The organism is Xanthobacter sp. NM-59 (assembly GCF_021401125.1).
Classification (GTDB): domain Bacteria; phylum Pseudomonadota; class Alphaproteobacteria; order Rhizobiales; family Xanthobacteraceae; genus Xanthobacter.
This window is the reverse complement of record NZ_JACBFQ010000010.1, coordinates 169,338-225,344: the sequence shown is the minus strand read 5'-3', so window position 1 is coordinate 225,344 and position 56,007 is coordinate 169,338. Positions and strand designations below refer to the sequence as shown.

Here is a 56,007-nt window from a genome sequence, read left to right as displayed (position 1 = left end):
CACGCCGCCGCCGCCCAGCAGGGAGGAGTTGGCGGCATTCACGATGGCGTCGAGGTCAAGGCGGGTGATGTCGCCCACCTCCACCTCGATGCGCGCGCCGCGCCAGCCGAATGCGGAGGAAGCGGATGAGGCCGCAGGAAACATCGGGTCAGGCTCCCAAGGGGCGGAGTGTCTTACGCGTTTCACACTCCGTGGCATAGCCATTCAGGCCCTTTTTGCAGACTTCAAGGCACTTTATCATGGCGCATACGCGGAAAATGGAACGGCAGCTCCTCACCGATGCGGAGATGGAGTTCGTGGCCAAGGCCCGCCACCCCGTCCTGTCGGAGCTGGCCGACGCGGATCTTCACGCCCTTGTCGGTCATCTGCGGAGCCACCGCGAGCGGGCGCTGACCATTGCCAACAACCAGCGCCGGGCCCTGCGCGGCAAAGGCGGTCGCGGCGAGGTGACCTTCGAGAAGGCCGATTCGGGCAATCGCCAGAAGGCGTCCGTGCTCACCGACGCGCTAACCCGCGCCCGCCGCGAGGTGACCCGCCGCCAGGCCGAGGCCGCGCGCGCGGAGCTGATGGTCAATGCCCACCGAGCCTTGGAGTTGAAGCGGGATGCCAAGCGCGCCACCCGCCCCGCCACCCTGCCGCGCGGCAATTCCGGCATGACTAGCAAGGCCAAGCAGCGCCTCGACCGCATCGGCTCCCCGGCGGGCGAGGCCGGGCGGGTGACCAAGTTCGTGGCCACGGCGCAGGCGAAGAAGGATTCGCGCGGCGCCTGAGCGGCCAACGGCGGCGGATCCCGGCGAACGCGCGGGATTTTGCGTCTGAGGATTGATCGGCATTTGAGAGCATCGGTCCGCTGAGGCGGCATCCCTCTCCCGCGCGCGGGGGAGGGAGCTTCCGATAACCCGGACGTCTCCGCCTTGAACGCGCGGTGGTTCTTCGGGGCCCTCTCTTCCGCCGGCCTGCGTTCACCTTCCTGGTGCCGTGCTCACCACGCCGTCTGGCCCCGCCGCAAGCGGGAGCGGGAGCCGCCCCGTGGCTGTGCTCCATGGTGGCACGTCATGGCGGCGTCTTATGGCCCTGGCGCTCAGTCGTCCGCGAGTTCCAGTTTGAGATCCAGGGTGGAACGGCGGCCGAGATCGTCGAAATGGGTGTCGAGGAAGATTTCAGCGGAGGCACGGCCCAGATCGCGCAGATGCTGCAGGAAGTGCCATTCCGCATTGAGCTTGGACGTGGCGTCGAGGGTCGCGAGCTGGTCTTCCCCGCCGATGCGGTGCAGCCGCACCCGGCGGAAGCTGGAGCCGCCCAGAGTCCAGCGGCTGATGAGCCCCTGGTCGATCAGCTTGCTGGCGTGGTCGATGGCGCGCAGCTGGGCCAGGAGCGAGGCGTTGAAGGTGATCTCGTTGATGCGGTTGTGAATTTCCGAGGCCGTGCGGGGCGTGGTCTTGCGCGCGACCGGATTGATCTGCACCAGCAGGATGTCGTCCGCGTCGGCCTTCTCATAGAGGGGGAAGAGCGGCGGATTACCCATGTAGCCGCCGTCCCAATAGGGCACGCCCTCGATCTCCACCGCCTGGAACATGAAGGGCAGGCAGGCGGAGGCCATCACCGCGTCGGCGGTCATCTCGTCATGGCCGAAGATGCGGGCGCGGCCGGTGTGCACATTGGTGGCGGAGATGAACACCTTCACCTGCGAGCGCCGCAGCGCCTCGAAGTCCACATGCGCCTCGATGATCTCGCGCAGGGGATTGATGTTCAGCGGATTGAAGTCATAGGGCGAGAAGAAGCGCGAGGCCACTTCCAGCGCCAGATAGGTGGGGTTGTTGGCCAGCGACCAGTTGCCCATGAGCCGGTCGAAGGCGGTGCGCTGGAGCGGCGACATGCGCCCATCGCGCGAGACATCGCGCCAGAATTGGGTGAGCCCGTGGCGGGCCTCCTCCGGATCATTCTTGGCGAGGCCGTTGGCGAGCACCACCGCATTCATGGCGCCGGCCGAGGTCCCGGAAATGCCGGCGATGGTGATGCGCTCGTCCTGCAAGATCCGGTCGAGCACGCCCCAGGTGAAGGCGCCGTGGGCGCCTCCCCCCTGGAGCGCGAGCGAAAGAATCTTCTTTTCGCCGTCGCGACGGGCCATTCGTGACCGCCTCCTCAGCATGAGGTCGTCTCAGACCCGGCCAAAGACCGCACCCCAACCCGTCGCGGCCGGATCACTCCGCGACCCAGCCGCCGTCGATCTGCTGCATGGAGCCGGTGATGGAGCGGGCGTTGTCGGACGCCAGGAACACCGCCAAAGCGGCCACTTCCTCGACCGTCACGAATTCCTTCGTGGGCTGGGCGGCCAGGAGCACTTCCTTCTTCACCTGCTCTTCGGTCATGCCGCGGGCCTTGGCGGTATCGGGAATCTGCTTCTCGACCAGGGGGGTCCAGACGTAGCCGGGGCAGATGGCGTTCACGGTGATGCCGAACTGCGCCGTTTCCAGGGCAGCGGTCTTGGTCAGGCCGGCAATGCCGTGCTTGGCCGAAACGTAAGCGGACTTGAAGGGCGAGGCCACCAGCGCGTGGGCGGAGGCGGTGTTGATGATGCGGCCCCACTTGCGCGCCTTCATGCCGGGAATGGCCGCGCGCATGGCGAAGAAGGCCGCCGACAGGTTGATGGCGATGATCATGTTCCACTTGTCGATGGGGAACTCCTCGATCGGCGCCACATGCTGGATGCCAGCATTGTTCACGAGGATGTCGCAGGAGCCGAGCTCGGTCTCGGCCAGCTTGATCATGCCCTCGATCTCTTCAGGCTTCAGCATGTTGGCCGGGGAATACAGGCACTTCACGCCGAATTCGGTCTCGATCTTGGAGCGCTCGGTCTCGATGGCGGCGGCGTCACCCAGGCCGTTGATCACGATGTTGGCGCCTTCCTTGGCGAAGGCGCGCGCATAAGCGAGCCCGATGCCGCTGGTGGAACCGGTAACGACGGCGACCTTCCCTTTGATCATGGCTTTTCCCCAATGAGGCGCGGGTGATGCGGCGCGAGCGCCCATCTCCCTCTAGCGGGCGGGTGTGACGATGCTGTCACGACACGGCGACTTCCCGGAGGCCGCCGCGCGCGCAGATTGCCCCGCCCGCCGCGGCGGCGCAATCCGCCCGCAGGCTATCCGAGTAGGGGCGCCGTGTCCCATGGTTAAAGCCGGGCGATGGCGAAACGGCACCTGATGCACTAGATTTGCGGTCGTGAGCCACGAACACAGCCATATGCCGCCGCAGGACCCGGCGGACGATCACGATCACGCGCAATGCGTCGCCGGTGCGGTGGCGCGCATGGAGGCGTGCTGCGCCGGCAAGGGGCTGCGGCTCACGGCCCTGCGCCGCAATGTGATGCGGGCGCTCGCCGCCAGCCACACACCGCTCGGTGCCTATGACATCGTGGAGCGGCTGGCCGCGTCCGGCGAGGGCGCGCCGCCCATGTCGGTCTATCGCGCACTCGATTTCCTGGTGGCGGAAGGGCTGGCCCACCGCATCGAGAGCCGCAACGCCTTCCTCGCCTGCGCCCATCCCCATGAGGCGGAAGAGGTGGTGGTGTTCCTCATCTGCGAGCGCTGCGGGCTGACGCGGGAGGTTGGCTCCCACGCGGTGGGGCGGGACCTCGCCTGGGCGGCCCGCGCCGCCGGCTTCACGCCACGCCAGCGAGTGCTGGAGGTGGCCGGCCTGTGTGCCCGCTGCCGCGAAAGCGAGCCGGGCGGCGACAGCGTCGCGGCTCCCGCCGCCGCCGGTTGACGCTGGGCGGCGGTGGGCCTACCTCGATTACAGCCGATGGCCCGAGCGCCGATCGAGGATCCTGCCCCATGCCCTCTTCCTCCTCCCAGAACGCCATTGAAGCGACGCCCGTGGTGCCCGCCGAGCTTTCGGAGGCCGGCCCCGCCGCCCGTCGCCCCACGGTGGGCGTCAGTGTCGGCAAGGTGATGGTGGGCGGCGGCGCGCCGGTGGTGGTGCAGTCCATGACCAACACCGACACCGCCGACATCGAGGCGAGCGTGGCCCAGGTGGCGGCCCTGGCGCGCGCCGGCTCGGAGCTGGTGCGCCTGACGGTGGACCGCGACGAGGCGGCCGCCGCCATTCCCCACATCAAGGAGAAGCTCGCGGCGCGCGGCATCGAGGTGCCGCTGGTGGGCGACTTCCATTATATCGGCCACAAGCTTCTGGCCGATCACCCGGCGTGCGCCGAGGCCCTCGACAAATACCGCATCAATCCCGGCAATGTGGGCTTCGGCGACAAGAAGGACCGGCAGTTCGCAGCCATCGTGGAAACCGCCATCCGCCACGACAAGCCGGTGCGCATCGGCGCCAATTGGGGTTCCCTCGACCAGGAACTGCTGACCAGCCTGATGGACGAGAATTCCCGCCTGCCCCGCCCGGCGGAGGCGCGCGCGGTGACGCGTGAGGCGCTGGTGCGCTCGGCCCTGCTTTCGGCGGCGCTGGCGGAGGAGATCGGCCTCAAGCGCAATCGCATCATTCTCTCGGCCAAGGTCTCGGCCGTTCAGGATTTGATCGCGGTCTATTGCGAGCTGTCGCGCCGCTCGGACTATGCCCTGCATCTCGGCCTCACCGAGGCGGGCATGGGCTCCAAGGGCATCGTGGCCTCCACGGCGGCCATGGGCGTGGTGCTCCAGCAGGGCATCGGCGACACCATCCGCGTGTCCCTCACCCCCGAGCCGGGCGGTGACCGCACCCGCGAGGTGCAGGTGGCGCAGGAAATCCTCCAGACCATGGGCCTGCGCACCTTCGTGCCCCTGGTGGCGGCGTGCCCCGGCTGCGGGCGCACCACCTCCACCGTGTTCCAGGAGCTGGCGCAGAGCGTGCAGGAGATGATCCGCGAGGCCATGCCCGCGTGGAAGGCGCGCTATCCGGGGGTCGAGAGCCTCAATGTGGCGGTGATGGGCTGCATCGTGAACGGCCCGGGCGAATCCAAGCACGCCGACATCGGCATTTCCCTGCCCGGCACCGGCGAGACGCCCTCCGCTCCCGTCTTCATCGACGGCAAGAAGGTGGCCACCCTGCGCGGCGCCAACATCCAGGCCGAGTTCCGCCAGATGGTGGAGGCTTATGTGGAGCAGCGCTTCGGCCTGGGAACCGCGAAAAACCCCGCTGACGCGGCTGAATAAGGCGCGCCCGCCCTCTCCTTACGTTAGGTTACGAAAATTTCATGCAGCGGCGCCCTATCGGTGCCGCGCTCGGCTGCTCATATCCGACCCGGTCCAACCACCGGAGGCGGAGATGACCCCCGAGGAACGTGCCCTGATCGACGGCCTTTTCGACCGCATGCGGGAATTCGAGAACGCGCCGCGAGACGCCGAGGCGGATGCGCTCATTGCGCGCCGCGTGGCCCAGGCACCCCATGCGCCCTACGCCCTCGCCCAGAGCGTGCTGGTGCAGGAGCATGCCTTGCAGCAGGCCTATGCCCGCGTGCAGGAGCTGGAAGCCCAGCTTCAGGACGCCGAGGCTCGTGCCCAGGCGGCGAGCCAGCAGGCGGCGCAGCCGTCGTCCGGCGGGTTTCTGGGCGGACTCTTTGGCGGCGGCCGCTCGTCCGTGCCCGCGGCGGGCTCGCGCCTGCCCGCTGACGCGGCGGCCACCCCCTCCGGCTACCCCCAGCAAGGCTACGCGCCGCAACAGAGCTATGCCCAGCCCGGTTACGGCCAGCAGGGTTACGCCCAGCCCGGCTATGGGCAGCAGCCCGGCTATCCCGGCGGCCAGCCGGGCGGTCAGCCGGGCGGTCCTTGGGGCCAGCAGGCGGCCCCCATGGCGCCCATGCAGCAGCGCGGCGGCTTCGGCGGTGGCGGCTTCCTGCAGAGCGCCCTGGCGACGGCGGCCGGCGTGGCGGGCGGTGCCCTGCTGTTCGACGGCATCAAGGGCATGATGTCTGGCGGCGAAGGCGCCATCGCGCAGTCGGCGGCCGAGGCCATCAAGCCTGTGGGCGACGCCGCCAACAGCTTCGGCGATCTGGGCAATGCGGCCCAGCAGGCTCTCGGCGGCCAGTCGCCTCAGGACATCTGGAGCGGTGACCAGCAGTTCGCCAGCAATGACGATGGCGGCTGGGACGCCGGCGGCGGCGGAGACGACAGCGACTGGAGCTGACGCGGCGCATCCGCAGGCCCGCTTGCTCCTCAGGGGGCAGTGGGGCTCTGTGCCAGACGATTTCAAGGGGCGCCCATTGCGGCGCCCCTTTTGTTTGTGGGCGCGACAGGGGGCCAGCCCCGTTGGCGGCCGCGCGGTAGAGGCGTCTTGCGCTCTCAATCCCATCGCGATTCCGCGAAATCGCCATCTCGCCTTTTGTGTTTCCGCCGGCCCGTCATGCGCGGCGGTTCCCATCTCCTTCGGAAGCATGCGACCCCGACACTTCGCCCGCCGGCCCGCTTGCCCCACGCGCGGTGGGGCGGCGAGGCGAGAGCCGCTGGATCGGACGGGGCGATGGCCGCCAGGCCACCGGTTCAAATGGCCATTGCGCGGTCAAGGTCGCCCCTCTGAAGCATCGGCTGCGTCATCGCGGAGCGCCCTCCCTTCCTCCTGGCAAGCGGGAAAGGGACAAGGCGGCGCGGGGACCGTCTCGGAGGGGATAGAGGATTGGAATCCAAAGCGTGCTGGCTGCCGGAGGCGGCGCCCTTCGCCCCGCTGCCGGACCCCAAAAAGCCCAACGCCTTACCCCGCCCCCTCACGCGGGTGCGGGAGCATGGGGATCGCCTCAGGCGGCAAGAGACGAATGCGCATCGCGCGGCAGGGCGATGGGCCTTACTCCATTGCGGCGCGCACCAGCTCATCTTCGGCCTCGGCGAGCAGCGCCTCTTCCGCATCCCCGCCGACGCCCTCGCGGCCGATCTCCAGCAGCACCGGCACCGAGAGGGGCGACACCCGGGCCAAAGGCTCGTGCACGATGTGGCCCTTGATGCGCGCGAGCATTTCCGAAAGCCGCTTCACGTCCAGGAGGCCGGTGGCGGCGTCCGCCCGCGCGGCGCGCAGCAGCAGGTGGTCGGGTTGGTGGCGACGCAGCACGTCATAGACGAGGTCCGTGGACATGGTGACCTGCCGCGCGCTCTTCTCCTTGCCCGGAAAGCGGCGCTCGATGAGGCCGGCGATCACCGCGCAATAGCGGAAGGTGCGCTTCATCAGGCTGCTCTCGTCCAGCCAGGCTTCCAGGTCGTCGCCCAGCATGTCCTCGTCGAACAGCTCCGCCAGCGAAAGCCGGCCCTGGCGGATGGCGAGGCTGAGATCCCCCACCCCATAGATGCCCAGGGCATAGTCATTGGCGGTGAAGCCCAAAGGCTTCAGGCCCAGGCGCTCCAGCCGGCGGGTGAGCAGCATCCCCAAGGTCTGGTGGGCAAGGCGCCCCTCGAACGGATAGGTGACGAGATAGTGCCGCGAGGCCCGCTCGAAGGTCTCCACAAGAAGGTCGTCGCGGCCGGGCAGGCGGGAGCGGGCGCGCTGCAGCTCCAGCCATTCGGCCACCTGGGGCGGCAGGCTCGCCCAGCGCTCCGGCGCGGCGAGCAGCGCGCGCACCCCGGCGGCGAGGAAGGTGGAGAGCGGGAATTTGCCGCCCGCATAGGCTGGCACCTTGGGCTCTGTGGCGGTGGTGCGCGAGACATAGATCTCGTCCTCCACCATGGTCTCGAACCGCAGGATCTCGCCCGCGAACACGAAGGTGTCGCCGGCCACCAGGCTCTCGACGAAACCTTCCTCCACCTCCCCCAGCACGCGCCCGCCCCAGCGCACCCGCCCGGCCACCCCGCTCTTGGCCGCCCCGCGCGCGGAGACGAGGCGCACCTTGATCATGGGGCTTTCCACGATGGTGCCGATGTTCAGCCGATAGGCCTGCGCCACCATGGGGTTGGCCACCCGCCACAGGCCGTCCTTGGTGCGACGGATCTTGGCGAAGCGCTCATAGGCCTTCAGGGCGTAGCCGCCGGTGGCGACGAAATCGAGCGCCGCGTCGAAATCCGCCCGCGCCAGCGCGCGATAGGGGGCGGCGGTGGTGACTTCTCCATAGAGGGCATCGGCGTCGAAGGGGGCGGCGCAGGCCATGCCGAGCAGGTGCTGGGCCAAAACGTCGAGGGCGCCGGTGCGTTCGGGCGGGGTGTCCTGGGCGCCGGCCTGCACGGCCTCCAGGGCCGCTCGGCATTCCAATACCTCGAACTGGTTGGCCGGCACCAGCACCGCCCGGGAGGGCTCGTCGAGGCGGTGGTTGGCGCGGCCGATGCGCTGCATGAGGCGGGAGGAGCCTTTCGGCGCGCCCACATTGATGACGAGATCCACATTGCCCCAGTCGATGCCGAGATCGAGGGAGGAGGTGGCCACCACCGCCTTCAGCCGCCCCGCCGCCATGGCCGCTTCCACCTTGCGGCGCTGGTCCACCGCCAGCGAGCCGTGGTGGAGGGCGATGGGCAAATTGTCGTCATTGATGCGCCAGAGCTCCTGAAACAGGAATTCCGCCTGCCGCCGCGTGTTCACGAAGACGAGGCTGAGCCCGCTGGCGCGGATGGCCGCATAGATGTCCGGCACCGCGTGAAGCGCCATGTGGCTCGCCCAAGGCATGGGGACGGCCGTGTCCAGCATGGCGATGTCGGGCGCGGCGCCGCCTTGCGCCACCACCAGCTCGGCCAGCTCGCCCGCGCCCGATTGGGGCACCAGATAGCGGCGCAGATCGTCGGGCTCGGCCACGGTGGCGGAGAGGCCGACGCATTGCAGGCCGGGGGCGATGCTTCTCAGGCGTGCCAGCGCCAGGGCCAGGAGGTCGCCGCGCTTGGAGGTGACGAGGGCGTGCAATTCGTCCAGCACCACACGCTTCAGGCCGGAAAACAGAGTCTCTGCGTCCTTGGAGGCGAGCAGGAGCGAGATCTGCTCGGGGGTGGTGAGCAGAACGTCCGGCGGATCATGCCGCTGGCGCTGGCGACGGGACGAGGGTGTGTCACCGGTGCGGGTTTCCACGCGGATGGGCAGGCCCATCTCAGCGATGGGCGTTTCCAGATTGCGCGCGATATCCACCGCCAGGGCCTTCAGTGGGGAGATATAGAGCGTGTGAAGCGGCGACACGCGCTCCTGCGCCACCCAGCGCGCGAAGGGCGGGGGACTGGCTTCGGGCGCGGCCGCCGTCTGCGCCAGCGCGGCTTCCTGTCCCCTCGCGCTGTCTGCGGCTCCCGCGGACGTGGAGCGAGGCGCTGCCGCTTCATGGTCCGGCGGGGCGCATTCCGGGCGGGCGGCGCTGGGGGCATTGCCACCGGCGCCCTCCGGTTCCGCCGTCGGTGCCTCCGGGGCCTCGGTTGCCGTGCTGGTGGCTGCTGTGCGCTTGGCCTTCGCGGCTTTGGCCCGCGTCTTTTTCCCCCCGTCCGTGTCGGTCTCGGCGGTCAGGGGGGCGCTGCTCGGGGAGGATTGTTTGTCATCATCCGGGCGGGCTGGTGACGAGGGGGCTGCGGCTTTGCGGGTGGCGCGGTCGTCGGCCAGCTCCACCAGGGTCGGCAGGAAGCCGGCCAGGGTCTTGCCGGCGCCGGTGGGGGCGATCAGCAGCACCGAGCGCCCCGCTCGCGCCGCCGCCAGCAGGTCGAGCTGGTGCACGCGCGGCGCCCATCCGCGCGCCTCGAACCAGCGGCGGAAGGGTTCGGGAAGGGCGATCGCGCCCGCGCGCTTCGCCTTGGTGCTTCGGGTCATCCGGGCCACGCCCCACCATAGAGCGTTTTCGCGTGAAGGGGATACCGGTTCGCGCGAGGAAAACGCGCCAATTCAATAAGCTAGAGCCCCTCCGTCATGCCGCGCGGCGATGCGGGCCCGGAAGGTACGGCGCACGCCCGTCGCGGCGGCCCGCTCCGCCGGTCCTCGGGCTTGGGGCTTGGGGCTTGGGGTTTGGGGCTTGGGGAAGGCGTGCTGTCTGTGCGTCATTAAAGCCCCGTCAACCCTCGTGGACGCATGGTGGGGGTCAGTTCCGTCCGGATCCGTCGAGGAGTAGCCACCCCATGATGTCGCGTGCCGATCGCACCCCTTTGAGCGAGTGGTGGTGGACGGTGGACCGCGGGCTGTTGGCCGGCCTGTTCGCCCTCATGGTGGTGGGCATCGTCCTGTGCCTGGCCGCGAGCCCGGCGGTGGCGGCGCGCCTCAACATTTCCGATCCGTTCCACTTCGTGAACCGGCAGGTGGCCTTCCTCATTCCGGCGGCGGTGGTGATGATCGCCACCTCCTTCCTCTCGCCGCGCTCCATCCGGCGGGTGTGCATGGTGGTGTTCGCCATCTTCTTCGTTCTGTTGCTCGCCACCCTGGTGGTGGGGCCAGAGGTGAAGGGCGCGCGGCGCTGGCTCACCATCGCGGGCATCACTGTCCAGCCGTCCGAATTCATCAAGCCGGCCTTCGTCATCATCGCCGCGTGGCTGTTCTCCGAGAGTTCCAAGCGGCCGGAAATGCCGGCTCAGCTCCTCGCCATCGGCCTGCTCGCCAGCGTGCTCGGGCCGCTGGTGAAGCAGCCGGACTTCGGCCAGAGCCTCCTCATCTGTCTGGTCTGGGCGTCCCTGTTCTTCCTCGCCGGCCTGCGCTGGATCTGGATGATCGGCCTCGTGGGTGTGGGTGCGGGGGCCGGCACCATCGCTTATTTCACGGTTTCGCACGTGAATAAGCGCATCAGCCGCTTCCTCAACCCGGAATCGGGCGACACTTACCAGATCGACGCGGCGCTCAACTCCTTCCGCAATGGCGGCTGGTTCGGCCAGGGCCCGGGCGAGGGCACCATGAAGCGCCTTCTGCCGGACGGGCACACCGACTTCGTGTTCGCGGTGGCGGCGGAGGAGTTCGGCATCATTCTGTGCCTCATCATCCTGGCCTTGTTCGCCTTCATCATCCTGCGCGCGCTCACCCGCGCCATGAACGAGACCGACCCCTTCGCGCGCTTCGCCATTACGGGCCTGGCGCTGCTGTTCGGGCTTCAGGCGGCCATCAACATGGCGGTGAACGTGCACATCGCGCCCGCCAAGGGCATGACGCTGCCCTTCATCTCCTATGGCGGCTCCTCGCTCATCTCGCTGGCGTTCGGCATGGGCATGCTCATCGCATTGTCGCGCAAGCGGCCGGGGGCGGCGGCGCTGGCCGCCCTTTCCGAGCCGAAGACCGTGAGCGGGCCGCAAATGGCCATGCCGAAGTCCTATGCCGCCGATCAGGCCGCGCCCGAGGGCCTTGCCCACCCAGCGTGAGGTAAGACGGGGCGCCGCCATATTGGCGTCCAAAAGGAAGCGTCCGAGACGGGTTCCACGGATTGCCGTTCCACGAGCGCGCGTTCCACGACATGCAATATGAGGGGTCCGTGACACCGCTCGTTCTTCTCGCCGCCGGTGGCACCGGCGGTCATCTCTTCCCGGCCGAGGCGCTGGCCGCCGTGCTGGATGCGCGCGGCCTGATGGTGGACCTTGCCACTGACGAGCGCGCCGCGCGCTATGCCGAGCATTTCCCCGCCCGCGAGCTGCATGTGCTGCCGGCGGACACGATGCGCGGCCGCTCCCCCATCGCGCTTGCGCGTACGGGCTTCGCCCTGGCCTCCGGGCTGGTGCGTGGGCTCGCTCTGATGCGCGAGCTGAAGCCGGCGGTGGTGGTGGGCTTCGGCGGCTATCCCACCCTGCCGCCGCTGCTGGCGGCCTCGCTGATGAAGGTGCCGACCGTCATCCATGAGGCCAATGGCGTGATGGGCCGCGCCAATCGCCTTCTGGCGGGCCGGGTGAGCGCCATCGCCACCGGTTTTCCCGATCTGACGAAGACTAATCCGGCCCTGGCCAAAAAGACCTTCTGGACCGGCAACCCCCTGCGCCCCGCCGCGCTCGCGGCCGCGCGGGTGCCCTATGACCCGCCGGTGGCGGGCGGCCCGCTGCGCGTGTTGGTGTTCGGCGGCAGCCAGGGCGCGCGGGTGATGTCGGACGTGGTGCCCGAGGCCATCAATACCCTCTCCCCCGAAATCCGCGCCCGCCTCGTCGTGACCCAGCAGGCGCGCGAGGAGGACCTGCCGCGCGTGCGCACCACCTATGACGTGCTCGGGCTGAAATCGGAGCTCGCCCCCTTCTTCGACGACCTGCCCCAGCGCATGGCGCAGGCCCATCTCGTCATCTCCCGCTCGGGCGCCGGCACGGTGGCGGAGCTGGCGGCCATCGGCCGGCCCTCCATCCTGGTGCCGCTGCCCCACGCGCTGGACCAGGACCAGGCCGCCAATGCCCGCACCCTCAGCGAGATTGGCGGCGCTCTCACCTTGCGGCAGGTGGAATTCGATGCCCAGCGCCTCGCCGCAGAGCTGACCCGCTTTGCCGGCGAACCGGAAGCGTTGACGCAGATGGCGGATCGCGCGAGAAGCGCGGGCGTGCTCGACGCTGCGGAACGCCTGGGCGATCTGGTGCAACATCTGGCCCGCGGGGGCGCGGCCGCAACTTTCCAAGGACATTCGTCATGAAGCTGCCGGAGCGGCTCGGCCCCATCCATTTCGTCGGCATCGGCGGCATCGGCATGAGCGGCATCGCCGAGGTCCTGAGCAATCTCGGCTACACCGTGCAGGGCTCGGACGCGGCGGAAAACGCCAATGTGAAGCGCCTGCGCGATCTCGGCATCAAGGTCACCGTGGGCCATGACGCCGCCAATGTGGAGGACGCCGCCGTGGTGGTGGTCTCCTCCGCCATCAAGCGCGAGAATCCTGAGCTCGCCGCCGCCCGCGCCAAGCGCCTGCCGGTGGTGCGCCGCGCCGAGATGCTGGCCGAGCTGATGCGCCTGAAGAGCTGCGTCGCCGTTGCCGGCACCCACGGCAAGACCACCACCACGTCCCTGGTGGCCACCCTTTTGGACGCCGGCGGCTTCGATCCCACCGTCATCAATGGCGGCATCATCAACGCTTATGGCACCAACGCCCGTTGGGGCAGCGGCGAGTGGATGGTGGTGGAGGCCGACGAGAGCGACGGCACCTTCCTGAAGCTGCCCACGGAAGTGGCCATCGTCACCAATGTGGACCCTGAGCATCTCGACCACTTCGAGACCTTCGAGAAGGTGCAGGAAGCGTTCGAGACCTTCGTGGAAAACCTGCCCTTCTACGGTTTCGCGGTGATGTGCATCGACCATCCGGTGGTGCAGGCCCTGGTGGGCCGCATTGAGGACCGGCGCGTGATCACCTATGGCGAGAATCCCCAGGCCGACGTGCGTTTGGTGGATGTGGACCTGAAAGGCGGGGTGACCAAGTTCGGCGTGGTCTTCCGCGATCGCGCCGGGGGTGAGAGCCGCAGGATCTCGGGCCTCAAGCTGCCCATGCCGGGCAAGCACAATGCCCTCAACGCCACCGCTGCCATCGCCGTGGCCCATGACCTGGGCGTGAGCGACGAAAAGATCGTCGAGGCCATTGCCGGGTTCGGCGGCGTGAAGCGTCGCTTCACCCGCACCGGCGAATGGCACGGCGTGACCATCTTTGACGATTACGGCCACCACCCGGTGGAGATCGCCGCCGTGCTGCGCGCCGCCCGCGGCGCCAGCGAGGGGCAGGTGATCGCGGTGGTGCAGCCGCACCGTTACAGCCGCCTGCAATCTTTGTTCGACGAATTCTGCACCTGCTTCAACGATGCGGACCACGTGATCGTGGCCCCCGTCTATGCGGCCGGCGAGGCGCCCATTCCCGGGGTGGACCGCGACCGTCTGGTGGAAGGGCTCATCGCCCACGGCCACCGCAGCGTCACCGCCCTGTCGGGACCGGAGGCGCTGGCGGACATCGTGGCCGGCATCGCAAGGCCGGGCGATTATGTGGTGTGCCTGGGCGCCGGCTCCATCAGCGGCTGGGCCTATGCGTTGCCCGGCGAGCTGCAGGCGTTGAAGCCGGCGGCCTGACGCGACACGGGCTCGCGTGGGGCTCGTCGCCGTGCACGGGAAGAGAGCGCTCCGGCGATAATCCGGAGTGTTCTCGGGCGACGTGTGCGCCCGTTTGCGTGAAGACAGCGCGGCAGCGCAATAAGCGAGAGGCCGCCGCGCATGCTCGGCACGGGCGCCGTGCGGCCAGCGCGGCCCTGACGCGCGGTTTTCTCCTACGACGGATCTACCATTTGGTGTATGCCCTTCTAACATGCCGCCGGTGGATGGCAGATTGATCGAGGGGGGCTCGGCGCAGGTCGGCAGGTGTCAGCTCCATCGTGGCCCCGCTTGGTCCGATGGGTGCGCAAGCCGGAGCCGTTGTCGTGTCGGGGTCGCCTGGTAAACAGGTGTGGTGACGGCCGTGGCGTTCGACTTCTTCGGGCCCTTTGAGCTGCGGACCCTCTTTCGGCTCCTGTTCATCACCCATGTGGTGGCCTGCGTGATGCTGCTGGTCTATCGCCAGCATGGGGCGGAGCGCGCCCTGGTGCACCGCTTCATCGCCGCGCGCATGCTTCAGGCGCTGGGCTGCCTGCTGATCGGCTTTCGCGGCGAGCTTTCGCCCTGGCTGTCCATCAATCTCGCCAATTCGCTGATGTATTTCGGCTTTGCCCTGGAGATCCTGACCATCGTCGCGCTGCGCACCCGCGGCGTCGGCTTGGCGCCCGTGACGCTGGCGGTGGCGACGGTGGGCAGCCTTGCCATCACTTTCGTGGCGGCGACACCGGGCCAGCTGGTGGGTGTGGCGGGGCTGACGGTGGCGGCCCTGTTCGCGCCGGCCGCTGTGGTGCTGGCGCGCGGCGCCTCGCGCCTGCAATGGACCATGGCCGTCTTCTTCCTGGCCCTGGCGGTGACGTTCCTGCTGCGGGCCTATGCGGGCTTCCTGCAGCAGAGCTCGGTGCTGGACAACAATATGCTCCAGATGCAGGGCCTCATCGTCATGTATGCCTATGCGGTGGCGGGTGGCGTCGGCTTTCTGCTGCTGATGAAGGAGCAGGACGAGCAGCAATTGCGCATCGCGGCCACCACCGACGCGCTGACCGGCATCCTCAACCGCCGGTCCTTCTTCGACGCGGCGGGCGCGGCCATCACCGAGGCCACGGCCAGCGGCCGGCCGCTGGCGCTGCTGCTGCTGGACGTGGACCATTTCAAGCGCATCAACGACACCTATGGCCACCCGGTGGGTGACCTCGTGCTGCGGCAGCTCGCGGCCAGCATTGCCCGCTGTGCCCGCTCGGCCGACATTTTCGGCCGCCTGGGTGGCGAGGAATTCGCCTTGCTGCTGCGTGATGCGGGCGACGGCGATGGCGTGGTCGCGGCGGCGGAGCGGATCCGGGCCGCGGTCCAGGCGCTCGCCGTGCCGTCGGCGCCGGAGCTCGCCTGCTCGGTCAGCATCGGCTGTGCGCTCATCGTGCCGGGCGAGCCCGCGAACATCGACCACACGATCCGCTGTTGCGACGAGGCTCTTTACGCGGCCAAGCGGGGCGGCCGCAACCGGGTGGTGCTCGCCTCCAGGGGCCATGCCGCGGCGGAGGTGGATGCGCTATAGTCGGTCATGGTTCCGTTTCTCCCCCTCGTGCGCCGCATGCGCCATGGCCTCACCCTCGGGGTGCGGGTGCTCGGCATGGATGGCGATGACCGGCTGCTGCTGGTGAAGCACAGCTACACCCCCGGCTGGCACCTGCCCGGGGGCGGCGTGGATGTGGGCGAGAGCGCCCTGGCGGCCGCCCATCGGGAGCTGCGGGAGGAAACCCGGGCCGAGGTGGAGGGGGCGCTGGAGCTGCACGGCCTCTTTTTCCACCCGGCCTATGGTGGGCGCGACCATGTGGCCTGCTTTCGCGGGCGGGTGCGCGCAGGGGCTCCCTTCAGGCCCAACGCCGAAATCGTAGCTGCCTCCTTCTTCCCGCTCGATGACCTGCCACGGGAAGTGACGCCGGCCACTCTGCGGCGCATCGCCGAATGGCGCGCTGGAATGCCGCTGGCGGAGGAGTGGTAGAAAGGCGTCCGGCCGTTCAGCGCAGGCGTTTTCCGCATTCGAGGGTGCTCTGGTGGACGCCGCGCCCTCCCGGTGCCGGGGCCGCGCCGCTTGCCAAGGCGGGCGCACCCCCTTAAGTCCAATCGGAGCGCGTCAAACTCCCGGATGCGTTTGCATGTCCCCGCCGCTGCTTGGTCTTCCGTCCTGGCGCCGGACCGAAGGGCGCGGTTCCGCAGGGTGAAGGCAGGAGGCCCCGATGTCCCTCGACGCCGACCAGATCGTGGATCGCCGCAGGCTGCGCCGGAAGGTCACCTTCTGGCGCGTGGTGGGCGTGCTCGCGGTGGTGGCGCTGCTGGCGGTGGGCATCGGCATGGTCGCCGGCCGCGGGCTGTCCACGGGCAGCCCCCATGTGGCGCGCGTGGTCATCGGCGGAATCATCCGCAATGACCGGCCGCGGGTGGAGATGCTGGACGAGATTGCGCGCTCGCAGGCGCAGGCGGTCATTCTCGCCATCGATAGCCCCGGCGGAACGGTCACCGGCTCCGAGCAGCTCTATGACGCCCTACGCCGGCTGGCCGCGAAAAAGCCGGTGGTGGCGGTGGTGGAAGGCGTGGGCGCTTCGGGCGCCTATATCGCCGCACTTGGGGCGGATCACATCATCGCCCAGCGCAACGCGCTGGTGGGGTCGGTGGGTGTCATCTACCAGTTTCCCAACGTCACCGAGCTTTTGAAGACGGTGGGCGTGACCATGGAGGACATCAAGTCCTCCCCCCTCAAGGCCTCTCCCAATCCCTATACGCCGGTGACGCCGGAAGCCCGCGCGGCAGTGGAATCGCTGGTGGCTGACAGCTTCGCCTGGTTCAAGGGGCTGGTGGGCGAGCGCCGCAAGCTGTCCGACAACCGCCTGGCGACCGTCGCCGACGGGCGGGTCTTCACCGGGCACCAGGGGCTTGAGCTCCAGCTCGTGGACGAGATCGGCGACGAGCGCACCGCGCGCGCCTGGCTCGCCCGGGAGAAGGGGGTTTCCGAAAAGCTGAAGGTGCGGACCTGGAGCACCGGCCAGGTGGGCAGCGAGTTCGGCTGGCTGCTCGGCATGGGCCGCGCCGCCCTTGACGCGGTCGGCCTGCCCCAGCTTGCTGCGATTTTCTCCGCCGCCACTCGCCAAGCCCTCGATCGCGTCCAGCTTGACGGCCTGTTGGCCGTCTGGCAACCTCCGGCCGAGAGATGATCGGGGTGCAGACCTTTAAATTTCGGTCGCGATTTTCCTTCAAATCAAAACGTCTGCACCGCTCCTTGCGGATCGGTCGTGAGGGGAAGTGAAGCCATCATGATCAAGTCCGAACTCGTTCAAAAAATCGCCGAAACCAATCCGCACCTGTACCAGCGGGATGTGGAAAACATCGTCAACGCCATCCTGGAACAGATCGTCTCCGCTCTGGAGCGGGGCGACCGGGTGGAGCTGCGCGGCTTCGGCGCCTTTTCCGTGAAGAAGCGCGAGGCCCGCGTGGGGCGCAACCCGCGCACCGGCAAACAGGTGGACGTGAGCGAAAAGACCGTGCCCTATTTCAAGACGGGCAAGGAGATGCGCGAGCGTCTCAACGACGGAAAGTAGTTTTCGTGACGCGAGTCCTGTCCATTCTCATCGGCCTGCCCTTCTCGGTCCTGATCATCGCGCTCGCGGTGGCCAACCGGCGAGAAGTCCTGGTCTCCCTCGACCCGTTCTCACCCAACTCTCCGGTGCTGGCTGCGACGGTGCCGCTCTACGCGGTCATCTTCGCCTCGCTGCTGGTGGGCGTGATCCTCGGGGGGGCCGTCACCTGGGTGCGCCAGGGCCGCTTCCGCCGCGAGGCCCGCATGGCCCGCCGCGAGCAGAAGGCCGCCGCTCCCCGCGCTGATGGCCTGAGCCTGCCGGCGCCGCGCGGCTAAGACGCAGTGCGGAGTTTCCGGCGGCTGGCGGAGCCCTGGGGCCGTGAGCATGTCCGTGTTTCGCGCGATTCGGGGCGACGTTCTCGCTGTCGACCTGACCGCCTTCCGGGGCCAACCGGCGTCCCCGCTCGCTCGAACGCGCCCTGGCGGCTCCACGCGCAATCCGCTGGAGACCGATCGCGGCACCGAATTGCCTGCGCCTGGGGCTTCGGGCATCCCCAGCCGGTGACCACGTCCGGAGGCGCCGACGCGGCTCAGGTGCCCGCGCTGGTGGTCGGAGCTGGCGCGTTCCTCGAGCGCTGATGCGCCCTATGCGTCTTCCAGGCTCGCGGCCGCGCGGGCGGCCTGCGCGCGCTCGATCAGGAACTTGGCCACCAGCGTGAACAGGGCGACACCTGCCAGCACGGTTGCCGCCGCGAAGGCGGCCAGCACCTGGCTGTCCTGGTAGAGCAGCTCAATCTGCAGGGGCAGGGTGGAGGTCTGGCCGCGGATGTTGCCGGACACCACGGAAACGGCGCCGAACTCGCCCATCACCCGCGCATTGCACAAGGCCGCGCCATAGAGCAGCGCCAGCTTCACATTGGGCAAGGTCACCAGCCGCAGCGTCTGGAAGCCGGAAGCGCCCAGGCTCACGGCGGCTTCCTCCTGGTCGCGGCCCTGGGCCATCATCAGCGGCACCAGCTCGCGCACCACGAATGGGGCCGTGACGAACAGGCTGGCGAGGATGATGGCCGGCACCGCGAACATGATCTTGATATCGTGTTCCGCCAGGAACGGCCCCAGCAGCCCCTGCGCGCCATAGACGAACAGATAGGCGACGCCAGCGATGATGGGCGAGATGGAGAAAGGCAGCTCCACCAGGGCCAGCAGCAGGCTGCGGCCGGGAAAGGTGAACTTGGTGACGGTCCAGGCGGCGGCGATGCCGAACGCCACGTTCACTGGCACGCACACCAGGGCGGCGAACACGGTGAGTCCCATGGCGTGCAGCGTATCCGGCCGGGCCAGGGCTTCCAGATAGGGGCCAAGGCCCCTGCGGAACGCCTCCGCGAAGATGATTGACAGGGGCGCCAGCAGCACCAGCGCCGTCGTCGCCAGAACCAGGGCCGTAATGGTGCGGCGGAAGGCGGGCGCGTCGCCCACCCGCACCCGATAGCGGTTGGTCGGCCGGGCCATGCTCACTCCTCCCCCACCGTGTGGCGCTGATGCCAGGCCTGGATGAGGTTGACCACCAGCAGCATCACAAAGGCGACAGCCAGCAGCGTCACCGCGATGGCGGCGGCGGCGGAATAGTCATATTCCTCAAGCCGGATATAGGTGAGCAGCGCCACGATCTCGGTCCGGAAGGGCTGGTTGCCGGCGATGAACACCACGGCCCCGAACTCGCCCAGGGAGCGGGCAAAGGCCAGGGACGCGCCTGCCAGGAAGGCGGGGAACAGCGCTGGGAAGATCACCGATCTGAAGATGTACCCGTCAGTGGCGCCGAGGGTGGCGGCGGCCTCCTCCAGCTCAGGTTCCAGATCCTCCAGCACCGGCTGAACGGTGCGCACCACGAACGGGATGGAGGTGAACGCCATGGCGCAGGCAATGCCCGCGGGTGCATACGCCACCTGGATGCCCAGCTCCGCCAGCGGCGCGCCGAACCAGCCGTTTTTCGCGAACAGCGTGGTCAGCGCCAGGCCGGCCACCGCCGTGGGCAGGGCGAAGGGCACGTCCACCAGGGCGTCCAGCAGCCGCTTTCCCGGAAACTCGTAGCGCACCAGCACCCAGGCCAGGGCCAGGCCATAGACCGCATTGAAAAGGGTGGCGGCCGCCGCGGTGGTGAAGGTGACCTGGAACGAGGCCAGCGTGCGCGGCGAGGTGATGATGGCAATGTAGCGGGCCAGCCCGACATCGGCCGATTTCAACAGGAGGGCGGCGATGGGCAGAAGAACGATAAGCCCGAGATAGGCCAGCGTCAGGCCCAGAGACAGGCGAAAGCCAGGAATGACGGTGGGACGGGAAAGGCCAAGGGACAATCGCATGGGAAGCCGGAAACTGGATGGTTGGGGCCGGGCGGGCGGCCTGCGGCGCGGCCCTTCAACGGGTCGCCCATCCTCACCACCGTGGATGACATTTTATACCGTGATTTTCCGTAAATGTCATCCAACTTCTGTAAAGTTATAATAAAACACTATAATTATGTGTAATTTGAGCCCGAAAAAGGGCCGCGCCTAAGGGCCGGCCCTTCCCCCTCGCCGTCCTGTCTCGCAGTGCTCGCCCCCGATTTGCCGCGGGCGGAGCTGCCGAGCGGCTGCGGCCAGACTCGGGCGCTCAGTAGCCCGGCAGGTCGAACGGGCCGGGCAGCGGCCAGCGGATGCCGGTGATGGGGCCGGGGCCAACGCCGGAGCCCTGATAATTCGGGAAATTGTAGTTCATGGGCAAAGCGTAATCGAGATACGACTTCGAGCCCGGCTTCACCACATTGCCCGGATTGAGGTACGAGCGCTGCTCGATGGTAACCTTGGTGCGCTTCTTGGTGGTCTGCGCATCGGCAGAGCCGGCAACCGCCACCGTGCCCGCGAGCGCAACGGCCAACGCGGTGGCAAGGGTGTGAAGCGGCGCGAAACGCATGGGACCCTCCTGGAAACGGCACTTTCCGAAAACATCTGCCGTCTAGCTTCGATTAGGGCACTTGGCTGCCTTGCGCAAGGAAACGTCAGCGGCGCGGGGTGTGTTCCGACGGGAGAATCTTCCCCCGTGGCGAGGTGGCAACACATTGCCGCCACCTTCCCGAGCGTTTTCGCCGCTCTTTGGGCGGCGCGCCGAAGCCGCGTGCCGGGCCGTCCTTGTGAAAAACGTTCGGCTGCCTATTTGATTCGGTGTAATTGAATCGCGCGCGCGTTCGTCATAAAAGGCGCGTTCACCGGCGGGGTCGTTCATGGCCCTCGGCCGGCAATCCCGAGGATGATTTATGGGTTACAAGGTCGCCGTCGTCGGCGCCACGGGCAACGTGGGCCGGGAGATTCTCTCGATCCTCGCCGAGCGGGGCTTCCCCGCGGACGAGGTGGTTGCACTCGCATCGCGCCGCTCGCAGGGCACCGAGGTCTCGTTTGGCGACAAAACCCTGAAGGTGAAGGCGCTCGACACTTACGACTTCTCCGACACCGACATCTGCCTGATGTCGGCCGGCGGCTCGGTGTCGAAGGAATGGGCGCCGAAGATCGGCGCGCAGGGCTGCGTGGTCATCGACAATTCCTCCCAGTGGCGCACCGATCCGGACGTGCCGCTGATCGTTCCGGAAGTGAATGCCGACGCCATCACCGGCTTCAAGGCGAAGAACATCATCGCCAACCCGAACTGCTCCACGGCGCAGCTCGTGGTGGCGCTGAAGCCCCTGCACGACGCCGCCACCATTAAGCGCGTGGTGGTCTCCACCTACCAGTCCGTCTCCGGCGCCGGCAAGGACGCCATGGACGAGCTGTTCACGCAGACCCGGGCCATCTTCGTTTCCGATCCCGTGGAAGCGAAGAAGTTCCCCAAGCGCATCGCCTTCAACCTCATTCCCCAGATCGACGTCTTCCTCGATGACGGCTCGACCAAGGAAGAGTGGAAGATGGTGGCCGAGACCAAGAAGATTCTCGACCCCAAGATCAAGCTCACCGCCACCTGCGTGCGTGTGCCGGTCTTCATCTCCCATTCCGAGGCGGTGAACGTGGAGTTCGAGAAGGAACTGTCCGCGGAGGACGCGCGCAAGATCCTGCGCGAGGCTCCGGGCATCCTGGTGGTCGATACCCGCGAGCCCGGTGGCTATGCCACCCCGCACGAGGCGGCCGGCGAGGATGCCACCTACATCTCGCGTCTGCGCGACGACCCGACGGTGGAGAACGGCATCAATTTCTGGTGCGTCTCCGACAATCTGCGCAAGGGCGCGGCCCTGAACGCGGTGCAGATCGCCGAGGTTCTGGTGAACCGCAAGCTCATCACGCCCCGCCGCCAGGCTGCGTGACCTCAACCGGAACGGCCCTCCCCGGAGGGCCGTTTTCGTTTGGCCCGGCTTCGGCCGGCCGCCTGTTCAAGCCTTTGCCACTCCTGCGACGCCGCGCGGCGTTCGCGGCGGGAGTCCTTCAAGGTGAAAGCCATGCCCCAGTCCCAGCGTTCCGGCCAGGAAGTGGACCCCAAGCTCCTCGAAATCCTCGTGTGCCCTCTCACCAAGGGGCCGCTTGAATATGATCGCGAGCGCCAGGAGCTGATCTCGCGGGCGGCGCGGCTGGCCTATCCCATCCGCGACGGCATCCCGATCATGCTCGCCGACGATGCCCGGCCCCTCGAAGAGGCCGAGCTCAACAACAACTGAAGGCCGCGCCTTCGGGCGGCGAGGCCGGCAGGGCCTCGCCCGCGTCCCTCAATGGTAGGTGCCGTCCTTGTAGTACATGCGCTCGGAGCCGCCGCCGGGGGTCTTCAGCGACAGGTCCCGCCAGCCGTCATTGCTGTCCTTGCCGGGGGCAAGGCCGAGGCCGATGAACTGGCCCATCACCCGCGGCTTGCCGGAAAGGTCCACCACGAACCAGGTGCAGCCGGTGTCGCCGCACCAGGTGGGATCGTTGAGGGTGATGATGGCCTCCGGCGCGCCGTCGCCGTTGAGGTCCACCGGCGTAATCTTCAGCTTGTCCGCCACCCGCTGGCCTTCCGCCGGATCGACGAAGATCGCGGCCGCGATGTCGCGGGCCGCCGGCACCCCGGCGCGCCCCGGCTTGGCCGCCTCGGCGGGCGCCTGTGCCGGTGCGGGCCGGGCTTCCGCAGCCTGCGGAGCGGGCGCGGCCGCTTCGGGCTTGGCGCTGGAATCAGGCTTGGCGCCTGCCTCAGGTTTGGCGCTGGAGTCGGGCTTAGCGGGCGCCGGGCCACCGCAAGTGGTCACCGCCTTGGCGAGCAGGGCCGTGCCCCCCTCCAGCGGAATGGAAAGCTCGCCCTCCTTGGCTTCGCCCTTGCCGAGGGTGAGGCGCTTGCCGGTGGTGAGGGCCTTCACGAGCGCGTCGTCCAGATGCACGGGCGCCACCACGGCGCCGCGCGGCCCGCCTTCTGCCTTGTCGTCGACCACGATGCGGCCGCGCACGGCGAAGCGCTTGCCATCGACCGCGAGGTAGAAGGTGGTGCTGCGGCCGGCGCGCGGGCGCACGCCGGCGGGCAGGGGCGCCTGCACGAACGGGTCGGTGCCCTGGCCGCAGCCGAGCACGAACACCGCGATGCCGCCGGCCTCGCCATAGGAGGTGCCCTGCACGCGGCCCTGGAGCTCGCTCCATGCGGGCTCGGCGTGGGAGGGGCTGGCCAGCAGGGTCGCGGCGGCCACCAGCGCGCCCAGGCCGCAGACGCGGCTCATCAGCGCCCGCGCGCCTTTGCCGAAGATCGTCGGCCGGGCCTGTCGCCCAACCCGCAGCCCTTGAAGTCGCTGCCTCTGCGCCGGCCGCGCGTCCGTGTCCATCATGTGCGAGTCTCGCCTCTCTCGTTCGCACGCGGGTTTCCGCGCGCGGGACCCCGCCACCGGTCACGATGCCGGCGACGCGATGTCCCACCGATGGCGCATATACGCCACCGCGAACGGCGCCATCTGCGGCGAGATGTCCTTGACGTTGCGGACGATGGCCATGTCGCTCAGCTCGGGCATGGGGTCATCGGCAAGGAAAGCGCGGATGCGCCCGGCCGCATCCTGCGCGCCCTGGGGCAGAACCAGCCGGCGCAGCAGCGCCAGGCGTGGCCCGTCGAACACGGCGATGAAGCCGCCGTCATGGCCCATATCGGCGCGGCACAGCCCCGTTTCCTCCTGAAGCTCGCGCCACAGGGAGGCTTCGAGGTCCAAGTGCCCGTCCGCCGTCAGGTCGGAGAGGTCGGGCGTGCCGCCGGGAAAATAGATGCGCCCGGCGGACGAGGTCTGGGCGCCCATCACCCCCATCAGAAAGCCGCCGTCCGCGCCTTCGAGGGCGGCCAGGGCGAAGATGTTGACCATGCCGAGATCGGGCCAGCCCTGGTCGCGCCACCACAGGAAGGAGGCGAAATCCGTCTGCCGCACGCGGCCTTCCAGATGGCCCTGCCCGAAGCGATGGGAGCGCAGCAGAAGGATGTCGCCATTCCACAGATGCGGGTTGGCGGCCTGCCGGGCGGCGAAATGCGCCGCGATCTCATCCCGCCGGGCATCGGCCTCGGGCCAGCCGCCGGCTTCCAGGGTGAGCGAGAGGGAAAGGACCGGCGCGATGCGCCGATCCTCGTGCGTGATGGTTCCCCAGACGGCGTCGGCGCTCACGCCGCGCTGTCCAGGGTCGGGTAGTCCAGGTAGCCCTTGGCGCCGCCGCCATAGAGGGTGTCGCGGTCGAGCTCGTTCCAGGGGGCGTCGCGGCGCAGGCGCTCCACCAGGTCCGGATTGGCGATGAAGGGGCGGCCGAAGGCCACCAGATCCGCCTTGCGCTCGGCCACCACCTTGGTGGCGAGGTTCAGGTCGTAGCCGTTATTCACCATCCAGGTGCCGCTATAGCGCTTGCGCAGCTCCTCGAAGGAGAAGTCTGGCGCCACGTCACGCGGGCCGCCGGTGGCGCCCTCCACCACGTGGATATAGACCGGGTGCCGCTTTTCCAGCTCTTCCACCACATGGTTGAAGAGCGGCTGGGGCGCGCTGTCGGAAATGCCGTTGGCGGGCGAGACGGGGGACAGGCGGATGCCGGTGCGCTTGGCGCCGATCTCGCTGACGATGGTGTCCGTCACCTCCAGCAGGAAGCGCGAGCGGTTCTCGATGGAGCCGCCATAAGCGTCGGTGCGGTGGTTGGCGCCGTCCTTCAGGAACTGGTCGATGAGATAGCCGTTGGCGGCGTGGATCTCGACCCCGTCAAAGCCGGCCTTGATGGCGTTGGCCGCCGCGCGGCGATAGTCGGCCAGGATGCCGGGGATCTCGGAGACGTCGAGCGCGCGGGGCGTCGAGGTGTCGGTGAAGGTGTTGTTGACGAAGGTCTTGCCGCCCGAGGAAATGGCCGAGGGCGCCACCGGCGCTGCGCCGCCGGGCTGCAGTGAGGTGTGGGAAACCCGCCCCACATGCCAGAGCTGGATCACCATGTGCCCGCCCTTGGCGTGCACGGCATCGGTGATCTTGCGCCAGGCGGCCACCTGCTCGTCGGTATAGATGCCGGGGGTGTCCTGATAGCCCTGGCCCTGCTGGCTGATCTGCGACGCCTCGGAGACGATGAGGCCGGCGCTCGCCCGCTGGGCATAATATTCAATGGCCAGCTCGCTGGGCACGAAGCCCGGCAAAGCGCGATTGCGGGTGAGCGGCGCCATGACGACGCGATTGGACAGGGTGATGTCGCCCAGGCGATACGTGTCGAACAGGGACGGGGTGCTCGCAGTCATGAAGATCCCCTTCGGAAAGGCCCGCGAATGGCGGGCGGGATGATGCGATGCGGCGAACATAGGCACCCCCGCGCCCACGCCAAGGGGGCCACGGCCCCGTCGGTCGCCGATTCAGTCATTTCGGCTCCGCTTTATTTCAAATGGAACTCATGAGGTTTGCTCATGAGTATGTGATTTGAAGGCGTTGACCCGTCCTGCGGCGCTTGTCCTGCTGCGCGGCATGGCGGCGACAGACAGGCCGCGCGAGGGCAGGCCTGTCCTGCGGCCGGAGCCGGGGCGGATAGAGCGGGCAGGCGCGAATGTGGGTGCTGGGGCACCGCCGCGCAGCTTCGCAACGCTGGCGCGAAGGCGCGTCAGATGTGCAGCACGCCTTCGGCCACCAGCACGGCGCCGCCGCCGATGGTCGTGGTGCCGTCCACCAGGGCGCCACCCTTCACCGTGAAGCCGAGGTCGATGCGGCTGGGGCGGCCCATCTCGAAGCCCTGGTCGATGCGCACCTTGTGGTGGCCGTCGACACGGGTTTCCGCGTCCATGAGCACGGTGGGGAAGGCGGCGGCCGCGGCGCCCGTGGCCGGGTCCTCCACGGTGCCCAGGCCGGGGGAGAACATGCGGGCGCGGTAATCGGCGTCGCCCTCCTCGTCCACGGTGTAGAGAAATACCGCATCCCCGAACGCGCCGATGCCGGCGATGGAGGCCCCTTCGTCCGGCCTGGCGCGCGCCAAGGCGGTGAGGTTCGCCAGGGGGATGAACAGGAACGGCACGCCGGCGGAGGCCACCACCGGCCGGTGGGCGTCGAAGCCGATGTCGGACGGGTCGAGATTGAGCGCTTCCGCGCAGGCCTCGCGGGAAATGTCGGCGGTTTCGAGTCCGGCCCGGCGCGGCACGGTGAACACCGCGGTGCCCTTGCGGGAGCCGGCGCCCTCGGTGGTCACCGAGCAGGTGACGGTGCCGATGGGCTGCTCGATCTGCATGGTGCCCTTCTCGATTTTGTCCTCGAGGCCGAGCAGCACGGCGACACCCACGGTGGGGTGGCCGGCGAAGGGCATTTCATGGGCTACGGTGAAGATGCGGATGCGCGCGCGGTGGGACTTGTCGCGCGGGGGCAGCACGAACACCGTTTCGGACAGGTTGAACTCGCGGGCGATCTGCTGCATGGCCGCGTCGTCGAGGCCAGAGGCGTCCAGCACCACGGCGAGGGGATTGCCGCCGAAGGGGCGGGTGGTGAAGACGTCCAGCGTCACGTAGCGGCGCGGCATGGCAGGGTCCAAGGGTCCAAGAGAGCCAACAGGGGTCCACGGGCATCCAGGGACGGCCACGGGGTCCGGTTCAGGGTCCGCCGACGTGATGGGGAGCGCGTGGCCGTGGCCCCGGGGCGCCCCTCCCGTGTCCGGCGCCCCGACTTTGCCTCAGACCGTCATGGGCGTGAAGACCTTGGAGGGCTTCACGAACTCGTCCTGGGCCTCGACCAGCAGCAATTCCCGGGAGTGTGCTTTTTCGGTCCGCTCCAGCAGGCCGAAAATGGAGGATGCGGCGGCGCCCAGCGCCTGGGCGGCGCTGCCGGTGCGCTTCACGTGGAAGAAGAACAGGGCCGCGATGGCGTCACCCGCCCCGTTCAGCGACACGTCGAGGCGCGGGGTGCGCACCAGGAAGCGGCCGTCGGGACCGGAGGCGAGCAGGTCGATGGCGTCCTTGGGCGTCTCCCGCGTGTGCAGGCTGGTCACCAGGATCACCTTCGGCCCGGCCCGGTGGAGAAGGTCGCAGGCGGCGCGGGCGTCTGCCAGGTCCGCCACCGCGTGCCCGGACAGCAGCTCCAGCTCAAACTGGTTCGGCGTGATGACGTCGGCGGCGGGAACGGCCCGTTCGCGCATGAATTCCGGAATGCCGGGCCGCACGAAGATGCCCCGGCCCACGTCGCCAATGACCGGGTCGCAGCAGTAATTGGCCTGGGGATTGGCCGCGCGCACCCGCTCCACCGCGTCGAGAATGGCGGCGCCGATATCCGCCGATCCCATGTAGCCGGACAGCACGCCGTCGCAGCGGGGCAGGGCCCCGCGCTCGGCGATGCCTTCCACCAGATCGGAGATGGCCGCCGCCTCGAACACCTGGCCGCGCCAGGCGCCATAGCCGGTGTGGTTGGAGAACTGGACGGTGTGGATGGGCCACACCTCCACACCCAGGCGCTGGAGCGGGAAGACGGCGGAAGCGTTGCCCACATGCCCGTAGGCGACATGGGACTGGATGGACAGGAGATTCATGACCTCGGCCGGCGCAGGAGAAAGCTCCGCCCGCCGTTACTCCCGCCGGCGGCGCGGGACAAATGAATTCGCGGGCCGTCCCGCGTGCTGTCAGCGCCGGCGCGAGGCCAGCATGAAGCGTGTGGCCTCGCTCACCAGCCGGCGCGGGGCTAGGCGGATGGCGAAGATCATCAGCTTGTTGAGGAGACCCACCACGGTCACGCGCCGGCCGGCCTCCATGGCCTTGATGCCACGCTCCGCCACCTCCTCCACGCTGGTCATGGGGCCCTTGAACAGGCGGGTGCCATCCCACCCGGCGCGATCGAAGAAGCGGGTTTCGGTGGGCCCCGGGCACAGGGCGGTGATGGTGACGGGGCTGCCCTTCAGCTCCTCCGCCACCGCCTCGGAAAAGCTCAGCACATAGGCCTTGGTGGCGCCATAGACCGCGGAAAACGGCAGCGGCGCGAAGGCGCCGGTGGAGGCCACGTTGAGAATGTGGCCGGAGCCACGGGCACGCATGCCGGGCAGCACGGCGGCGGTGAGCCGCGTCAGGGCGACGACGTTGGTGTCGATCATGTTGAGCGAGAGGCCGGGATCGATGTCGGCGAAGTGGCCATAGGCGCCGAAGCCCGCATTGTTCACCAGCACGTCCGGCACCTGGGTGATGAGGTCGGCAGCGAATTCCTCGAGCGCATAGGGGTCTGAAAGGTCCACCTGCCGGATGGCGACCCGCCGGTCGAGGGCGGCGATCTCCCCCGCCGCACCATGGAGGCGGTCCATGTCGCGACCCACCAGCACCAGGTCATAGCCGCGTTGCGCCAGGCGCTTGGCGAGGGCGAGGCCGATGCCGCTCGATGCGCCGGTGACCACGGCGAAGCGCTCTGCGGGCGGGGCGGGGGTCTCCTTCGGCAACGCGGCATCCTCCATACGCTGAGGCGGCGGGCACCCGCCGGTGCGCCAGTCTAGCCGAGGGCGCAGCCGCCCCGCAGCGCCGTTCCATGCGACCAAAGGTGCATGAAGCGCATGGGTTGTGCACATGCAACAGCGCGCGGAAAATGCGGACGCCATCCTTGCGGCGCAGGGGAGGGCGGATCTAGGAGAAAGCGCGAGGTCGGCCGAAATTTAGCCGGCGGCCTTTTCCATCGTCCCAGCGCGGGGCATCCGCCGCGGGTGATGGGCGCCTTCTGATCGGAGCCGTTTCATGGGCGTCTTTTCGCCATGCGCCGGGCGTTTGCTTTCAGGGGCCCCGGCGCCGGCCGTGCCGGCTCCACGCAAAGTTCCACGACCTGTTTTCCTCCTGCGACGAGTTTCGCCCGTGTCTCATTCCGTCGTCCGCCGCCTGGCCGCCTGTGCCGCACTGTCCGCAGCCCTCGTCGCGGGAGGAGGGGGCGCTTGGGCGGCCGGCCCGGCCTGCTATCCCCCATCCGCCCTCACCGCCCGGCCGGGGGAACAGAATGTGGAGCCCCATCCGCGCGGCGAGCCGGTCACGCTGCCTTCGATGGCGCTGGCCCCGGCGAGCGCGGTACCGGCGGGGCTGCGCGGCTCCATTCGCCGGGTGGACCTGCCCCAGGGGCAGAAGCTGGTGGCGTTGACGTTCGATCTGTGCGAGGCCTCGGCGGAGCGGTCGGGCTATGATGGCGCCATCGTCGATTACCTGCGGACCGAAGACGTTCCGGCGACCTTTTTTGGGGGCGGCAAATGGCTGATGAGCCATCCCGAGCGCGGCGCGCAGCTCATTGCCGACCCCGGCTTCGAGATGGGCAATCACACCTGGTCCCACGCCAATCTCACGGTGCGCAGCGGCGAGGCCATGCAGCGCCAGGTGGATGACGCGGACATCGCCTATGCCCTGCGCCGCTCCGACGCTCAGGCGCAGGGCTGCGGCCTCGCATCCGTGCCGGCGCGGCCCACTTTGTTCCGCTTCCCTTATGGCTCGTGCAGCGCCGAGTCCCTCGCTTATGTGAATGATACCGGGCACCTCGCCATCCAGTGGGACGTGGATTCCGGCGACCCCGCCTTGCTGGGCGCGAAGGTGATGGCCGACACTATGTTGCGGCAGATCCGGCCCGGTTCCATCGTTCTCATGCACGCCAATGGCCGTGGAAAGCACACGGCGGAGGCGCTGCAGCGCCTCATCCCGGCCTTGCGCGCCAAGGGCTACCGCTTCGTCACGGTGTCCGATCTGCTGGCGGCGGGGCGGCCGGTGATCGCCGATACGTGCTATTCCCTGAAGCCCGGCGACACCCGCGTCTATGACGAGGCCGCCCGCAGCGGCAAGCGCATCCTGCCGGTGCGCTGAACGGCGCCTCACACGCGAGCGCCGGGGAGGAGGCCTCCCCGGCGCCGCGATCATCGATCCGACCGGCTTGTTTGTCTTGGGGGTCCGCGGAAGGCCGTGAGGCGGGCCTCACACCATGCCCAGGATGACCGCGCCAATGAAGGCAAAGGCCGCGCAAGTCTCAAACACGGTGAGCACGTCCGACATCATCGGCATCTCCCACTGGATCGATGTGCCGATTAACGTTACCAAAAACTGAAACTATTAGAAGCGGATTCGATGCTGCGGCGCGAATGCTTCATTTTGCAGCGCGAAGACCGGTCAGACTACCGGAATCCTTCTCATTTAGTTGTATTCGCTGTGCGCCGCACAATGGGATTTTTCTGTATGCGTTAGTATTCTTTTGAGCCGTCACAAGAGTGTTGCGCAGGTGAATTAGGGCCTCCGAAACGCATGGAGTGACCCGATGCTTGTGATCGAGGGCCTCGGCCGCCGGTTTGGCGACAAGGCTGCGGTGTCCGATGTGAATCTCCAGATCGCCCATGGGGCGTTCGTCGGGGTCATCGGCCGTTCCGGGGCGGGCAAGTCCACGCTCCTGCGCATGATCAACCGCCTTCAGGATCCCTCCAGCGGCCGCATCCTGTTCGACGGGCAGGACGTGACGTCGCTCAAGGGACCGGCGCTGCGCCAGTGGCGCGCCCAGGCCGCCATGATCTTCCAGCAGTTCAACCTGGTGGGCCGTCTCGACGTGCTCACCAACGTGCTGATGGGCCGGCTCGCCACCGTGCCCACCTGGCGGGCGCTCACCAAGATGTGGAGCCGGGAGGACCGGGCGGTGGCCCTTTCGGCCCTCGAACAGTTCGATATCGCCGCGCTGGCGGCCCAGCGCGCCGACAGCCTTTCCGGCGGCCAGCAGCAGCGTGTGGCCATCGCCCGCGCCCTGGCCCAGGAGCCGGGCCTCATCCTGGCCGACGAGCCCATTGCCTCGCTCGACCCGCGCAACACCAAGATCGTGATGGATGCGCTTTTGCGCATCAACAAGCACTTCGGCATCACGGTGCTGTGCAACCTGCATTCCCTCGATCTCGCGCGCACCTATTGCGATCGCCTGGTGGGCATGGCCCAGGGCCGTGTGGTGTTCGACGGCGCGCCCGAAGCACTCACCGACGAGGTGGCGCGCGACCTGTACGGGCTGGAGGCCGGCGAGGTGATGGAGGCCGCGCCTGTCGCTGCCCCGAAGGTGGCGCCCGTGCCCCTTCCGGATACCGCGCTGGCCTGATCGCCGCCCTTTGAAATTTCGCGCGGGCCTCACGGCGCCGCGCCCGATGACGGGTCTCGACCGGCCGCGACACCCGTTTTCCAGCACGGCCGGAGATCCGCACTCCGCCGGGGCCGCAGGCCCGGGCGAGCGTGGCGGATCATGCGTTTCCCACGCGCACTGTGAAGCACCACGCCCACGCATCCTGTTCTTCGTTCGACTGGAGCCGAACCATGCTGAACCGTCGTACCCTGATCGCGGCCGCCGCCGCGTTGACCTTCTCGGCCGGCGCCGCCGCCGCGCAGGACTACAAGGCCAAGTATCCGGAGCTCACCTTCGCCATCATCCCGGCGGAGAACGCCACCGGCGTCACCGAGCGCTATGCGCCGCTGATGGACTACCTCACCAAGGAGCTGGGCGTTCCGGTGAAGCTGCGCATCGCCAACGACTATGCGGCGGTGATCGAGGGCCAGCGCGCCGGGAACATCCAGATCGCCTCCTATGGCCCGGCCTCCTTCGCCCGCGCGCTGAAGACCGGCGTGCCGGTGGAAGCCTTCGCCATCGAGGTGAATGCCGACGGCACCAAGGGCTACCACTCGGTGCTCTATGTGAAGAAGGACAGCCCCTACAAGACCATCGAGGATCTCAAGGGCAAGAACATCTGCCTGGTGGACCCCAATTCCACCTCGGGCAACAATGTGCCGCGTTTCGCCATGAGCAAGATGGGCATCAAGCCGGACGAATATTTCGGTAAGGTGGTCTATGCCGGCTCGCATGAGAATGCGGTGCTGGGCGTGCAGCAGGGCACCTGCGACGCCGCCTTCAACTGGTGGAACGACGACCAGGAATCCGCTCTGCGCCGCATGGAGCGCAAGGGCATGGCGAAGTATGACGACTATCGGATCATCTACAAGTCCGACCTGATCGTGAACTCGCCTTATGCCTATCTCTCCACCCTGCCGCCGGAGCTGAAGGCGAAGATTCGCGACGCCTTCTTCTCCATCGACAAGAACGACAAGACGGCCTTCGACAAGATCTATGAAGGCAAGTCGCAGATGTGGCAGCCGGTCGACAACGAAGCCTACACCCCGGTGGTGGAGCTGATCACCTTCGTCGACAACCTGCGCAAGCAGAAGAACTGATCCCCGCGCCCCTCGGGGGCGTCGAGACTGGCGGCGGCTTCGGGCGCGGATGCCCGGGGCTGCCGCTTCGCCATTGGCCACATTCCCCCATTTCCCGGCCGGTTCAAGAGAGGCGCCCTTGCCCCACGCCGTTCCCATCCTGCCCGACGATCAGCTGGCCCCGCTGCTCACCCGCTATGACGCCGCGGTGCGCGAGCGGCAGCGGCATACGCTCATCGGTGTCGCGGTGGTGGTGGCGTGCATCTTCCTGTCCGGATGGATGGGCGAGGTGCGGCCCCTGGTGTTCCTTGAACATATGGACCGCCTGCCGAACTATTTCTGGACCATCCTGCCGACCCTCCACTGGGCCACGCTCTGGTCCGATCTGTCCGAATGGTATTGGAATCTCGACCATTGGCTGAAACTGCTGGTGGATACCATCCTCATCGCCTACTTGGGCACGCTGCTGGGCGGCATCGGCGCCTTTTTCCTCAGCTTCCTCGCCAGCGCCAATCTGGTGGCGAACCCGTTCATCCGGGTCACGGCGCGGCGCTTCCTGGAGTTCTGCCGCACGGTGCCGGAGCTGGTGTTCGCGCTCCTGTTCGTGGTGGCGTTCGGCCTCGGTCCGCTGCCGGGCGTGCTGGCGCTGGCCATTCACACCATGGGCGCGCTCGGCAAGCTGTTCGCGGAGGTGGTCGAGAATATCGACATGAAGCCGGTCGAGGGCGCCACCTCGTCCGGCGCGTCCTGGAGCGAGGCGGTGCGCTTCGCGGTGGTGCCGCAGGTGTCGTCCAACTTCGCCTCCTACGGGCTGCTGCGGTTCGAGATCAATGTGCGCGAAGCTTCCATCATGGGCTTCGTGGGGGCGGGCGGCATCGGCCAGGATCTCATCGAGGCCATCCGCAAATTCTATTATTCCGATGTTTCGGCCATCCTGCTGCTCATCATCGGCACGGTGATGATTATTGATCTTTTGACCGAGCAGGTGCGTCACCGCCTGCTGGGCTTGGAGGGGAGCCGATGAGCCGCGCCCGCTTCGACCTCGGCGACGCCGACCGGGCCCGCCTTGCCGCCGCCTTCCCGCAGGCCATGCAGCCTTCGTCCGCCGGGCGGGTGCGCGCCGTGGCGGCGTTGGTGGCGGCCGCGGCGCTGGCGGTCTACGCCTTCTGGCGCCTGGGCTTCAGCCTGGACCGGCTGGGCTCGGGCGTGGCGCAGCTCGCCCATTTCGTGACTCTGATGTTCCCGCCGGATCCCGGCACCCAGCTTCCGCTCTACATGCATGCGCTGGGAGAGACGCTGGCCATCGCCTTCCTCGGCACCCTGGGCGGGGCGCTGTTGGCGCTGCCGTTCGGCTTCCTGGCGGCAAAGAACGTCATTCCCAACATCTTCGCCCATTTCGGCGTGCGCCGGTTCCTCGACGCCGTGCGCGGCGTGGATCGCCTGATCTGGGCCCTGATCTATGTGACGGTGGTGGGCCTCGGCCCGTTCGCGGGCATCCTGGCCATCGCCACCGCCAGCTTCGGCGAGCTCGGCAAGCTGTTTTCCGAGGCGGTGGAGGCGCTGGACCGCAAGCCCGTGGAAGGCGTGGTGTCCACCGGCGGCTCGGGCCTCGAAGGGGTCCGCTTCGGCATGCTGCCCCAGGTGCTGCCGGTGCTGGCGAGCCAGCTGCTCTATTATTTCGAGTCCAATTCCCGCCAGTCCACCATCGTCGGCATTGTCGGCGCCGGCGGCCTCGGTCTGCATCTGGCCGAGCAGATCCGCGTGCTGGAATGGCAGAAGGTGTCGTTCCTCATCCTCATGATGCTGGTGATGGTGGGCGTGATCGACTTCATTTCCTCACGCCTGCGCTTCGCCATCATCGGCAAGGCCCGCATCACCACCTGACGTGGGGTTTCAATAGAGCGTCGCGCGGTAGCGCTGCTCCATCTGGTCCTGGGTCTCCACCGGGTCGCAATGACCGACCTGATCGGCGAGCATTTCCCCCATGGTGGGCAAGGCGGTGCGGGGAAGCTGTGCCAGCGGGCTCCACAGGTCGGAGCGCATGAACGCCTTGGCGCAGTGGAGGAAGGCTTGCTCCACCTCCACCGTGATGACCGTGCGCGGCGGGCGCCCCGCCACCGCGAACCGGGCCAGCAACGCCTCGTCGTCATGAATGGCGGCGCGGCCGTTTACGCGCAGGGTCTCGTTGACGCCGGGGATCAGGAATAAGAGACCGGCGTGGGCATTGGCGATGATATTGCTAAGGCTGTCGATGCGGTTGTTGCCGGGGCGGTCGGGAATGAGCAGGCGTGTCTCCTCCGTCACTACGAAACCGGGCATGTCGCCGCGCGGAGAAACATCGGCGGCGCCGTGCGCGTCGCTGGTCGCGATGAGCACGAACGGGCTCAGGGCAATGAAGTGGCGGCAGTGAGCGTCAAGCCGCGCGAGAACCTTGTCGCGGGCGCGGCCGGAGGGGGAGCCGTAGAGCGCGCGCAGGGCGTCGAGGGTGTCGATGCGGGCCATGGGGGCCTCTCGGTATCAGGGCTTGAAGACGAGCTGGACCCGGTCGGCGGCGAAGGAGGAGCGGCCCCATTGCAGGGGGCGTCCGTTGGGCTCAACGTCCACCCGCTCCAGCACCAGCACCGACCGGCCTGGGGCAATGGAGAGCTGTTCCATCTCCCGTCCATTGGCGGGGCGGGCGGTGATGCGGGTCTCGCGGCGGCGGAAGTCCTCGATGCCTAGCGTGGACAGGGCCCGCGTCAGCGAGCCGGTGGCCGCATAGACGAGGTCGAGGTCCGGGCAGCGCGAGGCGACGAACCAGGCCGTGCCATAGGAAATGGGCACCCCGTCCGCCTCGTGGATGCTTTCGATGCGCAGCACCGGCGTGCCCTCCGCAATCTCCAGCTCCCGGGCTACCTCGGCGTCGGCATTCTCCACCCGTCCACCCAGGAAGCGGCCGAAGGGCCAGCGCCCGCCGGCGGAAACGATTTCCGAAAAGCGCGTGCGCGGGCCGATGGGATAGCGCAACGGCAAGGCCTTCACGAAGGTGCCGCGCCCGGCGGTGGCTTCGATGAGCCCGGATTCGGCAAGGGACGCCAGCGCCCGGCGCAGGGTGTGCCGGTTCACGCCGAACGCGCTCGCCAGCTCCGCCTCCACCGGCAGGCGCTCGCCCGGTTGCCAGCGGCCGGCGGCGATGTCCGCCTCCAGGCGCTCGGCGATCTGGCGCCAGAGCGTGACGCCAGTGCCGCGCGGCACCGGGGCGGCTTCTTCCGTCATCTCGTTGTGACCCTCGGCGGGCACATTCTGCGCTGCTCCCGACACGCGCTGCTCCCTCTTGTTCTCGCGTCTTGCATATTTGTATAGACGAATAGACAAATTGAGTCTAGTGAAGCGTCCGCGACGCCGCGGTGCGGATGTGACCGCGGGCGAACGATCAAGCCATCGAGAGCGCCATGATTCCCGACACCAGCACCGAGGCATCGGCAGCGGCCGGGCCCGCCGTTTCCCCGCCCGCGTCCGCAGAGGTTGCCGCCCGGCAGGCGCTCATGGGGCTGCTGGCCCGCGCCACGCTGAAGGAGCTGGAGGCGGCCATCGAGCGTTTCCAGCCCCTGCCCAAGCTCAAGGACCTGCGTCCGGCCGAGGTGGGGCTGGTCATGGTTCAGGGCCGCGCCGGCGGTGATGGCGGCCCCTTCAATCTGGGTGAGGCGACGGTGACGCGCGCCGCCGTGCAGCTGGAAGGCGGCGCCACCGGCATGTCCTATCTCCTGGGTCGCGCTCCGGCGCGGGCGCGGGCGGCTGCGGTGCTCGATGCCCTGTGGCAGGACCCGGCCTTGCGCCTTGCGGTGGACGACGCTCTGCGCCCGCTGCGGCGGCGCCTAGCGGCGGAGGCCGCGGCCCAGGCAGCGGAAACGGAGGCCACCAAGGTCAATTTCTTCACCATGACCCGGGGAGAAGACTGATGGCACAGCTCTCATCCGCCCTGGCGCCGGGCTTTGGCGATCCGGTGCACGCTGCCCAGCGCACTTTTTCCGCCCTCATGTGGGCGATGGCCGAGCCGGGCCGGGTGGTGCCGCTCGCGGCCGACCTGACCCCGCCCGCGCCGCTGACGCCGGAACTGGGCGCGGTGGCCCTGGCTCTGCTTGATTATGAGACCCCGGTTTTCCTCGGCGGCCGCCTCGGTGCGCAACCGGAGGTCACGGACTTCCTGCGCTTCCACACCGGCGCGCCGCGGGTGCTGGACGCGGCCGAAGCGCGCTTCGCTTTCTTCTGCGCGGGCGAGGAGCTGCCTTCCTTCACCGCTTTCGCCCAGGGCGAGCCCGACAATCCGGACCGTTCCGCCACCCTGGTGGTGAACGTGGCGCGCTTTGCCGAGGGGCCGCTCAGCCTCTTCGGGCCGGGCATCGAGGGTCATCGCGGCTTCGGTGCCGAGCCGCTGCCGGCGGATTTCGCGGCGCGGCTCGAGGCCAATGCAGCGGGCTTTCCCCTCGGCATCGATCTCATCTTGTGCGCGCCGGGCGCGGTGGCAGGCCTGCCGCGCACCGTTCGTTCGCGCCCGAACAGCGGAGTGTGAGCCATGTATGTGGCTGTCAAAGGCGGAGAGGACGCCATCCGCAACGCCCATGACCTGCTGGCGCGGCGCCGGCGGGGCGATCCCGAGGTGCCGGAGATCGGGCTCGACCAGATCGCCGAGCAATTGGCGCTGGCCGTGGACCGGGTGATGGCCGAGGGCTCGCTCTATGACCGGGAGCTGGCCGCCCTCGCCATCAAGCAGGCGCGGGGCGATCTGATCGAGGCCATCTTCCTGGCGCGGGCCTTCCGCACCACCTTGCCGCGCTTCGGTTCGAGCGACCCGGTGGATACAGGCGCCATGCGCATCCATCGGCGCATCTCCGCCACCTTCAAGGACCTGCCCGGCGGGCAGGTGCTGGGCCCCACCTTCGATTACACCCACCGCCTGCTCGACGAGACCTTGGCCACCTGGGCGCGGGGGGAGGAGGGGGCTTCCGCCCTCGTCGCGGCCAGCGGGGAAAGCACGCAGGCGGCCCCTGTCCCTCCGTTGGCTGCCCAGGAGAACCATGCGGCATTGCCCGAGAACGGCGCCGACAGGGGGGCGGATGAGATGCCGGTTGCCGCCCCCATGCCCCGCGTCACCGACCTCCTCGGCGACGAAGGCCTGGTGGAGGCATCCCCAGTGGATGACGGCAGCACGCCGCCGGACCTGACCCGCACGCCGCTGTCGTTCCCGGCCGAGCGGCCGCTGCGGCTGCAGGCACTGGCGCGGGGCGATGAGGGCTTCCTGCTGGCGCTCGGCTATTCCAGCCAGCGCGGCTATGCGCGCACCCATCCCTTCGTGGGCGAGATCCGCTTCGGCACCGTGGAGGTGAGCCTGTTCGCGGAGGAACTGGGCTTTGCCGTGCCGCTGGGTGACATCGCGCTCACCGAATGCCAGAGCGTGAACCAGTTCAAGGGCTCGGCGACCCAGCCGCCACAATTCACCCGCGGCTATGGCCTCGTGTTCGGCCAGTCGGAGCGCAAGGCCATGTCCATGGCGCTGGTGGACCGCACTTTGCGTTTCGCCGAGCTGGGCGAGGAAAAGAGCGCCCCGGCTCAGGACGAGGAATTCGTCCTCTCCCATTGCGACAATGTGCAGGCCACCGGCTTCGTGGAGCACCTGAAGCTGCCCCATTACGTGGATTTCCAGGCCGAGCTGGAGCTGGTGCGCCGCATGCGCGCCGAGCAGGAGCAGGCCGCCGAGCCCGTATCCGAGCCGTCCCAACAGGAGGCCGCCGAATGAACCCCACCGCAGAACGCCGCGCGGGCATGCCGGCCATCACCTACAACTTCGCCTATCTGGACGAGCAGACGAAGCGGATGATCCGCCGCGCCATCCTGAAGGCCATTGCCATTCCCGGCTATCAGGTGCCCTTCGCCGGCCGCGAAATGCCCATGCCCTATGGCTGGGGCACGGGTGGCGTGCAGGTGACCGCCGCCATCCTTGGTGCCGACGATGTGCTGAAAGTCATCGACCAGGGCTCGGACGACACTACCAATGCGGTGGCCATCCGCACCTTCTTCGAGACCACGGCGGGGGTGGCAACCACCACCCGCACCGAGGAAGCCAGCGTCATCCAGACCCGCCACCGCATTCCTGAGACGCCGCTGAAGGCGGGCCAGGTGCTGGTCTATCAGGTGCCCATCCCCGAGCCCCTGCGCTTCCTGGAGCCGCGCGAGACCGAGACGCGCCGCCTGCACGGCCTGGCGGACTACGGATTGATTCACGTGAAACTCTACGAGGACATCGCCCATCACGGCCACATCGCCACCACCTATGCCTATCCGGTGCGGGTGAACGGGCGCTACGTGATGGACCCCTCGCCCATCCCGAAGTTCGACAATCCGAAGATGCACATGAGCCCGGCGCTGCAGTTGTTTGGTGCGGGGCGCGAGAAGCGCATCTATGCGGTGCCGCCTTATACCCCGGTGGTGCCGCTGGATTTCGAGGACCACCCCTTCAAGGTGCAGACCTTTTCGGAGCCCTGCGCCCTGTGCGGAGCCGAGGGGGTCTATCTCGACGAGGTGATCCTGGATGACCAGGGCGGGCGCATGTTCGTGTGCTCGGACACGGACCATTGCGCCACCCGCCAGAGCGAGGGCCACACCGGCCGCATGAGCGCGCCCTATGCGCCCAAGGCCGCCCCGAGCGAGGGAGGCCAGCCATGAGCGGGGATGCTATGAGCGGGGATGCCATGAGCCGCGATGCTGAGGGCCGGGATGCCGACGCGCCTTTGCTGATCGCCGAAGGCCTCACCCGTTATTACGGCGCGCGGCTCGGCTGCGCGGATGTGAGCCTCACCCTTTATCCGGGCGAGGTGCTGGCCATTGTGGGCGAATCCGGCTCCGGCAAGTCCACCTTGCTCGGCCTCCTCTCCACCGAGCTTGGCCCCAGCGCCGGCCGCGTCCTCTACCGCATGCGGGATGGGGAGATGCGCGACCTTGCCGCCTTGAGCGAAAGCGAGCGGCGCCTGCTGCTGCGCACGGACTGGGGCTTCGTGCGCCAGCATGCCGAGCAGGGGCTGCGCATGGCGGTTTCGGCCGGCGGCAATGTGGGCGAGCGCCTGATGGCCGTGGGCGAGCGCCATTACGGCCGGATCCGCGCCGAGGCCATCGACTGGCTGGGCCGGGTGGAGATCGCGGCGGAGCGCGTCGACGACGATCCGCGCACCTTCTCCGGCGGCATGCGCCAGCGCCTGCAGATCGCCCGCAATCTCGTGACGCGCCCGCGCCTCGTCTTCATGGACGAGCCCACGGGCGGGCTCGATGTGTCGGTGCAGGCGCGTTTGCTCGATCTCATCCGCCAGCTGGTGGCCGAGTTCGGCCTCGCGGTGGTGATCGTCACCCACGACCTCGCGGTGGCGCGGCTTCTGTCCCATCGCATCATGGTGATGAAGTCCGGCCACGTGATCGAGGAAGGGCTCACCGACCAGGTGCTGGACGATCCGCGCGAGCCCTACACCCAGCTCCTCGTCTCCTCGGTGCTCACGCCATGACCCTAACGCAGCTTTCCACGCCGGCCACTGGCGCGGCTTATCCCCTGCTGGCGGTGGAGGCCATCGCCAAGCATTTCACCCTTCACCTCCAGGGCGGGGTGGAGCTGCCGGTGGTGGCAGGCGTCTCGTTCGAGGTGTTTCCCGGCGAATGCGTCGCTTTGGGCGGGCCTTCGGGGGCGGGCAAGAGCTCCATCCTGAAGATGGTCTATGGCAATTACCGCACCGATTCCGGCGCCATCCGGGTGGCCGATGCTGAGGGACTGGTGGATGTGGCGCGGGCCGATCCGCGCCGCCTTATCCGCCTGAGGCGTGAGCGCATCGGCTATGTCAGCCAGTTCCTGAGGGTCATTCCCCGCGTGTCCGCCCTCGACGTGGTGGCTGAGCCGCTGCTGATGGAAGGCGTTGCGCGGGAGGAGGCGTTGGCGCGGGCCGGCGCGCTGCTCGCCCGCCTCAATCTGCCCGAGCGGCTGTGGCGCCTGCCGCCAGCCACCTTCTCCGGCGGCGAGCAGCAGCGGGTGAACGTGGCGCGCGGCTTCATCGGCTCCCAGCCGCTCTTGCTGCTGGACGAGCCCACCGCCTCCCTGGATGCCGCCAACCGCGCGGTGGTGGTGGATCTCATCGCTGAGAAGAAGGCCGCCGGCTGCGCCCTCCTCGGCATCTTCCACGATGCCGACACCCGTGAGGCGGTGGCCGACCGGGTGGTGGACGTGACGCGTTTTTCCGCCTGACGAACGAAGCCGGGCGGCGCACCCCCGCCGCCCGAGGGGCCCCGGCCAGGACCGGCGCCGAAGGCAAAGGGACAGGACATGAACGAATTGGTGCTCGCCAACGCCCGCCTGGTGCTCGCCGGGGAGGTTCTGGAAGGCCATCTGCGCGTCGCTGACGGCCTTATCGTCGAGATCGGAACCGGTGCGGTGCCCGCCGGCGCGGAGGATCTCGGCGGCGACTATCTCTTGCCGGGCCTCGTGGAGCTGCACACGGACCATGTGGAAGGCCACCTGGCGCCGCGGCCCAAGGTGAAGTGGAACCCGCTTTCCGCCGTGCTCGCCCATGATGCGCAGATCGCCGCATCGGGCATCACCACCGTCTTCGATTCGCTCCGGGTGTGGCCGGACAAGCGCGCGGTGGGCATGGATGGGGACGCGCCCTCCCTCATCACGGCCTTCGAGATCGCGCGGAAGGCCGACGCCCTGCGCGCCGATCATCGCATCCATCTGCGCTGCGAGGTCGCCACCGACACGGTAGTGGAGGATGCCGCGGCCATCATGGCCGCTACTCCGGTCCATCTTATCTCGCTGATGGACCACACGCCGGGCCAGCGCCAGTTCGCCACCATCGAGCAGTTCCGCAGCTATTACATGAAGAAAAGCGGCGTCAGCGCCGAGGAAATGGACGTGATCGTCTCCACGCGCCTCGATTTCCACGAGCGTTATGCCCGCAACAACCGCGCCGGCCTCGTTGCCCTCGCCCATGCCCATGGCTGTGTTCTGGCGAGCCATGACGACACCACGGCGGAGCACGTGGCCGAGGCCATCGGCGATGGGGTGGCCATCGCCGAATTTCCCACCTCCGAGGAAGCGGCGCGCCTCTCGCGCGATGCGGGCATCCGCGTGCTGATGGGGGCGCCGAACCTGGTGCGCGGTGGCTCCCATACCGGCAACGCCTCCGCAGAGGACCTTGCGCGGGCAGGCTTGCTCGACATCCTGTCTTCCGATTACGTGCCGGGAAGCCTGCTGTGGTCGGCCTTCGACCTGGCGCGGCGCGTGCCCTCCATTTCCCTGCCGGCAGCGGTGCAGCGCGTCACCAAGATCCCGGCCGAGGCGGTGGGGCTGGCGGATCGCGGCGAGATTGCCGTGGGCCGTCGCGCCGATCTGGTGCGGGTGTCGCCGCTGGGCGGGATTCCAGCCGTAAGGAGCGTCTATCGTGAGGGGCGGCGCGTGGCATGACGGGTGATCGAAACGGCCTTGCGGCCGGGCCTCCTGTGGCCGGCTCACCTGCAGAGGGGGCACCTGCGGAGGCGTCTCCTGCCATCGAGACCTTGGGCCCGGGCGCGCTGATTCTGGTGGTCGGCCCCTCTGGTGCCGGCAAGGACACGCTGCTGGACATCGCCCGCGCGCGGTTTGCAGGGGATGGCCGCGTGATGTTTGCGCGGCGGCTCGTCACCCGAGCGGCCGGTGCCGGCGAAGCCCACGGCACCTTGAGCGAGTCGGAGTTCGCGGATGCCCTTGCCGAGGGCCGGTTCGCGCTGTGGTGGCGCGCCCATGGCCTGGCCTACGCCCTGGGGCCCGAGGTGGCGCTGCAGATCCGCGCCGGTGGCGTGGTGGTGGCCAACGGCTCGCGCGCGACCCTGGTGGAAGCGCGGCGCCGCTTTGCGCATCTCGCGGTGGTGCTGGTGACGGCGCCAGCGGAGGTACGCGCCGAGCGGCTTGCCGCGCGCGGGCGGGAGGACGCGGCCGACATCCGCGAGCGCCTGCTGCGCCAGCCGGATCTGGCGATCGCGCCGGATCTGGTGATCGACAATGTGGGGACGCCGGATGACGGCGGAGCGCGCCTTTCGGATTTCATCGCCGCCCGCATCGCGTGATCTGCCACGATGTAAGTCCCGATGGGGCCGGCGCGTGACGCCTGCGTCACTCAAAAACGGGAACAGGGCTCCTGCAAAGGCGGGCCAAATGGAGACAGGGCACATGCGGTGAATTTCCATTCACCGCATGTGCCCTGGAGGTCCCTTTGCGCGCGCCGCCTTGGGGCAAGTGCTTCCGCCGTTGCTTCCGCTTTCGCGCAAGCTGGCTTTTCCTTGGGGGCGAGCCCCGATTGGCGGCTTACTGCCGGTAGTGCTGGATGCGCGTGGTGCGCAGGCCCGGCAGGCCGTGTCGGTCGATGGAGGCTTGCCAGGAGAGGAATTCGTCCATCGTCAAAGTATAGCGCTTGCAGGCTTCCTCCAGGGAGATCAACCCGCCGCGCACCGCAGCCACCACCTCCGCCTTGCGCCGGATGACCCAGCGCCGTGTGTCCGGAGGCGGCAGATCGGCGATGGTCAGTGGACTGCCATCCGGCCCGATCACATATTTTGCTTTTGGCCGATAGGCATCGGTCATCTTTACGCCACCTTTTACTCTACTCAACCCGGGAAGACACTGGCAGGTGGCGATGAAAATTTCCCTAAGGCCTTGATGAAGATGCCATTTACTCATCTTAACATGGCATGAACAGATGGTTGGAGAAGTGTAAACTTCGCGCGGCAGAGTGTTAAGCGCGGCCCATCTGGGGGAAAGGGCGCGGCGCCTCCTGTTACCCGCGCCGGGTCTTGCGTTTTCCGGCTCTTCGCCGCCTTTGGCCGAAGAGTGCGCGGATGTGCGAGGGGCGCAAAACGTCAATGCCCGGCGCGAGGCCGGGCATTGCTGAGCTTACGGAACGGGTGGCGCGATCGAGGTCCACCGCCGAAGAAAATTGCTTCTGAAAGGCTGGCGCCGTTCAGAAGGACACGCTGAGGCGCCCCTGAACGGCATTGTCCTGCGAGTCGCTGGCGAGCTGGCCGGAATAGGCCACCGCGAGCACGGCATTCGCCGTCAGGTTCCAGTCGATTCCCGCCTCCACCAGGGCGGCATCCCGAGCGATGGGCACGCCATAGATGGTGAAGGGCGCGCTGCCCAGGGCGAAGCTCTGGGTGAGAGTGGGCTCGACATCCCCGAAGGCATGCTGCCAGGCGAGGGCCGCCCGCGCGGTGAGGCTGGCCTGGCCCAGGGCGAAGGTCTTGGCAGTGCGTAGGCCCAGGGCGGTGAGGACGTTGTCCTGGGTCAGGCCGCTGGAGGTCAGGGCGGTCACGCCTCCGGTCTCGGTGAAGCCGTCGAGCTTCAGCCGCACATAGGCAAGGCCCGCATAGGGCGCGAGGCTCACGCCCGACAGGTTCATGTCGTAGGCGGCCTCTCCGAAGAGCTGGCCGGTGGTGCCGTTCTGGTCGGCGGAGAGGCTTTGCGCCAGAAGGCCCGGCAGCGCCGTGGTACGGCTGGTGGAAATGTCGTGCCACGTATAGCTGCCCGCAAGCTTCAGATCGAAGCCGGCGAAGCGGGTGGCCGCGTAAAGCGCCAGATCGTAATTGTTGCTGGTGCCGGAGCCGCTCACGCCGTCGGTGTCGAAGGAAGACTGGCTGATGCCGCCGGCGATGCCCAGGCGCCAGTCCGCCGTCAGGCGCGTGTCGATGCCGCCGAACACGCCGCCGATATTGCTGGAGACATCGAAGGCGCCGTTTCCGCTGGCATTGCCCCAGCTGCCGAAGCCCTGGGCCCAGACCGTGGGGGTGAGGGTGGGGGCGAGTTGCGCGGTGGCGATGGGCGCCTGGGCGTAGCCGAGGGGCTGTGCCTGCGGCGCGGTCTCCTCCGCCGCCTGCTGCAGGCGGCCATTCACCGCCTGCCGCAGATAGATGGACTGGTTCTGCAGAACCGAGGCGGTGGAGGCGTGCACCTCGCCGGTGAGGCTGTTGAGGGCACCGAACGCGCTGGCGCGATCGAGGGTGACGGCGGATTCCAGGATCGGGCTCGAATAGGGCAGGCTCGCCACGGCGAGGCCCGCGGCCGCGGCATTACGGGTGCCGCCGGCGGTGGCGAAGGCTGCCCGGTCGGGTGCCACGGAAACGCTCAGGCTGTCGCCCCTCACCACCGCATCCGCCTTCAGGAAGGCGCCGGCCGTCGTCACCTGCTCGAAGCTGCCGGTGATGCCGGTGGCCGAGGACAGGACGGTGTAGGACCCCAGCTTGGGGAGGGCGCCATCCTCCGACACCAGCACCAGGCGCCCGCCAAGGGTGACGAGGCCGCTGGCGGCGATGAGGTCGCTGGCCCCCGCCGCATTGGTTTCGGCCACATAGAGCGAGGACGAGGTGAAGGTGACCGGCCCGCTGACGGTGATGGTGCCGATGGAATTGCCCGGCGCCACCACCCCGGCATTGACGAGGCCACCCACGATCAGGCCGTTGCCGGAGAGGGTGCCGTAGTTCTGCACCGTGCTCTCCACGGTGCCGTTGTTCACCAGGGCGCCGAAGTTCCACAGCGCGGCATTCACCGAGGTGAAGGTGCCCGCATTGTTCAAGGTGGCATCGGGGGCGACGGCATAGCCGCCAGCGCTGATGAAGCTGGCACCGGCGCTGATGTCGAGGTCGCCCACCAGGGTCCCGGTCAAGGCGAGCGTGCCTTCGCCGACGCTGGTGCCGCCGGTATAGGTGTTGTCCCCGGCCAGCAGCAGGGTGCCCGTGCCCATCTTCACGAGGCCGCCGGCACCGGAAATATCGTTGCTCCAGATGTCGAAGGCGTGCAGGCCGCCCTCGGCCGCGTTCATGGTGACGGTCACGGTGTCGTCGAAGGTGCCATAGCCCCCGGCTGCCGCATAGAGGTTGAGCCGGGCCCAGCCCGTGCCGTCGTCCAGGGGGACGCCGGAGGGCAGCTCGGTGCTGGCCAGCACGGCGTCGAGCTGGTCGGCGGTCATGTAGGGGAAGCGGTTGCGGATGAGCTCTTTGGCCTCTTCGGGCACGACCGGTGCGAGGTTCGTCGCGCCCACCGAAGGCAGGCCGTAGGTGAGGAACCAGGTGGCCTCCTCGCGCGCCTGGCGATAGGCAGCAGCGGTGGGGACGGCGCCGCTGGCGATGCAGCCTTTCACGTCCGCGCCGCAGGCGGCATGAAGGGGCGAGACGGCGCTGAGCCCCTCGCTGGCCAGGGCCTCGGCCAGGTCCCGCTTGTTCTTCTCGGTGGATTCCTGGAAGTTGGACGAATAGTTGGGATCGTTCGCCATCAGCTTGGCCAGGGCCTGCATGGCCACGATGCGGCCGCCGATTACGTCCAGCGCATAGTGCACGCCGAGGACGTTGCGGCTCAGGGCATATTGCTCGCCGGCCGCGAAAAGCTCCTGATAATAGGTGGGCAGCAAGATGGCGTAATAGATGGCGGAGGTGTAGCCGTAGGTGGTGTGGCCGCTCGGGAATGACGCCACCGTCTTATTTCCCTCCCACTGGTCTACCTGGCTGGTCACCGAGTCGGGATCGGTCGGGGGCGTGGTCCAAGGGTGGTCGCGGATTTCGGGTAGGGTTAGGAACGGACGCGGATCGCCCACTGGTGGATCGGGCAGGTTATAGGCGCGGCCATAGATGTTCTTTTCGCCAAAATAGTCTTTCACAATGCTCACCTGCTCGGTCTCGTACGAATAGTAGAGATCGTAGGCGATATTGCCGGGCAGCCTGTTGTTCGAGGCCCAGTCGACGATGGTCGCGCTGATGGGCGAGGAGACCATGCCGAAGATGTTGGTCGTCGAAACATAGGGGTCGAAGGGGGTCTGCGCATTCTTGACGGCGAGGTTCTTCAGCGCCTCGCTCGCGCCCTGGTAGACATCAATGGTGGCCTGGGCATTGGCCTGCAGCAGCGCCTGGCCGGCCGCGCTGTCCATCAGGGTGCTGAATGTCGAGAGGGCGCGGATGTGGTCCGCGGTCTGGTGCTCGGCGCAGCTCTGGGTATGGCAGAAGCTGGCCTGGGCCAAGGCTGGCACCGCGGAAAGGCAGAGCGCCACCCCGGCCAGCAGCGCCCGCGTCCACTGGCGAAAGCTGCGCTGCGGGCGGTGCCATATGGGGCGGCATATGGCGTGCGCGCCCGTGCCCCCATTCGTCCCGAACACCGCTTGCCGAAGGTCCGAGCGGACGCGCGTCCCCACCTGCTGCATCATGGCCTGCCCCCTGAGTATCGCACTTGCGTACCATCGCGCATCGGTGATGGGCAAGACGAAATGGCAGAATATGAAGATTTTTCAGTATCCGCTTTCGGATCGGTCCTTTGGCGAGCGTCTAATGCGTTGATTATGAGTTAATATCTGGAATAACGGGCGAGAATGACAGGTTCTTACATTTGGAATGACAGCCCGGAGCGGTGCGTCTTCCCGTCCGCTGTCCGGGGGCGTGCGGTGTGGGTGGGTGGAAAACGAAAACGCCCGGCCGTTGCCAGCCGGGCGCCTTGCTTCACTCTTCCGCGGCTTTCGCCGCCGCCGTCAGCCTTCGATGCGGTCGAAGTCGGCGATGGCGCGGGTGGCGGTGCGGATCTCGTCCAGCAGCTTCAGCCGGTTCTCGCGCAGGGCCGGGTCCTCGGCATTCACGGTGACAGCCTCGAAGAAGGCATCCACCGGGGCGCGCAGGTCCGCGAGCGCGGTCATGGCGGCCTCGAAATCCTCGCCGGCAAGGGCGGTGGCCATGCGTTCCTTCACGTCGTCCATGGCGGCGGCGAGCTTTTCCTCGGCCTCTTCCTTCAGCAGGGCGGCTTCGGTCGGGCCCTTGTAGCTCTTGCCGTCCTTCTTCTCCTCGATGCGCAGGATGTTCACCGCGCGGCGATAGCCGGCGAGCAGGGTCTTGCCGTCCTCGCTCTCCAGGAAGCGGGCGAGGGAGGTCATGCGCAGCACCAGCTCGAACAGATCGTCCTGGCCGGGCAGGGCAAACACCGCATCCACCAAGTCGAACCGCGCCCCATTCTCCCGCAGATACACCTTCAGGCGATCGGCGAAGAAGGAGAGGAGGTCTCGGGAGGTTGGCTTAATGCTTTTTGACGCAAACCGTCCGCGCTCATTAAGTATAAGTGAAGCTATTTCGTTTGCGATGCTTTCATCGTCTTTGGTAGTGTCCGGCTGGAAGGAAGAATTTGATTCATATAGCGCGCTAAGTGAATGAAATCTGGCTTCATTTCCCTTAATGCTATCAATTTCAAAATTTATCGTCCGCGCCGAGGCGATCTCTTCGATCAGGTCATTCACCAACCGCGCTCGATCGTTTTCGAGATCCTGTTCGATTGAAGCCCAGTATGCAGAGTCGAATAGATCGAGCAGCTTCAGCCGCAGCCCGTTCTCCAGAATGATCCGGATCACGCCGAGCGCCGCCCGGCGCAGGGCATAGGGGTCTTTCGAGCCCGTGGGCTTTTCGTCGATGGCCCAGAAGCCCACCAGGGTGTCGATCTTGTCCGCCAGCGCCACGGCGATGGAGACCGGGGCGGTGGGCACGCGGTCGCCGGGCCCCTGCGGCTTGTAATGCTCCTCGCAGGCGGCGGCCACTTCCGGCGCCATGTGCTCAGCCTGCGCGTAATAGCGGCCCATCAGGCCCTGCAGCTCGGGGAACTCGCCCACAACCTCGGTCAGCAGGTCCGCCTTGGCGATTAGCGCCGCTTCCTCCGCCAGAGCCGGATCGGCGCCCACCTGAGGCGCGATCTCCTTGGCGAGGCGGGCGATGCGATCGATGCGCGCCTTCTGCGAGCCGAGCTTCTCGTGGAAGGTGATGTGCTCGAACTTGCCCATGCGGCTTTCGAGGCCATTGGCCAAGTCCGTGTCCCAGAAGAACTTGGCATCCGACAGCCGGGCACGGATGACCCGGCCATTACCGGCCACGATGGCCTCGCCGCCGTCGGTTGCGACCAGGTTCGAGATCAGGACGAAGCGGTTGGTCAGGCGCCCGGTCTTGGCGTCCTTGAGCACGAAGCACTTCTGGTTGGCGCGGATGGTGGCGCGGATGACTTCATCCGGGATGTCGAGGAAGCGTTCCTCGAACGACCCCATGAGCACCACCGGCCATTCCACCAGCCCGCAGACCTCTTCCAGCAGGCCCTCATCCTCCACCAGCTCCAGGCCGGCGGCGAGCGCCAGATCCTTGGCGTCGTTGAGGATGATGTCCTTGCGGCGGTCGCGGTCGGCCACCACCTTGGCGGCCTCCAGCTTCGCCATCCAGTCGTCCAGCCGCTTCACGGTGAAGGGCTCCGGCGCCATGAAGCGGTGGCCGTAGGTGACGTTGGAGGAGGTGATGCCCTCCACCTCGAAGCTCACGACTTCCGGCTCGTCCCCTTCCGCGCCAAAGGTGCAGACGATGGAGTGCAGCGGGCGCACCCAGCGCAGGGTGCCGGTGCCCCAGCGCATGGATTTCGGCCAGGGGAAGGAACGGATGATCTCCGGAACGATCTCGGCGATCACCTCCGGCGTGGGGCGGCCCTTCTTCTCCACCACGGCCACGTAGAAATCGCCCTTCTTGGGGTCGGTCTGCACCTTGGCCTGATCGATGGAGGAAAGCCCCGCGCTCTTCAGGAAGCCGGCGAGCGCCGCCTCGGGCGCGCCCACGCGCGGGCCCTTCTTCTCCTCCTTCTGGTCCGCCTGCTTGCCGGGCAGGCCATGCACCGCCAGCGCCAGCCGGCGCGGGGTGACGAAGGCCTTGGCGCCCTCATAGAGCAGGCCCCGGTTCACCAGCGCGTCGGTGACGAGCTTGCGCAGGGTATCGGCCGCGTTGGCCTGCATGCGGGCGGGGATTTCTTCGGAGAAGAGTTCTAGCAGAAGATCGGGCATGGCTGCTTTTCAAGCAATCTCGGCCGTCGTGACGACGGTGGCGAAGCGGTCGGCAAGCTCCGCGAGAGCGGTGCGATGGATGTCGTGCGCGGCAAGGTCGGGTCCGCCCAGCGGGTCCGGCAGCGCGCGGGTGGCGACGGCGTCGGCCGCCACGAAGGAGGTGTAGCCCAGCTCCAGCGCGGCCCGCGCCGTGGTGCTCACGCACATATGGGTCATGAAGCCCACGAAGATCACGGCCTTGCGCCCGGTGGCGTCGAGCTGGGCCTTGAGGTCGGTGCCGGCGAAGGAATTGGGCAGCAGCTTTTCAACCACCCCTTCCCCCGGCCCGGGAATGGCGGGCGCGGCGAAGGCGAAGCCCGGTCCCTTGGGATCAAACGGACCGCCCGAACCCTCGGCGCCCTTGTGGGCCACATGGATCACCGGTGCGCCGGCCGCGCGGGCGGCCTGAAGCAGCCGGCCGATGGCGGCGAGGGCGGCTTCAACCCCCACGAGCGGGACGAGCCCGTCCACATATTCGCGCTGGGCGTCGATGACGACCACGGCGCATTCGGAAAGAGCCGGCTTGCGCTGTGGCACGCCCGCGAGCTGGAACAGGGTTTTCGCGCTGCTGGTCGTTTTGGCGCCGCTCATGCTGCATCCTCCCGCACATCGGCGCCGCCGGCGGCGGTCTTCAGCCACGCCGCGCCGCAGGCCTTGGCCAGCTCGCGCACACGCAGAATGTAGCTCTGGCGCTCGGTCACCGAGATGACTCCGCGCGCATCGAGCAGGTTGAAGACGTGGGAGGCCTTGATGCACTGGTCATAGGCTGGCAGCACCATCAGGTGCTTCTCGCCGGCATCGCCCGCCGCCAGATATTTGTGGCAGGCGCCTTCCGCCATGCGGAACTGCTCCAGCAGCATGTCGGTGTCGGCATATTCGAAATTATGCCGCGAATATTCCTGCTCGGCCTGCAGGAACACGTCGCCATAGGTGGTCTTCTCGGCGCCCTCGCGGCCGTTGAAGTTGAGGTCGTAGACGTTCTCGACCCCCTGCACATACATGGCGAGGCGCTCCAGGCCATAGGTGAGCTCGCCGGCGACGGGCGAGCACTCAAAGCCCGCCACCTGCTGGAAATAGGTGAATTGCGAGACTTCCATGCCGTCGCACCAGCACTCCCAGCCCAGGCCCCAGGCGCCCAGCGTCGGGCTCTCCCAGTCGTCCTCCACGAAGCGCACGTCGTGCACCTTGAGGTCCACGCCGATGGCTTCCAGGGACTTGAGATAGAGCTCCTGGAGGTTGTCCGGCGAGGGCTTCAGGATCACCTGGAACTGGTAATAATGCTGGAGCCGGTTGGGATTCTCGCCATAGCGCCCGTCCTTCGGCCGGCGCGAGGGCTGCACATAGGCGGCCTTCCAATGCTTCGGCCCCAGCGCGCGCAGGGTGGTGGCGGGGTGGAAGGTGCCGGCGCCCACTTCCATGTCGTAGGGCTGGAGGATCACGCAACCCTGGTCCGCCCAAAAGCGCTGAAGGGTCAGCAGCAGGGCCTGGAAGGAGCGGTCGGGCCGCATGTGGGGCGGAAGGGCGGGATCGATCATGAGGGGCTCGCGAGAAAACGGGCGAGCGGACGCGAAGCCGAAGAACCGGACGCGCCGCCGCGCGGGCGGACACTAGTTTTTCGGCCCGGCGAGATCAAGGGAAGGCGGCCCGGCGGGCCCCAACTCGTTGGCGCGAGGCAAAAGCTGCGCACGGCAGGAGCCGGGTTGGGCAAGAGCTGCAAACGGCGCGGGCAAGGCAGGAGTCGCGCAGAGTGCGGATAAGGCAAGAGTCGCGCACGGCGCGGGTACGGCAACAGTCGCGCAGGGCGAGAGCCGTGCGAGCGAGGAGCCCCGGCCGGTGCGCCGGCCGGGGCTCCCATGGCGGAGGATCGCGGTCGGGATCAGCCGCGCGAGCGCGCGCGGATCATGAAGTCGTCATAGTTGAACTCGGCGATCTGCCACCACAGATAGCCGTTGTTGCGGAACGCCTTCACGTCTTCCCAGATCTTCTTGAACTCGGGATTGACGGCGGAAACCTCGTCATAGAGGCCGTTGGCCGCCTTGTAGGCCGCGTCCAGCACGTCGTTGGGGTAGCGGCGCAGCTTGGTGCCGGCCTTCACGAGGCTCTGGATGGCGATGGGGTTCTTGGCGTCGTAGCTGGCCAGCATGCTCTCGTTGGCGCGGGCGCAGGCGGTGGTCAGGGCCGCGCGATAGGTCTTCGGCAGCTTCTCCAGCTCTTCAAGGTTGAAGAAGAAGTTCAGGGCCGCGCAGCCTTCCCACCAGCCGGGATAGTAGTAATAGGGCGCCACCTTGTAGAGGCCCAGCTTCTCGTCGTCATAGGGGCCGACCCACTCGGCGGCGTCGATGGTGCCCTTCTCCAGCGCCGGGTAGATGTCGCCGCCGGCGAGCTGCTGCGGCACCACGCCAAGCTTGGCCATCACCTGCCCGCCCATGCCGGCGATGCGCATCTTGAGGCCCTGGAGATCGGCGGTGGACTTGATCTCCTTGCGGAACCAGCCGCCCATCTGCCCGCCCGTATTGCCGCCGGGCAGCATGGAGACGCCATACTTCTTGTAGAAGTCGTTCAGCAGGTTGAGCCCGTTGCCGAAGAGGAACCAGGAATTCATCTGCCGGGTATTGAGCGAGAACGGAATGGCGGTGCCAAGGCCGAAGGTCGGGTCCTTGCCCACATAATAATAGGAGGCCGAGTGGCACATCTCGACGGTCTTGTTCTGGGTGGCGTCGAGGGCCTGCAGGCCGGGGACGATCTCGCCCGCCGCGAACACCTGGATCTGGAACTTGCCGTCCGTCACCTCGGCGACCGTCTTGGCCATCAGCTCGCCGGCGCCATAGATGGTGTCGAGCGACTTGGGGAAGGACGAGGTGCAGCGCCACTTCACTTCCGGCGCGGACTGGGCAATGGCCGGCATGGCCACGGCGGTGGTGGCGGCGACACCGGCACCGGCGGCGGTCAGGAAATCACGGCGTTTCATGCGGGCAGCTCCCTAGGACGTCTTGCACGACGCGCGCCTGATCGCTTCGGGCGAAGCGGCGTCGAAGACCTATCTAGAGCGGCAGTCTGCAGAGGGAAAGTATGTTTGCACCGCAAAAATGGCATTGGCGTACTTAAAACTGCGCCAATGCCATCTATTTGGACATAAAATTGCGCAACTACTCGATAACGATGCGCGGGGCCGCCTTGCCGCCCGTCTCCAGCCGGTCGAGGGAGGCCTTCACGCCCGCCGCAACGTGGCGGTAGGCGTCCGCCTGCTCGCTTTGCGGATCGGAAACCATCACCGGCAGGCCTGCGTCCGACATCTCGCGGATGCGCATGCTGAGTGGGATTTCACCCAGGAAGGGAACGCCGAGCTTGTCGGCCTCCGCATGGGCGCCCCCATGGCCGAAGATGTCCGAGCGCCCGCCGCAGTGGGGGCACACGAAATAGGCCATGTTTTCCACCACGCCGAGAATAGGCACGTTCACCTTCTCGAACATGGCCACGCCGCGCCGCGCGTCGATGAGGGCGAGGTCCTGGGGGGTGGAGACGATGACGGCGCCGGCCAGGTTCACGTTCTGCGCCATGGTCAGCTGGGCGTCGCCGGTGCCGGGGGGCATGTCCACCACCAGCACGTCGAGCGGGCCCCATTTCACGTCGCGCAGCATCTGGGTGATGGCGCTCATCACCATGGGGCCGCGCCAGATCATCGGCGTTTCCTCTTCCACGAGAAACCCGATCGACATCAGCTGCAGGCCAAAATTCTCCAGTGGAATGAGGGTCTTGCCGTCCTCCATCTCCGGTTTCTGGGACAGTCCGGTGAGGCGGGGCAAAGAGGGGCCGTAAATGTCGGCGTCGAGCAGGCCCACCTTCAGGCCGAGATCACGCAGGGCCAGGGCCAGATTGATGGAGGTGGTGGACTTGCCCACCCCGCCCTTGCCCGAGGCCACGGCGATGATGGATTTCACGCCCGGCACCGCGGTGCCCTTGGCGGGCGCGTGCCCGTGGGCCGCAGCCGGGGCGGGCTTGGCGGTGGGCGCGGGCTTGGCGGCCGGGGCGGCCGCGCGCTCGGCGGTGAGCGCGACCAGGGCCGAGGCGACGCCGGGCACGGAGGCGGCCGCCTTTTCCGCGGCGATCCGCACATCTTCCCAGGCCCGCACCTGGGCCGGATCCACATTGATGGACAGGTAGACCTTGCCGGAGGTGATCACCACGCCCGACAGGGCGGACGAATCCGCAAGGGTCACGCCCTCCGGGGTCTTCACCTGCTTGAGGGCGGCGCGCACGGCGCTCTCGGTGGCGGTTTCGCTGGCGCCGTTGCCGGCCAGTGTGCTGTCGGCCATCACGTCTCTCCCGCGCCGCCGGCCTGCGGCGGCGCCCGGCAACAGGGCGCGGAGCGCGTGAGCGGCACTCTGGAACCAATTGAATGTACTCTTGCTTCGCACGATGTCGCCCTTCTGCAAAGCCTCACTAATGAGCGCTGCTTAAGCAGAAGGCAATTTCCACGCCTAAGCTTCGTTCACTGGTGACGCATTGCATACCTGAGTGGCGAACGGGGGAAAGCAAGGACTTTGCGCGCGTCCGAGCGTGGCTGGTACAGGCGCGCCGGAGCACAGCGGGCGAAGTCGCCGCTGGGGCATCTTCCCGCTGCAATGCGGCAAGGCCTGCTCCGGGCTATTGTTTTTACGGGTGTCCTTCACGCGAGCCGGTCCCACTTGGATCGGAAGCGCCCTGGAGGGGTGTGCCGCCGAGTCGCAGCAGGCGGGCGATGTCGGCTTTCAGCTCCGGAAGCAGCTCGGCTTCGAAGAAGGGGTTGCGCTTCAGCCAGCCGGTATTGCGCCAGGAGGGGTGGGGCAGCGGATAAAGGATCACCGGCCGCGGCAGCCGCCCGCCTTCCGCCCGCACGGTGCGCCAGCGCGCCACCGTCTCGGTGAGGCTGCTGCCGGTGAGGTGGCCGAGACCGAGGCGTTTCAGGTGATAGGCCTGGGCGGGCCGGCCCACCGCCAGCACCAGCCGGAATGCGGGCAGCGCGGCGAACAGCTGGTCGTGCCAGGTGGCTGCGCATTCCCGGCGGGGCGGCAGGTCGGCGCCCTTGGCGTCCTGGCCGGGAAAACAGAAGCCCATGGGGGCAATGGCGATGCGCGCCACATCATAGAATTCGTCGGCGCTCACCCCCATCCAGGCGCGCAGCCGGTCGCCGGACGCGTCGGTGAAGGGCCGGCCGCTGGCGTGAACCTTGGTGCCCGGTGCCTGGCTCGCCACCAGGATGCGGGCGGTGGCGGACACCCGCAGCACCGGGCGCGGCGCATGGGGTAGAGGCGCGCCGCGCGGCGTTTCCACGCACACCCGGCAGGCCCGGATGCGAGCAAGCAGGGTGTCGAGCGCGCTCTCAGACATCGAGCACGAGGCCGTCCTCGGCGAGCATGAACAGGGCGCGGTCCACCTCATCGCGGCGGGCCAGCACGTCGTCGCCCATGTGGGTGAGCAGCACGCGGCCGGCGGCCAGCTGTCCCCGGTGCCCGGCGAGCACGCGATAGGCCATGTGGCCGGCCGGCGCCGTCTCGAACAGCGAGCATTCGCAGATGAACAGGTCGGCTTCACGGGCGATGGGGATGAGGGCCTGGGTCCACTCTGTATCGCCGGAGAAGGCGAGGGTCCGCGCGCCGTCGGTGAGGCGCAGGGCGGTGGCGGGCGCGCCGGCGCGGTGGCGCACCTCCGCCGTGGTGAGGCTGAGCGGCCCGAGGGAGGAGGTGGAGCCCGGCTCCACCTCCCGCACCTGCCAGTCGAATGGCCAGGGGGTGGCGCCCATGCCGGGATAGAGCACCTCCATCAGCGCATCGAGCCGCGCCCGCGTGCCGGGCGGGCCGATGATGGCCAGCGGGCGGCTGCGCCGCTGGGCCAGGGCGCCGTCGAGCAGCAGTGTGGGCAGGCCGCCGAAATGGTCGCCATGCAGATGGCTCAGCACCACCATGTCGATGCGCGCGGTGTCGACCTTCATGCGCTTGAGGGCGACCGGGGCGCTGGCACCGAAATCGAGCGCCACCAGCATGCCGGCCGCTTCCACCAGGTAGCAGGAATTGCTCCGCCCGCCGGAGCCGAAGGCATCCCCGCAGCCGGCCACCGTCAGCCGCATGGTCTCAGGCCTTCATGCTGGGGCGCTGGGACACCACGTTGCGCCAGCGCAGGATGTGGGTGAGGTGTTCGGGCACCTCGGCGCGGATGGCGCGCATGAAATCGATGGTGACGATGGCGGTGATGTCGGCCACCGTGAAATGCGCGCCGGCCACGAAGGCGCGCTCGGCCAGCTCGGTGTTCAGGAATTCGAGGAAAGCGGAGATCCGCGGCTTGTTGGCCTCGCCCCACGCCGGCACCTGGGGCACCTCCAGGGCGGCCATGGCCGGGTTCAGGTGGCGCAGCACGCTCATCACCGGCAGCAGCAGCTCCAGCTCCACGCGGCGCTGCCACATCTCCACCATGGCCTGTTCCAGGGGCGTACGCCCGAACAGGTTGGGCTCCGGCTGCAGCGCCTCGAAATAGCGACAGATGGCGATGGTTTCGCTGATCACCGTGCCGTCGTCCAGCTCCAGGGCGGGAACCAGCTGGCGCGGATTGAGGCGGGTGAAGGCCTCGGACTTGTGCTCGAGCTTCATCAGGTCGACTGGCGCCAGCGGCACCGCGATGCCCTTTTCAGCCAGGAAGATGCGCACCCGGCGCGGATTGGGCGCACGGCTTGAATCGTAGAGCTTCATAATCCGGTTTCTCCATCCCTGGGGGGAGCACAGATCATGAGCGGGCGCCGGGCGCAAGCCATCGTGGTGGCCCGGGCGCGCGACGGGCGGCGGGGCCTTTACTCCGTGCGGGGATGGGCGGCGCGATAGTCCTGCGGCTTCTCGAAGGTGCCGGCCCACATGCCGCGCCGGGCGGCGCGCGCCTGGGCTTCGGCCGCCTCATAGCCATGGCGGCCATAGGCGACGGCGAGGCCCTGGCGGACCAGCTCCTCGGCGATGTCCACCCCGTCCACGGTGCAGCGCGCCAGGGCCCGGCCGTAGGCATCCTGGCCCGATGCGGTGCAGAACACCTCGCCCCGCTGCACCATTTCCGCCAGAGCGAAGCGCG

The 56,007-nt window shown here is 68.0% G+C and carries 53 protein-coding genes (2 of these 53 running past the window's edge); 27 read left to right on the top strand and 26 right to left on the bottom strand.

Features of this window, described 5'->3' with window-relative positions; translation table 11 throughout:
- A protein-coding gene (locus L0966_RS17635; RefSeq protein WP_234053277.1) for an O-acetyl-ADP-ribose deacetylase crosses the window boundary here: on the bottom strand, positions 1-144 show its 5' end (the start). It extends 426 nt beyond the left edge of the window; only the first 144 of its 570 coding nucleotides appear in the window; the start codon lies at positions 142-144; its stop codon lies beyond the left edge, outside the window.
- A 95-nt stretch (positions 145-239) separates the two neighbouring features.
- Here L0966_RS17635 and L0966_RS17630 point away from each other — a divergent pair, with 95 nt between their 5' ends.
- Positions 240-770, top strand: a complete 531-nt coding sequence (locus tag L0966_RS17630) for a hypothetical protein (RefSeq protein ID WP_234053276.1) — start codon at positions 240-242, stop codon at positions 768-770.
- Positions 771-1,081: 311 nt separating this feature from the next.
- On the opposite strand, the gene L0966_RS17625 is transcribed toward L0966_RS17630, so the two are convergent.
- Positions 1,082-2,128, bottom strand: coding sequence for a patatin-like phospholipase family protein (locus L0966_RS17625; protein WP_234053275.1), 1,047 nt, complete (start codon positions 2,126-2,128; stop codon positions 1,082-1,084).
- A 73-nt stretch (positions 2,129-2,201) separates the two neighbouring features.
- Entirely contained in the window at positions 2,202-2,984 is a 783-nt protein-coding gene (locus L0966_RS17620; RefSeq protein ID WP_234053274.1) for a 3-hydroxybutyrate dehydrogenase, read from the bottom strand.
- A gap of 256 nt (positions 2,985-3,240) precedes the next feature.
- Here L0966_RS17620 and L0966_RS17615 point away from each other — a divergent pair, with 256 nt between their 5' ends.
- The 3 genes from L0966_RS17615 to L0966_RS17605 all read left to right on the top strand — a co-directional run bounded on the left by L0966_RS17615 (position 3,241) and on the right by L0966_RS17605 (position 6,117).
- Positions 3,241-3,762 carry a Fur family transcriptional regulator gene (locus tag L0966_RS17615; protein ID WP_234053295.1) on the top strand — a complete coding sequence of 174 codons (522 nt, stop codon included), beginning with the start codon at positions 3,241-3,243 and terminating at the stop codon, positions 3,760-3,762.
- Positions 3,763-3,830: 68 nt separating this feature from the next.
- Entirely contained in the window at positions 3,831-5,147 is a 1,317-nt protein-coding gene (ispG, locus tag L0966_RS17610; RefSeq protein WP_234053273.1) for a flavodoxin-dependent (E)-4-hydroxy-3-methylbut-2-enyl-diphosphate synthase, read from the top strand.
- A gap of 112 nt (positions 5,148-5,259) precedes the next feature.
- A complete protein-coding gene (locus tag L0966_RS17605; protein ID WP_234053272.1) occupies positions 5,260-6,117 on the top strand; it encodes a DUF2076 domain-containing protein in 858 nt (285 codons plus the stop codon).
- A gap of 651 nt (positions 6,118-6,768) precedes the next feature.
- Here the strand turns inward: L0966_RS17605 and L0966_RS17600 are convergent.
- Complete coding sequence (locus L0966_RS17600; protein ID WP_234053271.1) at positions 6,769-9,675, bottom strand: ligase-associated DNA damage response DEXH box helicase; 2,907 nt, start codon at positions 9,673-9,675, stop codon at positions 6,769-6,771.
- Positions 9,676-9,977: 302 nt separating this feature from the next.
- Between L0966_RS17600 and ftsW the strand changes: the two genes are divergently transcribed.
- From ftsW to L0966_RS17560, 8 genes are all read left to right on the top strand, one after another.
- Entirely contained in the window at positions 9,978-11,198 is a 1,221-nt protein-coding gene (ftsW, locus tag L0966_RS17595; RefSeq protein ID WP_234053270.1) for a putative lipid II flippase FtsW, read from the top strand.
- A 92-nt stretch (positions 11,199-11,290) separates the two neighbouring features.
- Positions 11,291-12,436 (top strand): undecaprenyldiphospho-muramoylpentapeptide beta-N-acetylglucosaminyltransferase, encoded by a 1,146-nt coding sequence (gene murG, locus L0966_RS17590; protein ID WP_234053294.1) that lies wholly within the window; start codon positions 11,291-11,293, stop codon positions 12,434-12,436.
- Entirely contained in the window at positions 12,433-13,845 is a 1,413-nt protein-coding gene (gene murC / locus L0966_RS17585; protein WP_234053269.1) for a UDP-N-acetylmuramate--L-alanine ligase, read from the top strand. The genes murG and murC overlap by 4 nt, the downstream gene beginning before the upstream one ends.
- A 382-nt stretch (positions 13,846-14,227) precedes the next feature.
- Entirely contained in the window at positions 14,228-15,412 is a 1,185-nt protein-coding gene (locus tag L0966_RS22575; protein ID WP_234053268.1) for a GGDEF domain-containing protein, read from the top strand.
- A gap of 6 nt (positions 15,413-15,418) precedes the next feature.
- Entirely contained in the window at positions 15,419-15,859 is a 441-nt protein-coding gene (locus L0966_RS17575; RefSeq protein ID WP_234053267.1) for an NUDIX domain-containing protein, read from the top strand.
- A 235-nt stretch (positions 15,860-16,094) separates the two neighbouring features.
- The gene (gene sppA, locus L0966_RS17570) at positions 16,095-17,066 is read left to right on the top strand and encodes a signal peptide peptidase SppA (RefSeq protein WP_234053266.1); all 972 of its coding nucleotides are present in this window, start codon (positions 16,095-16,097) and stop codon (positions 17,064-17,066) included.
- A 99-nt stretch (positions 17,067-17,165) separates the two neighbouring features.
- Complete coding sequence (locus L0966_RS17565) at positions 17,166-17,450, top strand: integration host factor subunit beta (RefSeq protein ID WP_234053265.1); 285 nt, start codon at positions 17,166-17,168, stop codon at positions 17,448-17,450.
- A gap of 5 nt (positions 17,451-17,455) precedes the next feature.
- A complete protein-coding gene (locus L0966_RS17560; protein WP_234053264.1) occupies positions 17,456-17,764 on the top strand; it encodes a lipopolysaccharide assembly protein LapA domain-containing protein in 309 nt (102 codons plus the stop codon).
- 309 nt (positions 17,765-18,073) lie between these two features.
- Here the strand turns inward: L0966_RS17560 and cysW are convergent, their stop codons facing one another.
- From cysW to L0966_RS17545, 3 genes are all read right to left on the bottom strand, one after another.
- On the bottom strand, positions 18,074-18,937 hold the full coding sequence (gene cysW, locus L0966_RS17555; RefSeq protein WP_234053263.1) for a sulfate ABC transporter permease subunit CysW: 864 nt from the start codon (positions 18,935-18,937) through the stop codon (positions 18,074-18,076).
- A gap of 2 nt (positions 18,938-18,939) precedes the next feature.
- Entirely contained in the window at positions 18,940-19,785 is an 846-nt protein-coding gene (gene cysT, locus L0966_RS17550) for a sulfate ABC transporter permease subunit CysT (RefSeq protein ID WP_234053262.1), read from the bottom strand.
- A 289-nt stretch (positions 19,786-20,074) separates the two neighbouring features.
- Positions 20,075-20,374, bottom strand: coding sequence for a hypothetical protein (locus tag L0966_RS17545; protein WP_234053261.1), 300 nt, complete (start codon positions 20,372-20,374; stop codon positions 20,075-20,077).
- Positions 20,375-20,714: 340 nt separating this feature from the next.
- Here L0966_RS17545 and L0966_RS17540 point away from each other — a divergent pair, with 340 nt between their 5' ends.
- Positions 20,715-21,749: an aspartate-semialdehyde dehydrogenase gene (locus L0966_RS17540; RefSeq protein WP_234053260.1), complete on the top strand. Its 1,035-nt coding sequence runs from the start codon at positions 20,715-20,717 to the stop codon at positions 21,747-21,749.
- Between the two features lie 132 nt (positions 21,750-21,881).
- Positions 21,882-22,097 (top strand): Trm112 family protein, encoded by a 216-nt coding sequence (locus L0966_RS17535; protein ID WP_234053259.1) that lies wholly within the window; start codon positions 21,882-21,884, stop codon positions 22,095-22,097.
- 48 nt (positions 22,098-22,145) lie between these two features.
- On the opposite strand, the gene L0966_RS17530 is transcribed toward L0966_RS17535, so the two are convergent.
- From L0966_RS17530 to L0966_RS17505, 6 genes are all read right to left on the bottom strand, one after another.
- Positions 22,146-23,117, bottom strand: coding sequence for a hypothetical protein (locus L0966_RS17530; RefSeq protein WP_234053258.1), 972 nt, complete (start codon positions 23,115-23,117; stop codon positions 22,146-22,148).
- 165 nt (positions 23,118-23,282) lie between these two features.
- Complete coding sequence (locus tag L0966_RS17525; RefSeq protein ID WP_234053257.1) at positions 23,283-24,035, bottom strand: NUDIX hydrolase; 753 nt, start codon at positions 24,033-24,035, stop codon at positions 23,283-23,285.
- Positions 24,032-25,129 carry an alkene reductase gene (locus L0966_RS17520; RefSeq protein ID WP_234053256.1) on the bottom strand — a complete coding sequence of 366 codons (1,098 nt, stop codon included), beginning with the start codon at positions 25,127-25,129 and terminating at the stop codon, positions 24,032-24,034. Before L0966_RS17520 ends, L0966_RS17525 begins: the two co-directional genes overlap by 4 nt.
- A 353-nt stretch (positions 25,130-25,482) precedes the next feature.
- Positions 25,483-26,385 (bottom strand): PhzF family phenazine biosynthesis protein, encoded by a 903-nt coding sequence (locus L0966_RS17515; protein WP_234053255.1) that lies wholly within the window; start codon positions 26,383-26,385, stop codon positions 25,483-25,485.
- Positions 26,386-26,535: 150 nt separating this feature from the next.
- Positions 26,536-27,384, bottom strand: coding sequence for a pyridoxal kinase PdxY (pdxY, locus tag L0966_RS17510; protein ID WP_234053254.1), 849 nt, complete (start codon positions 27,382-27,384; stop codon positions 26,536-26,538).
- A 90-nt stretch (positions 27,385-27,474) separates the two neighbouring features.
- A complete protein-coding gene (locus tag L0966_RS17505; RefSeq protein WP_234053253.1) occupies positions 27,475-28,275 on the bottom strand; it encodes an SDR family oxidoreductase in 801 nt (266 codons plus the stop codon).
- A 403-nt stretch (positions 28,276-28,678) separates the two neighbouring features.
- Between L0966_RS17505 and L0966_RS17500 the strand changes: the two genes are divergently transcribed.
- The 5 genes from L0966_RS17500 to phnE (L0966_RS17480) all read left to right on the top strand — a co-directional run bounded on the left by L0966_RS17500 (position 28,679) and on the right by phnE (L0966_RS17480) (position 33,904).
- Complete coding sequence (locus L0966_RS17500; protein WP_234053252.1) at positions 28,679-29,662, top strand: polysaccharide deacetylase family protein; 984 nt, start codon at positions 28,679-28,681, stop codon at positions 29,660-29,662.
- Between the two features lie 445 nt (positions 29,663-30,107).
- Positions 30,108-30,920, top strand: a complete 813-nt coding sequence (phnC, locus tag L0966_RS17495) for a phosphonate ABC transporter ATP-binding protein (protein WP_234053251.1) — start codon at positions 30,108-30,110, stop codon at positions 30,918-30,920.
- Between the two features lie 212 nt (positions 30,921-31,132).
- Positions 31,133-32,041, top strand: coding sequence for a phosphonate ABC transporter substrate-binding protein (phnD, locus tag L0966_RS17490; RefSeq protein WP_234053250.1), 909 nt, complete (start codon positions 31,133-31,135; stop codon positions 32,039-32,041).
- Positions 32,042-32,159: 118 nt separating this feature from the next.
- The gene (gene phnE / locus L0966_RS17485; RefSeq protein WP_234053249.1) at positions 32,160-33,044 is read left to right on the top strand and encodes a phosphonate ABC transporter, permease protein PhnE; all 885 of its coding nucleotides are present in this window, start codon (positions 32,160-32,162) and stop codon (positions 33,042-33,044) included.
- Positions 33,041-33,904 carry a phosphonate ABC transporter, permease protein PhnE gene (gene phnE, locus L0966_RS17480; RefSeq protein WP_234053248.1) on the top strand — a complete coding sequence of 288 codons (864 nt, stop codon included), beginning with the start codon at positions 33,041-33,043 and terminating at the stop codon, positions 33,902-33,904. The genes phnE (L0966_RS17485) and phnE (L0966_RS17480) overlap by 4 nt, the downstream gene beginning before the upstream one ends.
- A 9-nt stretch (positions 33,905-33,913) precedes the next feature.
- Here the strand turns inward: phnE (L0966_RS17480) and L0966_RS17475 are convergent, their stop codons facing one another.
- Together L0966_RS17475 and phnF are read right to left on the bottom strand one after the other, a co-directional pair.
- Positions 33,914-34,522, bottom strand: a complete 609-nt coding sequence (locus L0966_RS17475; RefSeq protein ID WP_234053247.1) for a pyridoxamine 5'-phosphate oxidase family protein — start codon at positions 34,520-34,522, stop codon at positions 33,914-33,916.
- A gap of 15 nt (positions 34,523-34,537) precedes the next feature.
- The gene (phnF, locus tag L0966_RS17470) at positions 34,538-35,320 is read right to left on the bottom strand and encodes a phosphonate metabolism transcriptional regulator PhnF (RefSeq protein WP_234053246.1); all 783 of its coding nucleotides are present in this window, start codon (positions 35,318-35,320) and stop codon (positions 34,538-34,540) included.
- A 131-nt stretch (positions 35,321-35,451) separates the two neighbouring features.
- On the opposite strand from phnF, the gene phnG reads away from it, so the two are divergent.
- The 8 genes from phnG to phnN all read left to right on the top strand — a co-directional run bounded on the left by phnG (position 35,452) and on the right by phnN (position 42,130).
- A complete protein-coding gene (phnG, locus tag L0966_RS17465; RefSeq protein WP_255684032.1) occupies positions 35,452-35,958 on the top strand; it encodes a phosphonate C-P lyase system protein PhnG in 507 nt (168 codons plus the stop codon).
- Entirely contained in the window at positions 35,958-36,569 is a 612-nt protein-coding gene (gene phnH / locus L0966_RS17460; RefSeq protein WP_234053245.1) for a phosphonate C-P lyase system protein PhnH, read from the top strand. Before phnG ends, phnH begins: the two co-directional genes overlap by 1 nt.
- A gap of 3 nt (positions 36,570-36,572) precedes the next feature.
- Positions 36,573-37,793, top strand: coding sequence for a carbon-phosphorus lyase complex subunit PhnI (locus tag L0966_RS17455; protein WP_234053244.1), 1,221 nt, complete (start codon positions 36,573-36,575; stop codon positions 37,791-37,793).
- Positions 37,794-37,819: 26 nt separating this feature from the next.
- A complete protein-coding gene (locus L0966_RS17450; protein WP_234053292.1) occupies positions 37,820-38,719 on the top strand; it encodes an alpha-D-ribose 1-methylphosphonate 5-phosphate C-P-lyase PhnJ in 900 nt (299 codons plus the stop codon).
- 26 nt (positions 38,720-38,745) lie between these two features.
- Positions 38,746-39,546, top strand: coding sequence for a phosphonate C-P lyase system protein PhnK (phnK, locus tag L0966_RS17445; protein ID WP_234053291.1), 801 nt, complete (start codon positions 38,746-38,748; stop codon positions 39,544-39,546).
- The gene (gene phnL, locus L0966_RS17440) at positions 39,543-40,274 is read left to right on the top strand and encodes a phosphonate C-P lyase system protein PhnL (RefSeq protein WP_234053243.1); all 732 of its coding nucleotides are present in this window, start codon (positions 39,543-39,545) and stop codon (positions 40,272-40,274) included. The genes phnK and phnL overlap by 4 nt, the downstream gene beginning before the upstream one ends.
- A gap of 78 nt (positions 40,275-40,352) precedes the next feature.
- Positions 40,353-41,492, top strand: a complete 1,140-nt coding sequence (locus L0966_RS17435) for an alpha-D-ribose 1-methylphosphonate 5-triphosphate diphosphatase (protein WP_234053242.1) — start codon at positions 40,353-40,355, stop codon at positions 41,490-41,492.
- Positions 41,489-42,130 carry a phosphonate metabolism protein/1,5-bisphosphokinase (PRPP-forming) PhnN gene (gene phnN / locus L0966_RS17430; protein WP_234053241.1) on the top strand — a complete coding sequence of 214 codons (642 nt, stop codon included), beginning with the start codon at positions 41,489-41,491 and terminating at the stop codon, positions 42,128-42,130. Before L0966_RS17435 ends, phnN begins: the two co-directional genes overlap by 4 nt.
- A 238-nt stretch (positions 42,131-42,368) precedes the next feature.
- On the opposite strand, the gene L0966_RS17425 is transcribed toward phnN, so the two are convergent.
- The 11 genes from L0966_RS17425 to L0966_RS17375 form a co-directional block, all read right to left on the bottom strand.
- Positions 42,369-42,644: a DUF1153 domain-containing protein gene (locus L0966_RS17425; protein WP_234053240.1), complete on the bottom strand. Its 276-nt coding sequence runs from the start codon at positions 42,642-42,644 to the stop codon at positions 42,369-42,371.
- Between the two features lie 376 nt (positions 42,645-43,020).
- Entirely contained in the window at positions 43,021-46,245 is a 3,225-nt protein-coding gene (locus L0966_RS17420; RefSeq protein WP_234053239.1) for an autotransporter domain-containing protein, read from the bottom strand.
- Positions 46,246-46,563: 318 nt separating this feature from the next.
- Positions 46,564-48,882, bottom strand: a complete 2,319-nt coding sequence (glyS, locus tag L0966_RS17415) for a glycine--tRNA ligase subunit beta (RefSeq protein ID WP_234053238.1) — start codon at positions 48,880-48,882, stop codon at positions 46,564-46,566.
- Positions 48,883-48,891: 9 nt separating this feature from the next.
- The gene (locus L0966_RS17410; protein WP_234053237.1) at positions 48,892-49,512 is read right to left on the bottom strand and encodes a cysteine hydrolase family protein; all 621 of its coding nucleotides are present in this window, start codon (positions 49,510-49,512) and stop codon (positions 48,892-48,894) included.
- The gene (locus L0966_RS17405; RefSeq protein WP_234053236.1) at positions 49,509-50,456 is read right to left on the bottom strand and encodes a glycine--tRNA ligase subunit alpha; all 948 of its coding nucleotides are present in this window, start codon (positions 50,454-50,456) and stop codon (positions 49,509-49,511) included. The genes L0966_RS17410 and L0966_RS17405 overlap by 4 nt, the downstream gene beginning before the upstream one ends.
- A gap of 341 nt (positions 50,457-50,797) precedes the next feature.
- The gene (locus L0966_RS17400; protein ID WP_234053235.1) at positions 50,798-51,889 is read right to left on the bottom strand and encodes a TRAP transporter substrate-binding protein; all 1,092 of its coding nucleotides are present in this window, start codon (positions 51,887-51,889) and stop codon (positions 50,798-50,800) included.
- A gap of 178 nt (positions 51,890-52,067) precedes the next feature.
- Positions 52,068-53,234: an Mrp/NBP35 family ATP-binding protein gene (locus L0966_RS17395; RefSeq protein ID WP_234053234.1), complete on the bottom strand. Its 1,167-nt coding sequence runs from the start codon at positions 53,232-53,234 to the stop codon at positions 52,068-52,070.
- 340 nt (positions 53,235-53,574) lie between these two features.
- Positions 53,575-54,288: a uracil-DNA glycosylase family protein gene (locus L0966_RS17390; protein ID WP_234053233.1), complete on the bottom strand. Its 714-nt coding sequence runs from the start codon at positions 54,286-54,288 to the stop codon at positions 53,575-53,577.
- Entirely contained in the window at positions 54,281-55,024 is a 744-nt protein-coding gene (locus tag L0966_RS17385) for an MBL fold metallo-hydrolase (RefSeq protein ID WP_234053232.1), read from the bottom strand. The genes L0966_RS17390 and L0966_RS17385 overlap by 8 nt, the downstream gene beginning before the upstream one ends.
- 4 nt (positions 55,025-55,028) lie before the next feature.
- Positions 55,029-55,640, bottom strand: a complete 612-nt coding sequence (locus L0966_RS17380) for a glutathione S-transferase family protein (RefSeq protein ID WP_234053231.1) — start codon at positions 55,638-55,640, stop codon at positions 55,029-55,031.
- Between the two features lie 98 nt (positions 55,641-55,738).
- Positions 55,739-56,007, bottom strand: the 3' portion of a protein-coding gene (locus L0966_RS17375; protein ID WP_234053230.1) for a thermonuclease family protein. The gene runs 223 nt beyond the window's last position; the window shows 269 of its 492 coding nt (coding positions 224-492); its start codon lies beyond the right edge, outside the window; it ends in the stop codon at positions 55,739-55,741.

Bases quoted from the DNA above. Each gene is read 5' to 3' on its own strand.
- L0966_RS17630 (WP_234053276.1), top strand. From the start codon at position 240: ATGGCGCATACGCGGAAAATGGAACGGCAGCTCCTCACCGATGCGGAG.
- L0966_RS17625 (WP_234053275.1), bottom strand. From the start codon at position 2,128: ATGGCCCGTCGCGACGGCGAAAAGAAGATTCTTTCGCTCGCGCTCCAG.
- L0966_RS17620 (WP_234053274.1), bottom strand. From the start codon at position 2,984: ATGATCAAAGGGAAGGTCGCCGTCGTTACCGGTTCCACCAGCGGCATC.
- L0966_RS17615 (WP_234053295.1), top strand. From the start codon at position 3,241: ATGCCGCCGCAGGACCCGGCGGACGATCACGATCACGCGCAATGCGTC.
- ispG (WP_234053273.1), top strand. From the start codon at position 3,831: ATGCCCTCTTCCTCCTCCCAGAACGCCATTGAAGCGACGCCCGTGGTG.
- L0966_RS17605 (WP_234053272.1), top strand. From the start codon at position 5,260: ATGACCCCCGAGGAACGTGCCCTGATCGACGGCCTTTTCGACCGCATG.
- L0966_RS17600 (WP_234053271.1), bottom strand. From the start codon at position 9,675: ATGACCCGAAGCACCAAGGCGAAGCGCGCGGGCGCGATCGCCCTTCCC.
- ftsW (WP_234053270.1), top strand. From the start codon at position 9,978: ATGATGTCGCGTGCCGATCGCACCCCTTTGAGCGAGTGGTGGTGGACG.
- murG (WP_234053294.1), top strand. From the start codon at position 11,291: ATGCAATATGAGGGGTCCGTGACACCGCTCGTTCTTCTCGCCGCCGGT.
- murC (WP_234053269.1), top strand. From the start codon at position 12,433: ATGAAGCTGCCGGAGCGGCTCGGCCCCATCCATTTCGTCGGCATCGGC.
- L0966_RS17575 (WP_234053267.1), top strand. From the start codon at position 15,419: ATGGTTCCGTTTCTCCCCCTCGTGCGCCGCATGCGCCATGGCCTCACC.
- sppA (WP_234053266.1), top strand. From the start codon at position 16,095: ATGTCCCTCGACGCCGACCAGATCGTGGATCGCCGCAGGCTGCGCCGG.
- L0966_RS17565 (WP_234053265.1), top strand. From the start codon at position 17,166: ATGATCAAGTCCGAACTCGTTCAAAAAATCGCCGAAACCAATCCGCAC.
- cysW (WP_234053263.1), bottom strand. From the start codon at position 18,937: ATGGCCCGGCCGACCAACCGCTATCGGGTGCGGGTGGGCGACGCGCCC.
- cysT (WP_234053262.1), bottom strand. From the start codon at position 19,785: ATGCGATTGTCCCTTGGCCTTTCCCGTCCCACCGTCATTCCTGGCTTT.
- L0966_RS17545 (WP_234053261.1), bottom strand. From the start codon at position 20,374: ATGCGTTTCGCGCCGCTTCACACCCTTGCCACCGCGTTGGCCGTTGCG.
- L0966_RS17540 (WP_234053260.1), top strand. From the start codon at position 20,715: ATGGGTTACAAGGTCGCCGTCGTCGGCGCCACGGGCAACGTGGGCCGG.
- L0966_RS17535 (WP_234053259.1), top strand. From the start codon at position 21,882: ATGCCCCAGTCCCAGCGTTCCGGCCAGGAAGTGGACCCCAAGCTCCTC.
- L0966_RS17530 (WP_234053258.1), bottom strand. From the start codon at position 23,117: ATGAGCCGCGTCTGCGGCCTGGGCGCGCTGGTGGCCGCCGCGACCCTG.
- L0966_RS17520 (WP_234053256.1), bottom strand. From the start codon at position 25,129: ATGACTGCGAGCACCCCGTCCCTGTTCGACACGTATCGCCTGGGCGAC.
- L0966_RS17515 (WP_234053255.1), bottom strand. From the start codon at position 26,385: ATGCCGCGCCGCTACGTGACGCTGGACGTCTTCACCACCCGCCCCTTC.
- pdxY (WP_234053254.1), bottom strand. From the start codon at position 27,384: ATGAATCTCCTGTCCATCCAGTCCCATGTCGCCTACGGGCATGTGGGC.
- phnC (WP_234053251.1), top strand. From the start codon at position 30,108: ATGCTTGTGATCGAGGGCCTCGGCCGCCGGTTTGGCGACAAGGCTGCG.
- phnD (WP_234053250.1), top strand. From the start codon at position 31,133: ATGCTGAACCGTCGTACCCTGATCGCGGCCGCCGCCGCGTTGACCTTC.
- phnE (WP_234053248.1), top strand. From the start codon at position 33,041: ATGAGCCGCGCCCGCTTCGACCTCGGCGACGCCGACCGGGCCCGCCTT.
- L0966_RS17475 (WP_234053247.1), bottom strand. From the start codon at position 34,522: ATGGCCCGCATCGACACCCTCGACGCCCTGCGCGCGCTCTACGGCTCC.
- phnG (WP_255684032.1), top strand. From the start codon at position 35,452: ATGATTCCCGACACCAGCACCGAGGCATCGGCAGCGGCCGGGCCCGCC.
- phnH (WP_234053245.1), top strand. From the start codon at position 35,958: ATGGCACAGCTCTCATCCGCCCTGGCGCCGGGCTTTGGCGATCCGGTG.
- L0966_RS17455 (WP_234053244.1), top strand. From the start codon at position 36,573: ATGTATGTGGCTGTCAAAGGCGGAGAGGACGCCATCCGCAACGCCCAT.
- L0966_RS17450 (WP_234053292.1), top strand. From the start codon at position 37,820: ATGCCGGCCATCACCTACAACTTCGCCTATCTGGACGAGCAGACGAAG.
- phnK (WP_234053291.1), top strand. From the start codon at position 38,746: ATGAGCCGCGATGCTGAGGGCCGGGATGCCGACGCGCCTTTGCTGATC.
- phnL (WP_234053243.1), top strand. From the start codon at position 39,543: ATGACCCTAACGCAGCTTTCCACGCCGGCCACTGGCGCGGCTTATCCC.
- L0966_RS17435 (WP_234053242.1), top strand. From the start codon at position 40,353: ATGAACGAATTGGTGCTCGCCAACGCCCGCCTGGTGCTCGCCGGGGAG.
- phnN (WP_234053241.1), top strand. From the start codon at position 41,489: ATGACGGGTGATCGAAACGGCCTTGCGGCCGGGCCTCCTGTGGCCGGC.
- L0966_RS17425 (WP_234053240.1), bottom strand. From the start codon at position 42,644: ATGACCGATGCCTATCGGCCAAAAGCAAAATATGTGATCGGGCCGGAT.
- L0966_RS17420 (WP_234053239.1), bottom strand. From the start codon at position 46,245: ATGATGCAGCAGGTGGGGACGCGCGTCCGCTCGGACCTTCGGCAAGCG.
- glyS (WP_234053238.1), bottom strand. From the start codon at position 48,882: ATGCCCGATCTTCTGCTAGAACTCTTCTCCGAAGAAATCCCCGCCCGC.
- L0966_RS17410 (WP_234053237.1), bottom strand. From the start codon at position 49,512: ATGAGCGGCGCCAAAACGACCAGCAGCGCGAAAACCCTGTTCCAGCTC.
- L0966_RS17405 (WP_234053236.1), bottom strand. From the start codon at position 50,456: ATGATCGATCCCGCCCTTCCGCCCCACATGCGGCCCGACCGCTCCTTC.
- L0966_RS17400 (WP_234053235.1), bottom strand. From the start codon at position 51,889: ATGAAACGCCGTGATTTCCTGACCGCCGCCGGTGCCGGTGTCGCCGCC.
- L0966_RS17395 (WP_234053234.1), bottom strand. From the start codon at position 53,234: ATGGCCGACAGCACACTGGCCGGCAACGGCGCCAGCGAAACCGCCACC.
- L0966_RS17390 (WP_234053233.1), bottom strand. From the start codon at position 54,288: ATGTCTGAGAGCGCGCTCGACACCCTGCTTGCTCGCATCCGGGCCTGC.
- L0966_RS17385 (WP_234053232.1), bottom strand. From the start codon at position 55,024: ATGCGGCTGACGGTGGCCGGCTGCGGGGATGCCTTCGGCTCCGGCGGG.
- L0966_RS17380 (WP_234053231.1), bottom strand. From the start codon at position 55,640: ATGAAGCTCTACGATTCAAGCCGTGCGCCCAATCCGCGCCGGGTGCGC.